Annotated in this window: 60 protein-coding genes (2 of these 60 only partly in view); 20 read left to right on the forward strand and 40 right to left on the reverse strand. The window is 66.9% G+C overall.

Annotated features, from left to right (window positions below):
- The 4 genes from DWF00_RS16035 to DWF00_RS16050 all read left to right on the forward strand — a co-directional run.
- Positions 1-342, forward strand: partial view of an S-methyl-5'-thioadenosine phosphorylase gene (locus DWF00_RS16035; protein WP_114829375.1) — the final stretch only. The gene continues 534 nt to the left of window position 1, outside the view; the window shows 342 of its 876 coding nt (coding positions 535-876); its start codon lies beyond the left edge, outside the window; it ends in the stop codon at positions 340-342.
- A 99-nt stretch (positions 343-441) separates the two neighbouring features.
- The gene (locus DWF00_RS16040; RefSeq protein WP_114829374.1) at positions 442-987 is read left to right on the forward strand and encodes an adenine phosphoribosyltransferase; all 546 of its coding nucleotides are present in this window, start codon (positions 442-444) and stop codon (positions 985-987) included.
- Positions 988-993: 6 nt separating this feature from the next.
- Entirely contained in the window at positions 994-2,103 is a 1,110-nt protein-coding gene (gene mtnA / locus DWF00_RS16045; RefSeq protein WP_114829373.1) for an S-methyl-5-thioribose-1-phosphate isomerase, read from the forward strand.
- On the forward strand, positions 2,100-2,744 hold the full coding sequence (locus DWF00_RS16050; protein WP_114829372.1) for a class II aldolase/adducin family protein: 645 nt from the start codon (positions 2,100-2,102) through the stop codon (positions 2,742-2,744). Before mtnA ends, DWF00_RS16050 begins: the two co-directional genes overlap by 4 nt.
- A 145-nt stretch (positions 2,745-2,889) precedes the next feature.
- On the opposite strand, the gene DWF00_RS16055 is transcribed toward DWF00_RS16050, so the two are convergent.
- Together DWF00_RS16055 and ychF are read right to left on the reverse strand one after the other, a co-directional pair.
- Positions 2,890-3,900: a MaoC family dehydratase gene (locus DWF00_RS16055; protein WP_114829371.1), complete on the reverse strand. Its 1,011-nt coding sequence runs from the start codon at positions 3,898-3,900 to the stop codon at positions 2,890-2,892.
- Positions 3,901-3,972: 72 nt separating this feature from the next.
- The gene (ychF, locus tag DWF00_RS16060) at positions 3,973-5,070 is read right to left on the reverse strand and encodes a redox-regulated ATPase YchF (RefSeq protein ID WP_114829370.1); all 1,098 of its coding nucleotides are present in this window, start codon (positions 5,068-5,070) and stop codon (positions 3,973-3,975) included.
- A gap of 207 nt (positions 5,071-5,277) precedes the next feature.
- Here ychF and DWF00_RS16065 point away from each other — a divergent pair, with 207 nt between their 5' ends.
- On the forward strand, positions 5,278-5,883 hold the full coding sequence (locus tag DWF00_RS16065) for a DUF5666 domain-containing protein (protein WP_147283695.1): 606 nt from the start codon (positions 5,278-5,280) through the stop codon (positions 5,881-5,883).
- 6 nt (positions 5,884-5,889) lie between these two features.
- On the opposite strand, the gene DWF00_RS16070 is transcribed toward DWF00_RS16065, so the two are convergent.
- From DWF00_RS16070 to DWF00_RS16120, 11 genes are all read right to left on the reverse strand, one after another.
- Positions 5,890-6,300, reverse strand: a complete 411-nt coding sequence (locus DWF00_RS16070) for a PIN domain-containing protein (RefSeq protein WP_181833309.1) — start codon at positions 6,298-6,300, stop codon at positions 5,890-5,892.
- Positions 6,221-6,547: a ribbon-helix-helix protein, CopG family gene (locus tag DWF00_RS16075; protein WP_114829367.1), complete on the reverse strand. Its 327-nt coding sequence runs from the start codon at positions 6,545-6,547 to the stop codon at positions 6,221-6,223. The genes DWF00_RS16070 and DWF00_RS16075 overlap by 80 nt, the downstream gene beginning before the upstream one ends.
- 56 nt (positions 6,548-6,603) lie before the next feature.
- Positions 6,604-7,218: an aminoacyl-tRNA hydrolase gene (pth, locus tag DWF00_RS16080; RefSeq protein ID WP_114829366.1), complete on the reverse strand. Its 615-nt coding sequence runs from the start codon at positions 7,216-7,218 to the stop codon at positions 6,604-6,606.
- Positions 7,219-7,362: 144 nt separating this feature from the next.
- The gene (locus DWF00_RS16085; protein WP_114829365.1) at positions 7,363-7,983 is read right to left on the reverse strand and encodes a 50S ribosomal protein L25/general stress protein Ctc; all 621 of its coding nucleotides are present in this window, start codon (positions 7,981-7,983) and stop codon (positions 7,363-7,365) included.
- Positions 7,984-8,129: 146 nt separating this feature from the next.
- Positions 8,130-8,402, reverse strand: a complete 273-nt coding sequence (locus DWF00_RS16090; protein WP_114829364.1) for an AbrB/MazE/SpoVT family DNA-binding domain-containing protein — start codon at positions 8,400-8,402, stop codon at positions 8,130-8,132.
- A gap of 225 nt (positions 8,403-8,627) precedes the next feature.
- Entirely contained in the window at positions 8,628-8,969 is a 342-nt protein-coding gene (locus tag DWF00_RS16095; RefSeq protein ID WP_147283694.1) for a biopolymer transporter ExbD, read from the reverse strand.
- 13 nt (positions 8,970-8,982) lie between these two features.
- A complete protein-coding gene (locus DWF00_RS16100) occupies positions 8,983-9,546 on the reverse strand; it encodes a VUT family protein (protein WP_114829362.1) in 564 nt (187 codons plus the stop codon).
- On the reverse strand, positions 9,536-10,282 hold the full coding sequence (gene queC, locus DWF00_RS16105; RefSeq protein WP_114829361.1) for a 7-cyano-7-deazaguanine synthase QueC: 747 nt from the start codon (positions 10,280-10,282) through the stop codon (positions 9,536-9,538). The genes DWF00_RS16100 and queC overlap by 11 nt, the downstream gene beginning before the upstream one ends.
- 11 nt (positions 10,283-10,293) lie before the next feature.
- Positions 10,294-11,238, reverse strand: a complete 945-nt coding sequence (locus DWF00_RS16110; protein WP_114829360.1) for a ribose-phosphate pyrophosphokinase — start codon at positions 11,236-11,238, stop codon at positions 10,294-10,296.
- A gap of 308 nt (positions 11,239-11,546) precedes the next feature.
- Positions 11,547-12,095 (reverse strand): PQQ-binding-like beta-propeller repeat protein, encoded by a 549-nt coding sequence (locus DWF00_RS16115; protein ID WP_114853044.1) that lies wholly within the window; start codon positions 12,093-12,095, stop codon positions 11,547-11,549.
- Positions 12,096-12,162: 67 nt separating this feature from the next.
- The gene (locus tag DWF00_RS16120) at positions 12,163-13,314 is read right to left on the reverse strand and encodes a M24 family metallopeptidase (protein ID WP_114829358.1); all 1,152 of its coding nucleotides are present in this window, start codon (positions 13,312-13,314) and stop codon (positions 12,163-12,165) included.
- A gap of 154 nt (positions 13,315-13,468) precedes the next feature.
- On the opposite strand from DWF00_RS16120, the gene DWF00_RS16125 reads away from it, so the two are divergent.
- From DWF00_RS16125 to DWF00_RS16150, 6 genes are all read left to right on the forward strand, one after another.
- Positions 13,469-13,723 carry an accessory factor UbiK family protein gene (locus DWF00_RS16125; RefSeq protein WP_114829357.1) on the forward strand — a complete coding sequence of 85 codons (255 nt, stop codon included), beginning with the start codon at positions 13,469-13,471 and terminating at the stop codon, positions 13,721-13,723.
- Positions 13,724-14,180: 457 nt separating this feature from the next.
- Positions 14,181-14,687, forward strand: a complete 507-nt coding sequence (locus DWF00_RS16130; RefSeq protein WP_114829356.1) for a type III secretion system chaperone family protein — start codon at positions 14,181-14,183, stop codon at positions 14,685-14,687.
- Between the two features lie 265 nt (positions 14,688-14,952).
- On the forward strand, positions 14,953-15,774 hold the full coding sequence (gene proC / locus DWF00_RS16135; protein ID WP_114829355.1) for a pyrroline-5-carboxylate reductase: 822 nt from the start codon (positions 14,953-14,955) through the stop codon (positions 15,772-15,774).
- A 67-nt stretch (positions 15,775-15,841) separates the two neighbouring features.
- Entirely contained in the window at positions 15,842-16,582 is a 741-nt protein-coding gene (locus DWF00_RS16140; protein WP_114829354.1) for a TetR/AcrR family transcriptional regulator, read from the forward strand.
- Between the two features lie 151 nt (positions 16,583-16,733).
- Entirely contained in the window at positions 16,734-18,716 is a 1,983-nt protein-coding gene (locus DWF00_RS16145; RefSeq protein WP_114853045.1) for a methyl-accepting chemotaxis protein, read from the forward strand.
- Entirely contained in the window at positions 18,713-19,072 is a 360-nt protein-coding gene (locus DWF00_RS16150; RefSeq protein WP_114829353.1) for a tRNA-binding protein, read from the forward strand. The genes DWF00_RS16145 and DWF00_RS16150 overlap by 4 nt, the downstream gene beginning before the upstream one ends.
- Here the strand turns inward: DWF00_RS16150 and DWF00_RS16155 are convergent, their stop codons facing one another.
- Together DWF00_RS16155 and DWF00_RS16160 are read right to left on the reverse strand one after the other, a co-directional pair.
- Positions 19,073-19,984 (reverse strand): pyridoxamine 5'-phosphate oxidase family protein, encoded by a 912-nt coding sequence (locus tag DWF00_RS16155; protein WP_114829352.1) that lies wholly within the window; start codon positions 19,982-19,984, stop codon positions 19,073-19,075. It lies immediately after the preceding gene.
- A 3-nt stretch (positions 19,985-19,987) separates the two neighbouring features.
- Positions 19,988-20,614 carry a glutathione S-transferase gene (locus DWF00_RS16160; RefSeq protein WP_114829351.1) on the reverse strand — a complete coding sequence of 209 codons (627 nt, stop codon included), beginning with the start codon at positions 20,612-20,614 and terminating at the stop codon, positions 19,988-19,990.
- A 101-nt stretch (positions 20,615-20,715) separates the two neighbouring features.
- Here DWF00_RS16160 and DWF00_RS16165 point away from each other — a divergent pair, with 101 nt between their 5' ends.
- Positions 20,716-21,624, forward strand: coding sequence for a LysR family transcriptional regulator (locus tag DWF00_RS16165; protein WP_114829350.1), 909 nt, complete (start codon positions 20,716-20,718; stop codon positions 21,622-21,624).
- Positions 21,625-21,637: 13 nt separating this feature from the next.
- Here the strand turns inward: DWF00_RS16165 and DWF00_RS16170 are convergent, their stop codons facing one another.
- The 4 genes from DWF00_RS16170 to DWF00_RS16185 all read right to left on the reverse strand — a co-directional run bounded on the left by DWF00_RS16170 (position 21,638) and on the right by DWF00_RS16185 (position 25,295).
- Positions 21,638-22,330, reverse strand: coding sequence for an alpha/beta hydrolase (locus tag DWF00_RS16170; RefSeq protein ID WP_114829349.1), 693 nt, complete (start codon positions 22,328-22,330; stop codon positions 21,638-21,640).
- Between the two features lie 107 nt (positions 22,331-22,437).
- Positions 22,438-23,886, reverse strand: coding sequence for an ATP-binding protein (locus DWF00_RS16175; protein ID WP_114829348.1), 1,449 nt, complete (start codon positions 23,884-23,886; stop codon positions 22,438-22,440).
- Between the two features lie 5 nt (positions 23,887-23,891).
- Entirely contained in the window at positions 23,892-24,620 is a 729-nt protein-coding gene (locus DWF00_RS16180) for a response regulator (RefSeq protein ID WP_114829347.1), read from the reverse strand.
- A gap of 168 nt (positions 24,621-24,788) precedes the next feature.
- Positions 24,789-25,295 (reverse strand): MarR family winged helix-turn-helix transcriptional regulator, encoded by a 507-nt coding sequence (locus DWF00_RS16185; RefSeq protein WP_181832639.1) that lies wholly within the window; start codon positions 25,293-25,295, stop codon positions 24,789-24,791.
- 182 nt (positions 25,296-25,477) lie between these two features.
- Here DWF00_RS16185 and DWF00_RS16190 point away from each other — a divergent pair, with 182 nt between their 5' ends.
- Positions 25,478-26,368 (forward strand): branched-chain amino acid aminotransferase, encoded by an 891-nt coding sequence (locus DWF00_RS16190; RefSeq protein ID WP_114829345.1) that lies wholly within the window; start codon positions 25,478-25,480, stop codon positions 26,366-26,368.
- Between the two features lie 40 nt (positions 26,369-26,408).
- Here the strand turns inward: DWF00_RS16190 and DWF00_RS16195 are convergent, their stop codons facing one another.
- From DWF00_RS16195 to DWF00_RS16235, 8 genes are all read right to left on the reverse strand, one after another.
- A complete protein-coding gene (locus DWF00_RS16195; protein ID WP_181832638.1) occupies positions 26,409-27,470 on the reverse strand; it encodes a DUF1176 domain-containing protein in 1,062 nt (353 codons plus the stop codon).
- 26 nt (positions 27,471-27,496) lie between these two features.
- Positions 27,497-27,952 (reverse strand): molybdenum cofactor biosynthesis protein MoaE, encoded by a 456-nt coding sequence (locus DWF00_RS16200; RefSeq protein WP_114829343.1) that lies wholly within the window; start codon positions 27,950-27,952, stop codon positions 27,497-27,499.
- Between the two features lie 223 nt (positions 27,953-28,175).
- Positions 28,176-28,427: a molybdopterin converting factor subunit 1 gene (moaD, locus tag DWF00_RS16210; RefSeq protein ID WP_114829580.1), complete on the reverse strand. Its 252-nt coding sequence runs from the start codon at positions 28,425-28,427 to the stop codon at positions 28,176-28,178.
- Between the two features lie 38 nt (positions 28,428-28,465).
- On the reverse strand, positions 28,466-29,077 hold the full coding sequence (gene pgsA, locus DWF00_RS16215) for a CDP-diacylglycerol--glycerol-3-phosphate 3-phosphatidyltransferase (RefSeq protein ID WP_114829579.1): 612 nt from the start codon (positions 29,075-29,077) through the stop codon (positions 28,466-28,468).
- Between the two features lie 65 nt (positions 29,078-29,142).
- Positions 29,143-31,263: an excinuclease ABC subunit UvrC gene (gene uvrC, locus DWF00_RS16220; RefSeq protein ID WP_114829341.1), complete on the reverse strand. Its 2,121-nt coding sequence runs from the start codon at positions 31,261-31,263 to the stop codon at positions 29,143-29,145.
- Positions 31,264-31,325: 62 nt separating this feature from the next.
- Positions 31,326-31,745, reverse strand: coding sequence for a type II toxin-antitoxin system VapC family toxin (locus tag DWF00_RS16225; RefSeq protein ID WP_114829340.1), 420 nt, complete (start codon positions 31,743-31,745; stop codon positions 31,326-31,328).
- Positions 31,742-31,981, reverse strand: coding sequence for a FitA-like ribbon-helix-helix domain-containing protein (locus tag DWF00_RS16230; RefSeq protein WP_114829339.1), 240 nt, complete (start codon positions 31,979-31,981; stop codon positions 31,742-31,744). The genes DWF00_RS16225 and DWF00_RS16230 overlap by 4 nt, the downstream gene beginning before the upstream one ends.
- A 221-nt stretch (positions 31,982-32,202) precedes the next feature.
- Positions 32,203-32,595, reverse strand: coding sequence for a RidA family protein (locus DWF00_RS16235; protein WP_114829338.1), 393 nt, complete (start codon positions 32,593-32,595; stop codon positions 32,203-32,205).
- 157 nt (positions 32,596-32,752) lie between these two features.
- Here DWF00_RS16235 and lgt point away from each other — a divergent pair, with 157 nt between their 5' ends.
- From lgt to DWF00_RS16255, 4 genes are all read left to right on the forward strand, one after another.
- On the forward strand, positions 32,753-33,592 hold the full coding sequence (gene lgt / locus DWF00_RS16240) for a prolipoprotein diacylglyceryl transferase (protein WP_181832637.1): 840 nt from the start codon (positions 32,753-32,755) through the stop codon (positions 33,590-33,592).
- Positions 33,589-34,686: a class I SAM-dependent methyltransferase gene (locus DWF00_RS16245; protein WP_181832636.1), complete on the forward strand. Its 1,098-nt coding sequence runs from the start codon at positions 33,589-33,591 to the stop codon at positions 34,684-34,686. The genes lgt and DWF00_RS16245 overlap by 4 nt, the downstream gene beginning before the upstream one ends.
- 22 nt (positions 34,687-34,708) lie before the next feature.
- Positions 34,709-35,473, forward strand: coding sequence for a peptidoglycan editing factor PgeF (gene pgeF, locus DWF00_RS16250; RefSeq protein ID WP_114829336.1), 765 nt, complete (start codon positions 34,709-34,711; stop codon positions 35,471-35,473).
- 107 nt (positions 35,474-35,580) lie between these two features.
- Positions 35,581-35,865 (forward strand): hypothetical protein, encoded by a 285-nt coding sequence (locus tag DWF00_RS16255; protein WP_114829335.1) that lies wholly within the window; start codon positions 35,581-35,583, stop codon positions 35,863-35,865.
- 212 nt (positions 35,866-36,077) lie between these two features.
- Here DWF00_RS16255 and DWF00_RS16260 read toward each other — a convergent pair whose 3' ends face one another.
- Positions 36,078-36,857 (reverse strand): SDR family oxidoreductase, encoded by a 780-nt coding sequence (locus DWF00_RS16260; protein ID WP_245973989.1) that lies wholly within the window; start codon positions 36,855-36,857, stop codon positions 36,078-36,080.
- Positions 36,850-37,638: a glycosyltransferase family 2 protein gene (locus DWF00_RS16265; protein WP_114829333.1), complete on the reverse strand. Its 789-nt coding sequence runs from the start codon at positions 37,636-37,638 to the stop codon at positions 36,850-36,852. The genes DWF00_RS16260 and DWF00_RS16265 overlap by 8 nt, the downstream gene beginning before the upstream one ends.
- Before the next feature lie 621 nt (positions 37,639-38,259).
- Between DWF00_RS16265 and DWF00_RS16270 the strand changes: the two genes are divergently transcribed.
- Positions 38,260-38,943 carry an outer membrane protein gene (locus tag DWF00_RS16270; RefSeq protein WP_114829332.1) on the forward strand — a complete coding sequence of 228 codons (684 nt, stop codon included), beginning with the start codon at positions 38,260-38,262 and terminating at the stop codon, positions 38,941-38,943.
- A gap of 224 nt (positions 38,944-39,167) precedes the next feature.
- On the opposite strand, the gene DWF00_RS16275 is transcribed toward DWF00_RS16270, so the two are convergent.
- From DWF00_RS16275 to DWF00_RS16295, 5 genes are all read right to left on the reverse strand, one after another.
- The gene (locus DWF00_RS16275; RefSeq protein WP_114829331.1) at positions 39,168-39,770 is read right to left on the reverse strand and encodes a glutathione S-transferase; all 603 of its coding nucleotides are present in this window, start codon (positions 39,768-39,770) and stop codon (positions 39,168-39,170) included.
- Between the two features lie 25 nt (positions 39,771-39,795).
- Positions 39,796-40,647 (reverse strand): 23S rRNA (adenine(2030)-N(6))-methyltransferase RlmJ, encoded by an 852-nt coding sequence (locus DWF00_RS16280; RefSeq protein ID WP_114829330.1) that lies wholly within the window; start codon positions 40,645-40,647, stop codon positions 39,796-39,798.
- A 522-nt stretch (positions 40,648-41,169) separates the two neighbouring features.
- Positions 41,170-41,832: a ribonuclease T2 family protein gene (locus tag DWF00_RS16285; RefSeq protein WP_114829329.1), complete on the reverse strand. Its 663-nt coding sequence runs from the start codon at positions 41,830-41,832 to the stop codon at positions 41,170-41,172.
- Positions 41,833-41,850: 18 nt separating this feature from the next.
- Positions 41,851-42,348: a hypothetical protein gene (locus tag DWF00_RS16290; RefSeq protein ID WP_114829328.1), complete on the reverse strand. Its 498-nt coding sequence runs from the start codon at positions 42,346-42,348 to the stop codon at positions 41,851-41,853.
- 344 nt (positions 42,349-42,692) lie between these two features.
- A complete protein-coding gene (locus DWF00_RS16295; protein ID WP_114829327.1) occupies positions 42,693-43,823 on the reverse strand; it encodes an iron-containing alcohol dehydrogenase in 1,131 nt (376 codons plus the stop codon).
- A 154-nt stretch (positions 43,824-43,977) separates the two neighbouring features.
- Here DWF00_RS16295 and DWF00_RS16300 point away from each other — a divergent pair, with 154 nt between their 5' ends.
- Positions 43,978-44,679: a FadR/GntR family transcriptional regulator gene (locus DWF00_RS16300; RefSeq protein ID WP_114829326.1), complete on the forward strand. Its 702-nt coding sequence runs from the start codon at positions 43,978-43,980 to the stop codon at positions 44,677-44,679.
- Between the two features lie 195 nt (positions 44,680-44,874).
- On the opposite strand, the gene DWF00_RS16305 is transcribed toward DWF00_RS16300, so the two are convergent.
- The 6 genes from DWF00_RS16305 to DWF00_RS16330 form a co-directional block, all read right to left on the reverse strand.
- Positions 44,875-45,771 carry a DMT family transporter gene (locus DWF00_RS16305; RefSeq protein ID WP_114829325.1) on the reverse strand — a complete coding sequence of 299 codons (897 nt, stop codon included), beginning with the start codon at positions 45,769-45,771 and terminating at the stop codon, positions 44,875-44,877.
- A gap of 150 nt (positions 45,772-45,921) precedes the next feature.
- The gene (locus DWF00_RS16310; protein ID WP_114829324.1) at positions 45,922-46,470 is read right to left on the reverse strand and encodes a winged helix DNA-binding protein; all 549 of its coding nucleotides are present in this window, start codon (positions 46,468-46,470) and stop codon (positions 45,922-45,924) included.
- Positions 46,457-47,137 carry an aspartate/glutamate racemase family protein gene (locus DWF00_RS16315; RefSeq protein ID WP_114829323.1) on the reverse strand — a complete coding sequence of 227 codons (681 nt, stop codon included), beginning with the start codon at positions 47,135-47,137 and terminating at the stop codon, positions 46,457-46,459. The genes DWF00_RS16310 and DWF00_RS16315 overlap by 14 nt, the downstream gene beginning before the upstream one ends.
- 66 nt (positions 47,138-47,203) lie before the next feature.
- Complete coding sequence (locus tag DWF00_RS16320) at positions 47,204-48,199, reverse strand: TRAP transporter substrate-binding protein (protein WP_114829322.1); 996 nt, start codon at positions 48,197-48,199, stop codon at positions 47,204-47,206.
- A 35-nt stretch (positions 48,200-48,234) separates the two neighbouring features.
- On the reverse strand, positions 48,235-49,542 hold the full coding sequence (locus DWF00_RS16325) for a TRAP transporter large permease (protein ID WP_114829321.1): 1,308 nt from the start codon (positions 49,540-49,542) through the stop codon (positions 48,235-48,237).
- A gap of 3 nt (positions 49,543-49,545) precedes the next feature.
- Positions 49,546-50,094, reverse strand: a complete 549-nt coding sequence (locus DWF00_RS16330; RefSeq protein ID WP_114829320.1) for a TRAP transporter small permease — start codon at positions 50,092-50,094, stop codon at positions 49,546-49,548.
- Between the two features lie 373 nt (positions 50,095-50,467).
- Here DWF00_RS16330 and DWF00_RS16335 point away from each other — a divergent pair, with 373 nt between their 5' ends.
- On the forward strand, positions 50,468-54,040 hold the 5' portion of the coding sequence (locus tag DWF00_RS16335) for a hydantoinase B/oxoprolinase family protein (RefSeq protein WP_114829319.1). The gene runs 27 nt beyond the window's last position; 3,573 of the gene's 3,600 nt are visible here — the first part of the coding sequence; the start codon lies at positions 50,468-50,470; its stop codon lies beyond the right edge, outside the window.

Consider the following 54,040-nt stretch of genomic DNA (forward strand, 5'->3'; position numbering starts at 1 on the left):
GGCTACGACCTGATCGGCATGACCGCGATGCCCGAGGCCAAGCTCGCCCGCGAGGCGGAGATCACCTACGCCACCGTCGCCATGGTGACGGATTTCGATTGCTGGCACCCCGAGCAGCATTCGGTCGACGTCGCCTCGGTGGTCGCGGTACTGCATGAGAATGCCGAGAAGGCGCGCCGGCTGGTGGCGCGGCTGGCGGCGGATTTCCCAGCCGAGCGCGAGCTCTGCCCGGCCGGTTCCCACAATGCGCTCGACAACGCGATCATCACCCCAGCGGAGTTCCGCGATCCGGCGCTGATGGCGAAGCTCGATGCGGTGGCGGGGCGGGTGCTTTCCGCCTGACCACCGCTTTTCCAGAACTGCGGGTGCCCTAGCGTCGCAGTTCCCATTCCATGGTTGCATGCGCTAAGGAAGGCGCGTCGCCGCAGCGAGCTTCCCCGCATGGACCATCGCCACTCCCTCGACCTGAAGAACGCGATTCGCGCGATTCCGGATTATCCGAAGCCGGGCATCATCTTCCGCGACATCACCACGCTGCTCGGCGATGCCCGCGCCTTCCGCCGGGCGGTGGACGAGCTGGTGCAGCCCTTCGCCGGCCTGAAGATCGCCAAGATCGCCGGCATCGAGGCGCGCGGCTTCATCCTCGGCGGGGCGGTGGCGCACCAGCTTTCGGCCGGCTTCGTGCCGGTGCGCAAGAAGGGCAAGCTGCCGCATGAGACGGTCAGCGTGACCTATCAGCTCGAATACGGCACCGACGAGATCGAGGTTCACAAGGATGCGGTCAAGCGCGGCGAGCGCGTGCTGCTGGTCGACGACCTCGTCGCCACCGGCGGCACGGCCGAGGCGGCAGTGAACCTGCTCTCCTCGCTCGGCGCCGAGGTTGTTGCCGCCTGCTTCATCGTCGACTTGCCGGATCTCGGCGGCGCCGATAAAGTTCGCCGGCTCGGCGTGCCGGTTCGCACTCTTGTCGCTTTCAGCGGGCACTGAGGCAGGATGAAGATCAACGGTCAGGCCTATCGCACGATCTGGCTGGCGCAGGATGGCTGGCGCGTCGCCGTCATCGACCAGACCAAGCTGCCCTTCCGCTTCGAGACGGTGACGCTAGGCAGCGCCGAGCAGGCGGCCGAGGCGATCCGCTCCATGGTGGTGCGCGGCGCGCCGCTGATCGGCGCCACCGCCGCCTATGGCGTGGCGCTGGCGATGCGGGTGGATGCTTCCGATGGGGCGCTTGAGGCAGCGCTTGCCCTGCTCGGCGCGACGCGGCCGACTGCGGTCAACCTGCATTGGGCCCTGGCGCGGATGCGCGACCGCCTGGCGCCGCTGGCTCCCGAAGAGCGCATGGCAGCGGCCTATGAGGAAGCGGCGGCGCTCTGCGACGAGGATGTCGCGCTGTGCCGGGCGATCGGCGAGCACGGACTCGGAATCATCCGCGAGATCGCCGCTGGAAAGCAGCCGGGCGAGCGCATCAATCTCTTGACCCATTGCAATGCCGGCTGGCTGGCGACGGTCGACTGGGGCACGGCGCTGGCGCCGATCTACCTCGCGCATGATGCCGGCATCCCCATCCATGTCTGGGTCGACGAGACCCGGCCGCGCAACCAGGGCGCGGCGCTGACCGCCTATGAGCTCGGCTCCCATGGCGTGCCGCATACGGTGATCTCCGACAATGCCGGCGGCCACCTGATGCAGCGCGGCGAGGTCGACATGGTCATCGTCGGCACCGACCGCACCACGGCGACCGGCGACGTCGCCAACAAGATCGGCACCTATCTCAAGGCGCTGGCGGCGCATGACAACGGCGTGCCGTTCTACGTGGCGCTGCCCTCGCCGACGATCGACTGGAGCCTCAGCGACGGCCTGCGCGAGATCCCGATCGAGGAGCGCTCGGCGCGCGAGGTCACGCATCTTGCCGGCCTGAGCGAGGATGGCGAGGTCGGCACCTTCCGCATCGTGGCGCCTGGCAGCGGTGCCGCCAACCCGGCCTTCGACGTGACGCCGGCACGGCTCGTCACCGGGCTGATCACCGAGCGCGGCGTGGCGCCGGCCAGCAGCGAAGGACTGGCACGGCTTTTCCCCGATCTGGCGCGCGGAGCGGCGGCATGAGCGAGCAGGCGCTGCGCGAGGAGATCGTCGCGGTCGCGCAGGCGATCGACAAGGCCGGCTTCTGTCCGTCGAAATCCGGCAATGTCTCGGCACGCTTCGAGGATGGCATGCTGATCACGCCATCCGGCCTGCCCTATGCGCAGACCAGGGCCGAGGACCTGATCCGGCTCAAGCTCGACGGCACAGTGGTCAACGGCAGCCGCAAGCCCTCGTCCGAATGGCCGTTCCATGTCGAGATCTACAAGGCGCGCCCGGATGCGCAGGCGATCGTGCACACGCATTCGCCGCGGGCCACGGCGCTTGCCAGCGCCCGGCGCGGCATCCCGGCCTTCCACTACATGATCGCGCTCTGCGGCGGCTCAGACGTGCGCTGCGCCGAGTACGCGACCTTCGGCACGCCCGAGCTGGCCGAGAACGCCGTGAGGGCTCTGGAGGGCCGCAAGGCGGTGCTGCTCGCCAATCACGGCGTCATCGCGCTGGGCGGGAGTCTCGCCGGTGCGCATACGATCGTCTCCGAGGTCGAGAACCTCGCCGGGCAGTATCTCGACCTGCTGGCTTCGGGGCTCGAGCCCGTCATCCTCGACGAGGCCGAGATGGCGCGCGTTTCGGCCAAGTTCGCAGGCTACGGCAAGGTCGGCTGAGGGCTGGGCGCCGTTTCGACGAGCCTCCGCCGTCATGCTCGGCCTTGTGCCGAGCACCCACGTCTTGAACGCTCATCGCAGCCAAAGACGTGGATGGTCGGGACAAGCCCGACCATGACGGGTGAGGGCCGTCAGCAGGCGGCGATCAGCCCGGCCGGCGCTCGACGAAGACGCAGCCATCGAAGCTGAAGACCTCTTCGCCATGCTGGTTCACGCCGGCATTGCGGTGGAAGAACAGGCCCCATTGCGGCCGCGAGGCGCTGGCCCGGGCCTCGACCACGGTCGAGCTGTAGGTGATGCGGTCGCCGGCGAAGACCGGCTTGCCCCAGCGCAGGTTCTTGAAGCCGGGGGAGGGGCCGAGCCGTGGCGCGCGCCCTGAAGTTGCCGCGAGCTGGCGCTTGCGATGCGAGACCATGGTCGCCATCCAGACCGAGGCCGTGTGCCAGCCCGAGGCGGCGAGCTGGCCGAAGGAGCTCTGGCGCGCCGCGGCGTCGTCCATGTGGAAGGGCTGCGGATCGAAGGAGCGGGCGAAGGCGACGATTTCCTCAGGCGTGAAGACGAAGCTGCCGAGCTCGAAGCGGCGGCCGATCTCGAGGTCTTCGAAGAAGCGCGCCGGCTCCGTCGCCTCGGCCGGGGCTTCGAGCGGGCTTTGTATTGTCGGCCGTTCATAACGCGGCGAATGGGCGAGCCAGTCGCCCGGCGGGATGGTGGCGGGAAAGCCTCGGCGCACGAACATGATCCAGTTGACCTGCTCCAGCACGGGCTGGTTGTCCTGGTTGAGCAGCTCGAAGCGGAAACGGACCAGGCCCATCTCGGGGCGCGAGCGCGATTCCTTGGTCTCGATCACGGTGCGGCGGGTGCGCAGCGTGTCGCCCGGCCTGACCGGGCGTAGCCACTTCACCTCCTCGATGCCCGGCGCGCCCATGGCGGCTGAATCGAGCAGGAAATCCTCGGCGATCAGCCGCATCTGGATCGAGCAGCTATGCCAGCCGGAGGCGATCAGCGTGCCGACGAAGCTCTGCTTGGCGGCCTCGGGGTCGGTATGGAAATCCTGGGCATCGAAGCGCGAGGCATAGGCGATGATGGCGTCCTGCGAGAGGGTGATCTCGCGGGTCGTCTTGACCTCGCCAAGGGGGAAATCCTCGAAATAGCGCATGGCTCGTCCGTGGCTCCGTTGGATCGACGCGTCGCGCCACCCCTACCGGCAGGTGGCGCGCTTGGAAATGCGTCAGTTGGCAAAGCGGAAGTGCAGCACGTCGCCATCGGCGACGATGTATTCCTTGCCTTCGAGCCGGAATTTTCCGGCCTCGCGCGCGCCCGCCTCGCCCTTGTTGGCGATGTAGTCGGGATAGGCGATGGTCTCGGCGCGGATATAGCCCTTCTCGAAATCGCTATGGATGACGCCGGCGGCGGCCGGGCCCTTGGTGCCCTTCTCGATCGTCCAGGCACGCGCCTCCTTCGGGCCGACCGTGAAATAGGTGACGAGCTTGAGCAGGGAGTAGCCGGCGCGGATGACGCGGTTGAGGCCTGGTTCCTCCAGGCCGACAGCGTCGAGATAATCCTTCTGCTCGTCGGCCGGCATCACCGCGATCTCGCTCTCGATCTTGGCGGAGACGACGACCGCGATGGCATTCTCTTCGGCGGCACGGACCTTGACCTGCTCTGAGAAGGCATTGCCCTTGTCGGCGCTGGCCTCCTCGACATTGCAGACATAGAGCACGGGCTTGGAGGAGAGCAGGCCGAGCATCTCGAAGGCCTTGCGCTCGTCAGCCGCGACCTGGACGAGGCGGGCCGGCTTGCCCTCGCGCAGCAGCACGAGGCAACGGTTCATCAGGTCGGCCAGCTCCTTGGCCTCCTTGTCGCCGGACTTGGCCTTCTTCTCCAGCGGCAGCACGCGCTTCTCGAGGCTTTCGAGATCGGCGAGCATCAGCTCGGTCTCGATGATCTCGATATCGTTGATCGGCGCGACCTTGCCCTCGACATGGGTGATGTCGCCATCCTCGAAGCAGCGCACGACATGGGCGATGGCGTCGCATTCGCGGATGTTGGCGAGGAACTGGTTGCCGAGGCCCTCGCCCTTCGAGGCGCCGCGCACCAGGCCGGCAATGTCGACGAAGGTCAGCCTGGTCGGGATGATCTCCTTCGAGCCGGCGATCGCTGCGAGCAACTCCAGCCGGTCGTCGGGCACGGCGACGTCGCCGACATTCGGCTCGATGGTGCAGAACGGGTAGTTGGCGGCTTGCGCCGCCGCCGTCTGCGTCAGCGCGTTGAACAGGGTCGACTTGCCGACATTCGGCAGGCCGACGATACCGCATTTGAAGCCCATGGTGACTGGTCCATTGCGTTGCCGCCACAAAGGGGCGGTCGCGAGATCATCGCTGTGAATTGCTCCCGGGCCTTATTGGGTGCCGGGCGGCAAAAGACAAGATGGCGGGGGGCCGGGCGGGCTCACGCGAACGTGCATGGCGAGGCCGGAGATGGAGGCGCAGGACTTTGCTGCGCCGCCCTATCGCTGGCCTGACGGAGGTTTTCCATGCGCATTCTTGTTTCCAGCCTGTTTGCTGCCGGCCTCGTCCTGGCGAGTGGAATGTCCCAGGCGCAGGCGCCGGGAACGCGCGTGCGCGGCGAGGTCGAGGCGGTCGATGGCTCGACCCTGACGGTGAAGAACGGCAATGACGAGAAGGTCTCGATCAGTCTCGCGCCAAACTATTCGGTCGGCGCCGTGGTCAAGGCCAGCGTCGCCGACATCAAGAAGGGCAGCTTCATCGGCGTCGGTGCAAGGCCGCAGCCGGACGGCACGCTGCTGGCCGTGCAGGTCTTCATCTTCCCGGAAGCGATGCGCGGCACCGGCGAGGGGCATCGGCCCTGGGGCGTGCTGCCGGACAGCACGATGACCAACGCCACGGTTGCCGACACCGTATCGCGCGTCGACGGCGCCAATCTCGTCCTGGCCTATCCGGGCGGCGAGCAGAAGGTGACGATCACGCCCGAGGCCAACATCATCATGGCGGCGCCGGCCGAAGCGGCAGAGTTGAAGCCGGGCGCGCAGGTGGCGATGACGGCCAGCCGGCAGGCCGACGGCAAGCTGACCGCGAGCCGGGTGACGATCGCCAAGCCGGGCGCACAGCTGCCGATGTGAGGCGCGTCAGGACGCGAGAACGGCCTCCAAAGCCGTCTCGAAGGGGTTGATGATCGTCAGGTTACCGATCTTTTGGCCGTCTGCCAGATCCTCCGACAGCAAGATGTCGCAGCCATAGGCGAGGGCCGCGGCGATCAGCGTTGAGTCGAAGAACGAGTAGCGGTAGCGGCCGTGGATGGCCAATCCCTCAAGGCAGGTTGCCGCTGTCAGCGGCGCCTTGCACCAGGGCTCCATCGCCAGCAGGAACTGGGTGAGTTCGGCGGTCGCGATCGCAGGAAACTTGCGCAGAACGTTATAGGCGAACTCGTTCATCACCTGCGGGCTGATGATGATGAGGTCACGCTCGCTTAGCGCGGCGATCCAGCTTCGCGCGATGGCCTGCTTCTGCGGCTCCCGTGGGTCCTTCAGATACAGCATCACGTTCGTGTCGACGAAGCAGGCGCTCGGCATAGAGGTCCTCACGTGCAGGCCGTTCGGCGGCAATGCCAGGCAAATCAGGGCCAGCCAGGAAAGCGGCAAGAGCCTCTCTCTGCGTCAGAGTTTGGCCGAGCCGCTTCTCGACCATCTCAGCCATGAACTTCGACATGCTCTTGCCTTCGCGCGCAGCAGCGACCCGCACGCGTGCGATCGTTTCTTGGGGTAAGGTGATGGTCAGGTTCTTCATTTCCGGCTCCTCAAAGCCGCACTAAAACACGAATATCGTGTTCCCGTGTCTTCGCGTCAATCCGCGGCCTTCTCGCCGAGCCGCTTCACGGCCGCGTGGCCGCGCGCGTCCATGAACAGGTGGACCTTGTTCTGGAAGCCGGCATCGTCGCCTGCGGCCAGCAGCGCGGCGTTGTCGGCGCAGGCAGTGCAGAGATCCTCGACCCAGGGCTGCTCGGCCTTGCCGAAATCGTTCAGCACGTAGCCATGGACCAGCGCCTTGTCGCCAGGATGGCCGATGCCCATGCGGACGCGGCGATACTCGTTGCCGATCATGGCCGTGATCGAGCGCAAGCCGTTATGGCCGGCATTGCCGCCGCCGAGCTTGACGCGCAGCTTGGCCGGGGGGAGGTCGAGCTCGTCATGGAAGGCGACGACATCGGCCGGAGTCAGCTTGAAGAAGCGCATGGCTTCGCCGACGGCGCGGCCCGACTCGTTCATATAGGTCTGCGGCTTGAGCAGGATGACCTTCTGCGTGCCGATCACCGCCTCGCAGGCCTCGGCCTGGAAGCGGGCGCGCCAGGGCGAGGCGCGATGGGCGCGGGCGATCGTGTCGAGCGCCATGAAGCCGATATTGTGGCGGTTATGGGCGTAGCGCGCACCGGGGTTGCCGAGGCCGGCGAAGATCAGCATGGCGGGGCACTCCGGCGGGCATTCATTGGAGCATGATGTTTCCCGAAAACCGGTTTCCACTTTTCGGCATCATGCTGGGGCCAAAAAACAAGAACGGCCGGGTTATACCCGGCCGTTCCCATTCGTCCATCAGACTTGAGGCAATCAGGCCTTCTTGGCGTCGGCCGCAGGCGCAGCCTCAGCGGCCGGCGCGTCCTCGACGACGTTCGGCGGCACGATCGTGACCAGCGTGAGGTTCTCGCGCGAGGTCAGCGAGGCGCCTTCCGGCAGCTTGAGCGCATCGGAGTGGATCGAGTCGCCGATCTCAAGTCCGGCAACCGAGACCTCGAAGGCGTCCGGGATGCTCTCGGGCGAAACGTCGATCTCGACGGCGTGCTCGACGAGCTGCATGGCGCCGCCAGCCTTCAGGCCGGGGCAATCGGCCTGGCCGACGACATGGATCGGCACCAGGACCTTGACGGTCTGACCGGCGGCGAGGCGCAGGAAGTCGACATGGATCGGGAAATCCTTGACCGGGTCGAGCTGGTAGTCGCGCGGAATGACGCGCGTCTTCTTGCCCTCGACATCGACCTCGAAGATCGTGGTCAGGAAGTGGCCGGCGTAGATCAGCAGGCGGGTCTGGTTGGCGTTGAGCGCGATCGCTTCGGGAGCGGCGCCCCCGCCATAGATCACGGCGGGTGTCAGGCCTTGACGACGTACTGCCCGGGCGGCCCCCTTGCCAACCTGGGCGCGCGCCGAAGCCTGGATTTGCTTCGCGGCGGTCATGATGTGTGTCCTTGCTTCAAAAAAGACGGCCGCTCAACGCGGCCGGTTCGGTCTTCGCGCCCGTGCCTCCAAGGGTGTCAGTCGGGCGCGAGGAGGCTCATAGGGGAAAATGGGCGGGAGGACAAGACGGAGCGGGCGGAGATCGGCTATGGCAACGGCTCTCCGGCCCAGCCTTGTGCCGTAGCCTCATTGATCTCCTCGATCGTTAGGGAGGGGCCGTTCTCGCGCTTCAGCAAGCCGAAGGCAGCCGAGATGCAGCCGGTCGGTCGTGCCGCCGCTGTTTCCAAAGCCTTCATCCCGATGCGCCCATCAGGGAGCTTCTCGACCGCGATCTTAGCGCCGGGGCGAACGCCCAGATGCTTCAGCAAGTGATCGTCGAGCGTGATCCGCCCTTTGGCGGTAATGGTGAGCGTGCCCATGACCAAGCCTTTTGAGAGGCCGTCAGTGTATGTGGAAACGGCCTTGTTACAAGCCGCCCGTTCATTCGGCCAAAGCAGGTTCCGGATCAGTTTAAGCCGTCATTGCGAGCGTAGCGAAGCAACCCAGGGGGTCTCGCTCACCCAGTCCCCCTGGATTGCTTCGTCGCTATGCTCCTCGCAATGACGCGGAGGCGCCGAAGCTCTTCTGCCTGATCGGAAAGCGTCTTAAGGCAAGGTCACGAGCGCAACATTGCGAAACCCGGCATCGTTCAGCCGCTTCATCACGGCCATGACGGCGCGGAAATCGGCGCTCCGGCTGGCGCCGAAGGCGATGCGCGTCGCCTTGTCTCCGCCGGTCTTGCGATCGATCGCCGCGATCAGGTCGTCGGAAGCGACGACCTCGCCTTCGACCAGCGCGGAGAGATCATCCCTCAGCCTCGCCTCCAGCGCGCCGCTGCTCAACGTGGAGCCGGGGTGCTCAGGCAAGGTAGGCGGGACCTGCGCCTCGGCAATCGTGAGCGGGGCGATGGTGAGGAGCAGGGTGAGCAGCGCTGGCTGCGTCGGCATCGTCTCCGCAACCTCAGGCCGCCACCAGCCCCAGCCGCTCATCCCTACGCCGCAGCAGGTGCATCAGCGGCAGAGCGAGCAGCACCATCCAGGCCTTGCCGACGATCTGGCCGGCGAGGAAATCCAGGCTGCCGAAGGCGAGCCAGAGGAAGACGATGCTGTCGATGACGAGGCCGAACAGGCTCGACGCCGCCACGGCCGCGACGAAGTTGCGCTTCTGCAGCGGGGTGTAGATCGCGAAATCGGCGAGCTCCGAGAGCAGGAAGGCGGTCATCGAGGCAACGACGATGGCCGCCGGCGCCAGCAGGCCGGAGATCAGCGCGCCGACGGCGATGGCGCCGAGGCCCGCGACCGGGCCGAGGCGGCGCTGGACGATGTCGCGCAGCACGAGCGCAAGCCCGATCATCAGCACGCCGCTCGGGGCGCTCAAGCCTGGCGCGACCGGCACGAGGCAGGGGCCGTTGGGCACGCAGACGGTGCCGACATTGCCGATCAGCCAATTGGCGAGCGGGATGGTGAGCGCGAAGAGGATGAGCGCGATGACGCCCTCGATGCGGCGCTGACGATCAGGATTCATGGCTCGGTCCACTGTCTTCCGGAGAAACGAGATAGGCGGCATAGCCCTTCGCACGCAAATCGCACGCCGGGCAGGCACCGCAGCCATAGCCCCAGTCGTGGCGCGTGCGACGGTCGCCGAGATAGCAGCTATGGCTCTGCTCGATGACGAGATCGAGGAAGTCCTGGCCGCCGAGCGCCTTGGCCAGCGCGAAGGTCTGCGCCTTGTCGCGCCACATCAGCGGCGTGTGCAGCACGAGCCTGCGGTCGAGCCCGAGGCCAAGCGCGACCTGCATCGCCTTGATCGTGTCGTCGCGGCAATCGGGATAGCCGGAATAATCGGTCTCGCAGACGCCGAGCACGATGTGCTTGGCGTGGCGGCGATAAGCCACTGCCGCAGCGAAGGAGAGGAAGATCAGGTTGCGGCCGGGCACGAAGGTTGTCGGCAGGCCGCTCTCGGAGAAGGCGATCTCGCTGTCGCGGGTCAGGGCCGTCTCGGAGATCGCGCCTAGCGACTTGAGATCGACGAGGTGGTCGGGGCCGAGCCGCTCGGCGTAGCGGCCGCCGCGCGCGAGCAGCGCCGCGCGGATCGCCGGGCGGCATTCCAGCTCGACGCTGTGGCGCTGGCCATAGTCGAAGCCAATGGTCTCGACCGAAGCGAAGCGCTCGAGCGCCCAAGCGAGGGCGACGGTCGAATCCTGGCCGCCCGAGAACAGGACGAGCGCTCGGCCGGCATCGGAGGGGGCCGGGGTGGTCATCGCTGCACCGTTCAGTCGAACAGGCTGGAGACGCTCGATTCGCTCGCGGTGCGCTCGATCGCCTCGCCCATCAGGTTGGCGATGGAGATGACGCGGATGTTGCGCGCCACCTTGACCGCCTCGGTCGGCATGATCGAATCCGTGATCACCAGCTCCTTGAGCTTGGAGTTGGCGATGCGCGCCACGGCGCCGCCCGAGAGCACGCCATGGGTGATGTAGGCGTAGACTTCACGAGCGCCCTGGTCGAGCAGCGCCTCGGCGGCGTTGCAGAGCGTGCCGCCGGAATCGACGATGTCGTCGAGCAGGATGCAGGAGCGGCCCTCGACCGAGCCGATGATGTTCATGACCTCGGACTCGCCCGGCCGGTCGCGGCGCTTGTCGACGATGGCGAGCGGGGCGTCGATGCGCTTGGCGAGTGCCCGCGCCCGGACCACGCCGCCGACGTCGGGCGAGACCACCATGGCGTTCTTGTAGTCGAGCCGCTCGCGGATATCGCGCGCCATCAGCGGGGCGCCGAACAGGTTGTCGGTGGGGATGTCGAAGAAGCCCTGGATCTGCCCGGCATGGAGATCGAGCGTCAGCACGCGGTCGACGCCGGCATGGGTGATCAGGTTGGCGACGAGCTTGGCCGAGATCGGGGTGCGGCCCGAGGCGCGCCGATCCTGGCGGGCATAGCCGAAATAGGGGATCACCGCCGTGATGCGCCTGGCCGAGGAGCGGCGCAGCGCGTCGGTGATGATCAGCAGCTCCATCAGGTGGTCGTTCGTCGGGAACGAGGTCGACTGGATGATGAAGACATCCTGGCCGCGCACGTTCTCCTGGATCTCGACGAAGACCTCCATGTCGGCGAAGCGCCGGACGGACGCCTTGGCGAGCGGAATGTCGAGGGAGGCACAGATCGCTTCGGCGAGCGGCCGGTTGGAATTGCCGGCGACGACTTTGATCGAAGAGGGCATGCCGGGGCGCACCGTAAAGACTGGCAGGTTCGGGCCGCGGAGGCAGCTCGATTTGACGGGCTCTTAACAGCGCGATGACAATGAGTCGACTGTTGCACTGCAAAAAGGCAGTGCGAATCGTACTTGTCTGCCTTGCTTACGGCGCGTTGCTGGTAGCGGCAGGTTATGCGGAACCACAGCCCTCATCCTGAGAAGCCGCTTTAGCGGCGTCTCGAAGGATGCTCCAGTGGGCTTCCGAACCTCCTGGAGCATCCTTCGAGACGCGCTTCGCGCTCCTCAGGATGAGGGCTGAGGATGAGCGGGCTCTCTCAGGAGCGCTTGCCGGTTGCGGCGGAGGCGGTCTTGGTCTTGCCCTTGGCGTCGGTCGCGGCCGGCTTTTCCGGGGCGGGGACGCTGACGAGGAAGGTCGCGATCGCGTCCATCGAATCGGAGGCTGCCTTGGCGACGATGGTCTGATCGATGCCGGCCCAGGGGTCCTCAGTGCCGCCGCGCTTGCCCAGGCTCTCGCCCTGGACGCGCTGGGCGCGCTTCTTGGCCTCGTCATAGACGTCCCAGACGAAGGCGAGCGCGGTCAGGCCGTCCTCGGTTGGCTGGGCGGTGAGGTAGCCGCGGACCCGGAAGCGGGCGGGCGCGTTGCCGGCAACGATCTCCATCTTACGCTCGGCCGCAGCTTCGCCGAGCATGCTGGCGAAGCGGGTGGTGACCTGGTCGGGCGCGCCGGAGATGCTCTGAACCGAAACCGGGACGCCGGGCGCGTCGACGCGCGGACGCTCCGCGGTGGCGGTGGTCTCCTGGCAGCCCGCAAGCGCAAGCGCGACTACCGGGCCGAGAACGAGGCCACTCAAACGACCGATCATGACGCCTCCCGCCTGTTTTGCGTACGGGTTGGATTTCTTAAGAATTCGTTGCGCAGCCCTTTTAGGCTCAACGGATGGCGAGGTCCAGATCGGGCAGGTTGATCGGTTCACAACTGCTTTCACCGACCAGATAGGTGCGACCGAGGCACATCGCGGTCTCGCTCTCGGAATCCATCAGGATCATATGGGCGAACATCACCATGCCCGGCACGAGCGGCCAGTCGTTGTTCTCGTAGAACATCGGCCAGTCCATCCAGCTCGGCGTGAACTTGGCGCCGAGCGAGTAGCCGCAGGCATTGAGCCGATGGCCGGAGAGGCCGTGCTCGTCGAAGACGCGGGCATGGGCCGAGAAGACGTCGCCGGCGCTGCGGCCGGGCTTCAGCTCGCCCTCGCAGGCCAGCAGCGCGGCCTTGGCGGCGGCGTGGTAGCTCAGGTGCAGCGGGCGCGGCTCGCCGATGACGACGGTGCGCATGATCGCCGCGTGGTAGTGCCGATAGACCCCGGCGAATTCGAGCGTGATCTGGTCCTTGGCCGAGAGCTTGCGGCGGCCGGCCTTGTAGCGGCAGAGCAGGGCGTCCTGGCCCGAGCCGATGATGAACTCGTTGGCTGGGTAGTCGCCGCCGCCTGAGAAGATCGCTTCGTGCTGGGCGGCGAGGATGTCGCCCTCGTCGGCGCCGTCGCGGATCAGGTCGAGCGCGGCCTTGTCGGCCGCATCGGAGAGCGTCGCGGCCTCGCGGACATAGGCGATCTCCTCCGACGACTTCACGGCGCGCAGGCGCGTCACGATGGTCGAGGCGTCGACGAACTCGCTGAAGCCGGCGAAGGCGGTCTCGAGCTTGCGGCCATTGGCGGCGACGAGCCCGTAGGATTCGAACTCGACGCCGATATGCTTGCCGGCGAGGCGCAGGTCGCGCGCCAGCGCCAGCAGGTCATTGGCCGGGTTGGCGTCCTTGCCGTCCTTCCAGACGCGGATGCAGCTCAGGTTCGAGGTATGCTGGGCCTGGCGCAAATCGGCCGAGCGGGTCAGCAGCGCCATGCTGCCATCGGCCTTCACGACAAGGCACTGGAAGAAGCAGAAGCCGAACGTGTCGTAGCCGGTCAGCCAGAACATCGATTCCTGCTGGAACAGGAAGAGCGCGTCGAGCTTCTCCTGCTGCATCGCGGAGAGGAGCGAGGCGCGGCGGCGGGCAAACTCGGCGGGGGAGAAATGCAGGGCCATGTCCGGGTTCCGTAGCGGAGCGTCGTCGATCAGTAAGGGGGGCGTGCCAGTGGGCCAAGCCCTGATTTGCGGCAGGGCTGCCGCCTTTGCAGCGGGAGGCTTCGTCTCCCATATCGATCGTGCTAGGCACGCTGCTTCCGCCCAGGAGACAACCATGGTCACGACCTCGAACCGCATTCTCGACGATCTCGCCCGCCTGGTGACCGATGCCGCCGGCGCGGCCCAGGGCGTGCGCCGCGAGGTCGAGACCGTGGCGCGCACGCAGATCGAGCGGCTGCTGCGCGAGCTCGACGTCGTCTCCCGCGAAGAGTTCGAGGCGGTGCGCGAGATGGCGCTGCTGGCGCGCGAGGAGAACGACAAGCTCGCCGCGCGGCTGGCCGCGCTCGAGGCGGCGCAGGCCAAGAGCTGAGGTCGGACACCCTCAGCCCTCATCCTGAGGAGCGGACGAAGTCCGCGTCTCGAAGGATGCTCCAGAGGGCACTGAACCATCCTTCGAGACGCCGCTAAAGCGGCTCCTCAGGATGAGGGCTCGTTTCCACAAGGCAGTTGCCCTTACGGCTGTGGACAGCCGCCAGCGGGGATTGAGCCTTCCCCCCGAATCCGACGAGCGTCACGACCGTGTTGGGAGCGTCACAGCGCCTGCGCTATCGTCGATGAAAGAGGTGATTCGCCAGCTGCCCGCCCGGGCCCGCTGGCGAAGCAAAGGCAAGTAGTAGAATGGGGCGGTGTCGCCTCGGCCACAGGGCCGCTTCGGCATCGAGACCTCGCCTTTGCAGTCGGGTTGCGTCCTTTTTCCGTCGCCGTGTTCCCGTTCTCGAACGAGTCGGACCTGCACTCCCGCAGGGGCCGGCAGTTGGACCTTGGGCATGATGGACCTTGATCTGGACGCCGAACTCGATCGGCCTTCCAATCCTCTCGATCTGATTGAACGACTGGCAGCCCTCAACAACTGGACCTTCGACCGCGACAGCGACGACGAGCTCTCCGTCGCCGTGAGCGGCGGCTGGGCCGAATACCATGTCGCCATCACCTGGCTTTCGGAGGTGGAGGCGATCCATATCGCCTGCGCCTTCGACCTGAAGGTGCCTGACCGGCGCCGCGCCGAAGTGCTGCAGCTGGTCAGCCTCGTCAACGAGCAGCTCTGGCTCGGCCATTTCGACCTGTGGAGCACGGAGAACGTGGTGATGTACCGCCACGCGCTGCTGCTTTCGGGCGGAGCGGAGCCGACCGACGAGCAGGCGGCGGCGCTGATCAAGGCGGCGATCGATTCCTGCGAGCGCTATTTCCAGGCCTTCCAGTTCGTGGTCTGGGCTGGAAAGACTGCGCGCGAGGGACTCGAAGGCGCCATGCTGGAGACGGTCGGCGAAGCCTGAGACCGTTTGCGAATTCTACCGCTGCGGTCCTCTGACGCGACTTTCTGCGCTTCCGGTGCTCACGGACTGATGTCCGCTCCGCTCCGGTTCTCGAAAGCCGCGCCAGCCGACTCGCAGCGGCGAATTCTCAAAACGGTCTCTTCGAGGCGGGTGTCTGCGTCGGTGCTTAAACGTCGTGCCCGGGCTTGACCCGGGCATCTCCAGCCGGTTTCTGGTCCTGAGATGCTCGGCTCGAGGCCGAGCATGACGTTCGAGAGAGGCCGCCATGACCAGTCCCCTGCCGAAGACGCTCGTCCTGATCGGGGCGGGCAAGATGGGCGGAGCCATGCTCGAAGGCTGGCTGCGCATCGGCATGGATCCGGCCGGGATCAGCCTAGTCGACCCCAAGCCTTCGGATGAGATGGTTGCGCTCGCGGCGGAGAAGGGCATGGCCCTGAACCTCGACCCGCAGGCGCTCGCGCCGGCCGAGGTTCTGGTGCTCGCCACCAAGCCGCAAATGCTCGACACGGCCGCGCCGACCGTGCAGGCCTTCGTTCATCCGCAGACGCTGGTGATCTCGATCCTCGCCGGCAAGACGCTGGGCGACATCGCGGCGCGTCTCCCCAATGCCACCGCCATCATCCGCGCCATGCCGAATCTTCCGGCTTCGGTGCAGCGTGGCGCGACCGGTGCTGCGGCCGGCAAGGGCGTCAGCGCCGCGCAGAAGACGATGGCCGATACGCTGCTCGGCAGCATCGGCATCGTCGAATGGCTGGCCGATGAGTCGCTGGTCGACTGCGTGACTGCGGTCTCGGGCTCGGGACCGGCCTATGTCTTTCATCTCGTCGAGTGCCTCGCGGCGGCCGGCATCGCGATCGGCCTTCCGCCCGAGACTGCCGAGCGGCTGGCGCGGGCGACGATCATCGGCGCCGGCGAGATGCTGCACCAATCGCCGCTGCCGCCGGCGACCTTGCGCCAGAACGTGACCTCGCCCGGCGGTACCACGGCGGCCGCCTTGGAGCATCTGATGGCCGATAACGGCATGGCGCCGCTGGTTCGCCGCGCCGTGGCTGCCGCCAAACGTCGCGCCGAGGAGCTTTCGGGCTGATCGGCCTTTCATAGGCCGTGTTCCGGGCCTAGCTTCTCCTGATCGCTTCGCGAACAGGAGATGTCAGATGGCGCGCAAACCCGCTTCCCCTCCAACCGCCGAGCCGTCCGTCAGCGCAGCCCCGGCCGATCCGCGCCGGCTCGTGGTCGGAGCGCTGTTCAAGCTGGCGGCTGATCGCCCGTGGGACGAGATCGAGCTGACCGATATCGCGACCGAGGCCGGGGTCTCGCTCGCCGCCCTTCGCAACCTCTTCCCGTCCAAGCTCGCGATCCTCGGCGGCCTGACCAGGATCGTCGACGAGGCGGTGCTCGCCGGCACCTCCGACGACCTCGCCGCCGAGCCGGCCCGCGAGCGCATGTTCGATCTGGTGATGCGCCGGCTCGATGCGCTGACGCCGTATAAGGAGGGCCTGCGCAAGATCATGCCGGTCCTGCGCCGCGACCCGCTGACGCTGGCTGCGCTCAACCGCGCCTCGGTCAATTCCTGGCGCTACATGCTGGCCTCAGTCGGCATCCCGACCGAGGACCGGCTCGGTCCTGTCCGCGTCCAGGGCGCCGTGCTGCTGATGGCGCGCGTGGCGGAGACCTGGCTCGACGATGACGAGGCCGAGCAGTCGCGCACCTTGGCGCGGCTCGACCGCGAGCTGAAGACCGCGAGCTGGGTGCTGTCGCGGGCGGAGGACCTGCACCGGCTCACCGCTCCGCTGCGCGGGCTCGCCCGGGCTCTGTGCAGCGCTCGTCCGCGCGTGCGCCGGCGCGAGCGCGGCGATGCCGACCGGCGCGGCGAGGACTATGCGCCGGCGATCTGAACAGGTGTCGAATCTGCAGAAAGTCTTTTGATGACCTAGGGTTGCGTCTTGCTTCCGTAGAGTCATCAATGCGGCAAAAGCTGGGCATTGTTAATTTGGTCTTAGCCATTTCTGGAGAAAGTGCAGAGTCACTTTCTCCAGGGGCGGCTCCATGTCTTTCTTCAGGCGTTTCACCACTCTCTCGATCAGCCAATCCTTCGTCCTGATCGCGGCGCTTGCCGTGGTCATCGCCGTCGGCGGCGTGGCCTACACGCTCGTCGGCGCACGCGGCGAGATGCTCATGCTCAAGCGCGGCGAGATGAAGAACGCGGTCGAAGCCGCCGCCTCGACGATCAACGGCTACGTGGCGCGGGTCCAGAAGGGCGAGCTGAAAGAGGCCGACGCCAGGAAGATGGCGCTCGACGCCATCGCGAACGCCCGCTTCGATAACGGCAACTACTATTTCGTCGTCAATTTCGACGGCATCAGCGTCTCGCATGCCAACAAGAAGATCGAGTCGACCGACATGCGGCCGCTCAAGGATGCGGACGGCAAGTTCTTCGTCCAGGACATGATCACGCTCGCCAAGGCGAAGGGCACGGGCTTCCTCGACTATGGCTGGCTCAAGCTGGGCGACAAGGAGCCCTCGCTGAAGATCTCCTACATCGTCGCCGTGCCGCAATGGCAATGGCTGGTCGGCACCGGCGTGCATGTCGACGACGTCGACAACGCCTTCTACCGGATGGTCCGCAACCTCGCCTATGTGCTGGTGCCGCTCGGCCTGCTGATGCTCGGCCTGGTGATCCTGCTCAGCCGCCGCGCCAACGGCATGCTGAAGGACACGACCAGGAGCATGGAGGGCCTCGCCGCCGGTGCGCTCGATACGCCGATCGCGCATGACGAGCGCGGCGACGAGATCGGCAGCATGGCGCGCTCGCTGATCGTCTTCCGCGACGCGGCGCTGGCCAAGGCGGAGATGGAGGAAGACAAGCAGCGGGTGGAGGCGCAGGCCAACGCCCAGCGCGATGCGGCCGATACGGAGCGCCATCGCAACGAGACCGAGCGCACCGATGCGGCGCGCAAGCAGGCAACGGTGGTCGAGGCGCTCGGCGCCGGCCTGGAGCACCTCGCCGATGGCGACCTGACCTATCGGATCGATGCCGCCTTCACCGCCGAATACGTCAAGCTCAAGGATGATTTCAACGACGCGATCGGCAAGCTCCAGGAGACGATGCGGCAGATCGCGACCAATACCGAGAGCATGAAGGCAGGTTCGGGCGAGATCAGCCAGGCCGCCGACGACCTCGCCGGGCGCACCGAGCAGCAGGCCTCCTCGGTCGAGGAGACCGCGACCGCGCTCGACGAGCTGACCGCGACCGTGCGCCAGACCGCCGAGAGCGCCCGCCTCGCCAGCCAGGCTACGGTTCAGGTCAAGTCCGAGGCCGAGCAGTCGACCCAGATCGTGCGCGATGCCGTCACCGCCATGGGCGGCATCGAGAAATCGGCCGACGAGATCTCGCAGATCGTCGGCGTCATCGACGAGATCGCCTTCCAGACCAACCTGCTGGCGCTCAACGCCAGCGTCGAGGCGGCCCGCGCCGGCGATGCCGGCAAGGGTTTTGCGGTCGTCGCCTCCGAGGTGCGGGCGCTGGCGCAGCGCTCGGCCGAGGCCGCCAAGGAGATCAAGGGGCTGATCACCGCCTCGAATGTCGAGGTCGAGAAGGGCGTCGCGCTCGTCGGCCAGACCGGCAATGCCCTGCAGCGCATGGCCGGCGAGATCACCCGCGTCACCACGCTGGTGGCCGAGATCGCCGGTGCCGCGCAGGAGCAGTCCTCGGGCCTCCAGGAGGTCAATGCCGCCGTCAACGAGATGGACCAGGCGACCCAGCAGAACGCGGCGATGGCCGAGCAGTCGACCGCCGCGGCGCATGCGCTCTCGCAGGAGGCCGACCGGCTCGCGGGGCTGGTCTCGCGCTTCCGGGTCGGCGGCGAGGTCGTCGGCTTGCAGGCGATGGCCCGCAAGATGGCGAGCGTGGTTGCGCCGGCGCCGCGCGCTGCTACTCCTATGCGCAGGGCGGCGCCCCCGGTGAGCGGCGCGGCGACGGCCCGCAAGCTCGAGCCGAGCGCGCATGACGCCGCCTGGGAGGAATTTTGAGCCTACCGACCGAACCCGCCGCGCAAATCGGCTTCGACGATTTCCTCAAGGTCGACATCCGCGTCGGCACCATCGTCGAGGCCGAGCCCTATCCCGAGGCGCGCAAGCCGGCGCTCAAGCTGGTGATCGATTTCGGCGGCACGATCGGCCGCAAGAAATCCTCGGCGCAGATCACGAAGCATTATCGCCCCGAGGACCTGCCGGGCCGGCAAGTCCTCGCGGTCGTCAATTTCCCGCCGCGCCAGATCGGCAAGTTCATGTCGGAGGTGCTGACGCTCGGCGTGCCCGATGCCGACGGCGAGGTCGTGCTGATCGGGCCGAGCCTGAAGGTGCCCGAGGGCGGGCGGCTGTTCTGATCAGGCAGCCGTCCGGGCCTGCCAGAGCCCCGTAGCCAAGGTAGTCGGCGCCGGATCGGCTGTTGACCAGCGCAGCGGCAGGGCTCCCGTCTGTCGCCAGCCGCGCGTAACACGGAAGCGCCAGAGCCGCTCGGCGCCCTCCAGCAGGCCGAGTTCCGGTCCGTCCCAGACGATTTCCGTCTCGCCCTGAAGCTGGAGGATGTCGCCTCCGCTGAAATCGACGAAGAGCAGCGCGGCGCGCGGCTCCAGCAGCAGGTTGCCGAGCGTGTTGAAGTAGGCGTTGCCGGTGAAGTCCGGCACGGTCAGCGTGTCGCCATCGATGCGCACGAATCCCGGCCGCCCGCCGCGGTGCGAGATATCGACGCCATCCGCCGAGGCGCTGGCGATGAAGAGTGTGTCGGCGCCGGCGATGAGGCGCCGCGCGCTTGTGTCGAGTCCGGACAGGGTCTCGACCGGACGGGGCATGGTGGCGACGCGGGCCGAGTCACGCGTTTGGATGTACTTCGCGCAATTGCCGAAGCTCTGCGCGACAGCGACGTCGAAACCGCGCCCGTCACGCAGGCTGATGGTGCCATTGGCTCGGTTGCGCCGCCTCGTGTTGAAGTCGAGGCCAAGCAGGCCAACTGGCGCGCCTGTCCGGAGGGCGGCGTCAGCCGGATCGTCCGGCGAGGGCAGGGCGGCGATGCTGAGGCTGGTGGCCGCTGGGCTCAGCACGAAGCCGGCCTCGCCTGCCAGCACGGTCGCGATCGGCCAGCCCTGCGCATCCCGCCCGGCTGCGAAGAGATAGGGCAGCAGCGTAAAGAAGTCGCGGTGCTGGGCCGGCATGAACTCGCGGATGCCGGCGCCGCGCGAGGAGATTCCGGCGCGGGCCTGCGCCGCCAGCTCGCCGGGATGGAAGGGCTGCGCGTCCATGGCTCAGGCCGCCCGAACCGGGATGGGCGAGCGCGGCATCGGCTTGAAGAAGGGCAGGGCCTCGACCCGCGCCAGCCAGGCCCTGACGGCCGGATAGGGCTCGAGCGGGATGCCGCCTTCGGGCGCATGCGCCACATAGGAATAGCAGGCGAGATCGGCCAGCGTCGGATGGTCGACGGCGAGATAGGCGCGGCCGGCGAGGTGGCTCTCCATGAAGCCGAGCACGCGGGCTGCGATCATCTCGGCCCGGGCAGGATCGTCCTGGAACCCGAATTGAGCGACGAGCCGCGCGATGCTGGGGCCATGCATGATCTCGCCCGCCGCGATCGAGAGCCAGCGCTGGACCTGCGCGGCGGCGACGGGCTCGGCCGGCAGCCAGTCGCTGTCGGGCGCGTAGCGCTTCACCAGATAGACCATGATGGCGTTGCTGTCGGCGAGGGTGAGGTCGCCATCCTGCAGCACCGGAATCTGCCCAAGCGGGTTCAGTGTGCGGAAAGCGTCGCTGCGGCGCACGTCGGCGGGGGCTGCCTCGTAGCGATAGGGCAGGCCGAGCGCGAGCAGCAGCAACTCGACGCGGTGGGCGTGGCCGGAGAGCGGCGTGCCGTGCAGGGTGATGTCGGGCTGGAGCATGGTCTGTCCTCGCGTGATCGTGCCGTGGACTGTGATTGTTTCGCCCATCGGGCGAAATCTGGTATCTCTGAAACTCAGAATTCCAGTTTGAGAAACCTGCGATGGACCGTCTCGACGAGCTGGCGATCTTGGTCGCGATCCTCGACAGCGGCAGCCTGGCCGGGGCCGGGCGGCAGTTGCGGCGCTCGCGCCCGGCGGTCACGCGGGCCCTGGCCGGGCTGGAGGAGCGCGTCGGGGCCCGGCTGATCGCGCGCAGCACGCGCCGGCTGACGCCGACCGATGCCGGGCGCGAACTGGCGGCGTCGGCGCGGCGCATGCTGGCGGATTACGAGACAGCGCTACGCGGCGTCTCGGCCGCGCCGCTGCGCGGGCTGCTCAGGGTGACCGCGCCGCTCGTTTTCGGCCGGCGGCATGTGACGCCGATCGTGACCGAGTTCCTCGACCTGCACCCGGAGATCCAGGTCGAGCTCGTGCTGGCCGACCGCAACCTCGACATGATCGAGGAGGATTTGCACGCCGCGATCCGCATCGGTCCGCTGCCGGATTCTCGGCTCGTCGTGCGCAGGGTCGGCGAGGTGCGGCATCTGCTGGTGGCCGCGCCGGCCTATCTGGAGCGGAGCGCGCCTCTGCGCCGGCCGGCCGACCTGGCGGGGCACGACACCATCGCCAGCGCCGCGACGGGCCAGGGGCCGGTCTGGCATTTCGGCGGTCCGGGCCGCGGTGCCCGCATCGCGATCACGCCGCGCTTCATCGTCAACGAGATCGAGTCGATCCTGATCGCGGCGCGCGCCGGGCGCGGGCTGGCGCGGCCGCTGTCCTATCAGGCCGCCGACGATCTCGCTGCCGGCACGCTGGTGCGCCTGCTGCCGGAATTCGAGCCGGCGCCGCTGCCGGTGCAGCTCGTGGTGCCGAGCGGCCAGCATCTGGCGCCGAAGGTGCGAGCCTTCCTCGACCACGCCGCGCAACGCTTTGCGCAGCTTGCAGTGATCCAGCCGGAGCGTGGCGCCTGAAGGCGCCGTGCGGTCAGCGCAGCGAGCCGGCGAAGCCGGTGATCGCCGAGACCACCGCGCTCTCGCGGCCGACGAAGCCGTGATGCGCGCGGGCCTGGCACGGATCGCCCTGCGTGGTGCCGCCGTCGATCCAGACCGTCCTGGCGCGGCTGCCAGCCCATTGCTGGAAGGCAATGGCGCCGTCCGGCGTCGAGAGGCGGCAGCCGTCCTGGCGGTGTTGGATGATCAGCATCGGCGGCAGGCTTGCGGGATCGCCCAGCGCAGGACGGGCCTGTTCGAGCAGGGCGGAGGCGAAGACGATGCCGTCCGGCCGCGAGGCCAGCGTTCCGCCGACCTTGAGCGCGCCGCGGCTCATCGCCACCACGATCACGCGCGGGGCGATGGTGCGCATCAGCTCGATCGCCTTGGTGGGATCGGCGCCGTAGTCGAGCGTCAGGCTGGCGATGCCGCTGCGGGCATAGGCGCCGCGCGTCCGCACGATCCAGTTGCCGCCGGCCTGAATACTGCCGTCAGCGCCAATGCCGATATTGCCGTCGCCGCCGGTCAACAGGATCAATCCAGCCTTGGCTTTGCCCGCCGGCTTGTTGAGCAGCGCCCTGCCGCCGCCGAAAAGTCCGCCGAGATCGACCACCTCTTCGGCGAATGCGGTCGCCGGCAAGAGGAGGGCGAGAGCGAGAAGCAGGAACCTGACAGTCGTACGAAGCATCAAGGCGTCTCCCCAGAGCCGAATAGTTCTTGTGATTTAATCTGCCAGCATTTGGCAACGCTATGATGTCGTTTGAAACTTACGTGATCGCTGGGCCGCTTGCCGGGTCACACTGGCAGGCGCACCGTCGCACGCAAGCCGCCGAGCGGCGAGTCGCCCAGGATGATGTCGCCGCCATGCGCCCTGGCGATGTCGCGGGCGATGGCCAAACCCAGCCCCGTGCCGCCGCTATCGACGTTGCGGGCCTCGTCGAGGCGGAAGAAGGGTCGGAAGACGTCCTCGCGCTGGTCGGGCGGGATGCCGGGCCCGTCATCGTCGACCATCACGATCAGGTAGCGCGCGTCATGGGTGGCGCTGATCGCGATGCTGTCGCCGTAGCGGGCGGCGTTGGAGACGAGGTTGGTCAGCAGGCGGCGAAAGGCGTCGGGCCGGATCACCACCAGCGGGTCGCCGACGACCTTGAGATGGGTCTGGTGGTTCTGGCGCTCGGCGTCGGATTTCAGCTCTTCGAGCAGCGCGCGGATGTCGGTCTCGACCGGCGCCTCGCCGGCGTCGCCGCGGGCGAAGGCGAGATAATCCTCGAGCATGCGGCTCATCTCGTCGACGTCCTTCTCGAGCGCGTCGAGGTCGGGAGACCTTTCCAGAAGTGCGAGCGAGAGCTTGAAGCGGGTCAGGATGGTGCGCAGGTCGTGGCTGACGCCGTTCAGCATCGTGGTGCGCTCGCCCATGGCGCGCTCGATGCGGCGCTTCATCTCGATGAAGGCGTTGCCGGCGCGGCGGACCTCGCGCGCGCCGCGCGGGCGGAATTCCGGGTCGCGGCCCTTGCCGAAGGCCTCGGCCGCATCCGCGAGGCGCAGGATCGGCCGGATCTGGTTGCGCAGGAAGAGCACGGCGATGGTGAGCAGGATCAGCGAGGTGCCGATCATCCAGAGCAGGAAGATGTGGCTGTTCGAGGCATAGGCCTGGCTGCGCCGCGTCAGCACGCGCATGACGTTGGGCCCGAGCTTGATCCTGATCTCGATCAGGCTGGAGCGGCCGACGGTGTCGAGCCAGAACGGCCGTGCGACCTGCTGGCTGAGCTCGGCCGAGAGCGCCGAATCGAGCAGCGAGAAGAAGGGGCGGGGGCCGGGCGGCGGCAGGTCGGTGTCGGGGATGATGTCGACATCCATGCCGAGCCGGTTCTGCGCGATGCGCGCCAGCACCGAGGCGTCGGCATCCTGTGGGTAGCTCTCGTAAACGTCGATCAGCGCCGAGATTTCCGAGGCGACGGCCGAAGACAGGCGCTGCGTCACCGTCTGCCAGTGGCGTTCCATGAAGACATAGGCGACGACCGATTGCAGCAGCACCACCGGCGCGATGACGATGACCAGCGCACGCGGGTAAAGCCCCTTCGGCATGTAGCGGCCGACGAGGCGAAAGGGGCGCTCGGTGAACTTGAGCACGGGCTTCAGCGCGCCTGCCAGCCGCGCCCATCCCCGCGCGAGCGCGGCGCGGGCCCGGCCGATGCCGAGGCCGGCCGCCTGCGCAAGGCGTGCGTGATGCGTGTCGCTCGACATCGAGTTCAGCCCCGGTCCGTCACCAGCCGGTAGCCGATGCCGCGCACGGTCTGGAGGTAGAGCGGGTCGGCCGGGTCGCGCTCGATCTTGCGGCGCAGCCGGTTGATCTGGACGTCGATGGTGCGGTCGTTGGCGGCCGAGCCCTGGGCGGCGAGCTGCTCGCGCGGCACCTGCTCGCCGGCATGCTCGGCCAGCGTGGTCAGGATCTCGCGCTCGCGCTCGGTCAGGCGGATGGTCTCCTCGCCTTGCCTGAGCTCGCCGCGGGCCAGCCCGTAGATGAAGGGGCCGAAGCGGACGAAGTCGGGCCGAGTGCCGGACTGCGCGGTGTCGACCACGACCGTGCGCTTCAGGATGTTGCCGAGGCGCAGGATCAGCTCGCGCGGCTCGAACGGCTTGGAGAGGTAGTCGTCGACGCCGAGCTCGAGCCCGTTGATGCGGTCGGCGCTGTCGGCGCGGGCTGTGAGCATGAGGATCGGGACGTTGGAATCGCCGCGGAAGCGGCGCGCGAAGTCGAAGCCGTTCTCGCCGGGCATCATGATGTCGAGCACGATGGCGTCGAAGACGAGATGGGCCAGCCGGGAATCGGCCTCGGCCGCGCTGGCGGCGGTGGTGACGCGGTAGCCGTGATCGCCGAGGAAGCGCGCCAGCAGGTCGCGCAGCCGGCGGTCGTCATCGACCACCAGGATATGCGGCGCCTCGTCGGGCACAGGCTTGAGGGCGCTGCTCACGGCCATCTGGGCTCCTTTTCCGTCCGCGTGCGCTCCGGGAGCGCGGCGTTTCCGCCCACAGGATAGCACAGGCCGGCCGAGCTCGGGGGCAACCCTTCGTCGCGCCCCGGATAACATTGTCTAACCTTTTGAAACGTCGTCATCCGAGCGGGAGACGTCCGCGCCGGACGCTGGTCAGTCCGATCCGGCCAGCGAGCCCAGTACCTTCCGGCGCTCCGCAGGGTCGATCAGCCCGGCGAGATAGCGCGCGACGACCTCGCCCGCCTCGGGGCCGACGATGGCGAGCGCGGCATTGATGCGCTTGGCCTGCAGCTGCGCCAGCCGGACGGCGAGTTCGCGACCGGCGGTGGTGGCGTGGAGGTTGCGCTGGCGCTTGTCCTGCGTGCCCATGCGCGACTCGACGAAGCCGGTCTCGACCAGCTCCTTCAGCACGCGGTTGAGGCTCTGCTTGGTGATCTGCAGGATGTCGAGCAATTCGGCGATGGTCAGGCCCGGGCGGCGCTGCACGAAATGCAGGACGCGGTGATGGGCGCGGCCGAAATTATAATCGGCGAGGATGCGGTCGGGGTCGCCGACGAAGTCGCGATAGGCAAAGAAAAGCAGCTCGATCAGCTCGTAGGGCACGTCCTCGGCGCTGGCGGGCCGGGGCGCTTCGGTCGCTCTGGCGTGCGTGTCGCTCATGGCGCGCTCCCTTTTTATGTCAGCCATGTTGACATATCTCAGACGGAAGATTACCGGTCAAGCATGCTGAGCGACTGAAAATGTCGCATTCGCCCGCTGCGGCGCAGCATTCGTTCCGCGCTTGCGTCCCGCGAGGTGCTGTGGCGGAGTTCGGGCAAGAAGACGTGCAAGAGGAGTTTCCCATGTCTGTCATTCCTTTCGACCAGCGCGACGGCGTGATCTGGTTCGACGGCAAGCTCGTGCCGTGGAAGGACGCCAAGGTGCACGTACTGACCCATGGGCTGCATTACGGCTCCTGCGTGTTCGAGGGCGAGCGCTCCTATGATGGCGTGATCTACAAGTGCACCGAGCATTCGAAGCGCTTCCACAAGTCGGCCGAGATCATGGATTTCGACATCCCCTATTCGGTCGCCGAGATCGACGAGGCCAAGTATCTCTGCCTCAAGGAGAACGGCCTGAAGGACGCCTATATCCGCCCCGTCGCCTGGCGCGGGTCGGAGATGATGGCGGTCTCCGGCATCAACAATACGATCCATACCGCGATCGCGGTGTGGGAATGGCCGAGCATGTTCGACATGGCGCAGAAGCTGAAGGGCGTGCGCCTCGACGTGGCGGAGTATCGCCGGCCGGACCCGGCCTGCGCCCCGGTCCACGCCAAGGCGGCGGGGCTCTACATGATCTGCTCGCTCTCGAAGCATAAGGCCGAGCGCGCCGGCTATGCCGACGCGATGATGCTCGACTGGGAAGGCAATGTCGCCGAATGCACCGGCGCCAACATCTTCTTCATCAAGGACGGCGTGATCCACACCCCCAAGGCTGACCGCTTCCTTGACGGCATCACCCGCCAGTCGGTGATCGAGCTGTGCCAGCAGCGCGGCTTCGAGGTGATCGAGCGCCGCATCCGGCCGGAAGAGCTCGACGGCTTCGCGGAATGCTTCATCACCGGCTCGGCCGCCGAGGTGACGCTGGTCTCCGAGATCGGGCCCTACAAGTTCATCACCGGCAACATGGGCAAGGTGATCATGGAGGATTACTCCGCCGCAGTGCGGCCGTCCTCCGCCAAGGCGGCCTGAGGCCGGCCCCGAGAGATTGGTGAGCGGCGGCCGCCGCCGCTCACTGCCCGACCTTCACCTCGCTTCGGAACAATGTCAGCCAGTCGTCTGGCGGCAGGCCGCGGCACTCGCCCATCGTGGTGAAGGCGGTCAGCGCGAAGCCTGATCCGGTCCAGGCGTAGTTGCCGGAGCTGCCGCAATCGCCGATGCCGCGGCCCTTGGCGAAGAAGCTGATCTGGCCGGTCTTCGGATCGTAGTCCGAATTGATCAGCATGTTGTCGTCCTGGCGCGGGAAAGCGACGCTGCGGGCGCTCGCCATCGCATTGCCGCTGACGGTCCAGTAGCCGGTGATGACGTTGTAGGCGCCGCTGCCGCAATAGAGCCCGATCAGCTGCTGCGTGGCGCTTAGCGGCCAGGCCTGGTCGGGACTGGACGTGGCGCCGTCATTATCCTCGCAGGCATCGGGAGCGGCGGTCTTGAGGTGCTTGCGCAGGGCGGCGCCGAGCGCCTTCGCGGCTTTCTCGTCGAGCGGCGCGGCCGTCGGCCTGGCGGTGATGACGGGTGGAGCAGGGGCTGGCGGAACGGTGCCCGCGGCGGCATCGCCCTTGCGGATCAGCGCGGTCACCGTATTGAGCCGGCCCTGCTGCTCGTCGATCCAGAGCAGGGCGGCCACCGAGCCGGCGAGGGAAATCGTGTAGCTCTTGCCCGCCATGGTGGCGGAGAGCTTCGTCGCCTTGCGGGCGGCGGCGATCAGGCTCGCCGTGTCCGCCTCCGAGAACGCGACGACCGCGGTCTCCTCGTCAGGCAGCGCCGCGGCCATGGTCCTGCCAGCGGCCGGGAAGGGCGCACCGTCGAGCGAGAGCCGCACGGATTGCGGCGCCTTGAGCTTCTCGCCCACCAGCTTCAGCGAAAGCGACGCGGCGCCGGTCGGCCCGCCGGGACGCTCGAGCTTGAGGTAGCCGACCGTATCGGCGCCGTCCTCGGGCAAGGACAGGGCCGCGCAGCTTTTCAGGTTGTCGCAGCCGGCCGTCCAATCGCGGAAGCTCTTGCCGTCGCTCTGGGCGGTGGCTGCGGCGGGCAGGAACGCCGTGGCCGCCAGGCCAATGGCCAGGGCCGTGCGCATTCGGTCGGATCGTCCCGCGGACATAGTCAGCTCCAGCGCTCGGCGGCCTTGTCGTCTTCGCCCTTGGCCTCGACCCAGCCGCCGATGCTGCCATCGACGAGATGCTCGCGCTTCCAGAACGGGGCGCGGGTCTTGAGGTAGTCCATCATGAATTCGGCCGCCTCGAAAGCGGCGCGGCGATGGGCGGAGGCCGCGACGACCAGCACGATCTGCTCGCCCGGCCTGATCATCCCGTAACGGTGGATGGCAATGAGCCCGCTGAGGGGCCAGCGGCCTGCGGCTTCGGTGGCGACACGGCCGATTTCGGCCTCGGCCATGCCCGGATAATGCTCGAGTTCGAGCGCGGCGAGCGTGCCGCCCTCGTCGCGGCAGAGCCCGGCGAAGGTGACGATGGCGCCGATATCGGCGCGGCCGGCGGTCAGCGCGGCGATCTCGGCGTTGAGGTCGAAATCCTCGGATTGAATGCGGATGACCGGGGTCATCGTTCGCTCTCCGCCAAAGCACCGGGTGTTTCGACGGAACCTGAACGCGTCATCCCGGGCAAGCGCAGCGCCGTCCCGGGATCCATCGTAAGGCTCTGGCGCTCTAGGATGGATCCCGGAGCGGCGCTGCTGCGCGGCTTGTCCGGGATGACGTCGAGGGTGAGTTGCGTGAAAGCGGACATGCCGGCATCGTTTTCATGGAAGCGCGGGATGCGCCAGCACTTCAGCCGCCGGTCATCGGCGGGAAGAAGGCGATCTCCTTCGCGTCGGCGATCGCCGCGCCGGGCTTGACATGGGTGTGGTCGATGGCGGCGCGGACGATCGCCTCGTTCTCGAAGGCGGCCTCGTAGCCTTCGCCGCGCGTCTTCAGCCAGCGCACGAGATCGGCGATGGTGCGGGCCTCGGCCGGCAGTTCGACCGTCTCCTCGGCCAGCCCGATGCGCTCGCGCACCCAGGCGAAATAGACGAGTTTCAGGGTCCGGGTTCTGGTTTCGGCCAGCGTGTCTGTCAGCGTCATGGTGCGCGCTCGTCCTCCTCGACGAGGTGTCGGATGCCCGCGCTGAGATAATCCAGACCGGTATAGATGGTCAGGAGCGCGGCCAGCCACAGCATGACGATGCCGATCTGGGTATTATAGGGCAGAACCTTGTCGCCCGCGGGGCCGACGACGAGGAAGCCGAGCGCCAGCAACTGCGCCGTCGTCTTCCATTTCGCCACCTTGCTGACGGGGACGCTGACCTTCAATTCGGCCAGGAATTCGCGCAGGCCGGAGACCAGGATCTCGCGGCAGAGGATGACGATGGCGGCCCAGAGCGACCAGCCATGGATCGTGCCGTCGGCCACCAGCATCAGCAGCAGCGCGCAAACGAGGAGCTTGTCGGCGATCGGATCGAGCATGCGGCCGATCGCCGAGTGCTGGCTCCAGGCCCGGGCGATCCAGCCGTCGAGGAAATCCGTGACGGCCGCCGCGACGTAGATCGCGAGCGCGATCCAGCGCATCCAGTCGTCACGCGGCCAGAACAGCAACGCAACCAGGGCCGGGATCGCGGCGATCCGGCCGTAGGTCAGGAGGTTCGGCAGCGACCAGGGGCCACGCCGCCTTATGGCGTCCGGAAATATCGTCACGCCGTCACCAAAGCAGCAGGCATGTGACAGCGTCAACACGCAATCCCGCGAGGCGACGAGATGCCTCAAGCATCGTGAAAGAAATCATGCACCGCCTTGGCCGTGGCGGCGTTGACGCCCGGCGTGCGCATGAGGTCGTCGAGCTTGGCGCGCTGGATCGCCTTCACCGTGCCGAAATGCAGCAGCAGCGCCCGCTTGCGCGAGGGGCCGATGCCGGGGATTTCGTCGAGCGGGTTCTTGGTGATGTCGCGCTTGCGGCGGGCGCGGTGCGTGCCGATGGCGAAGCGGTGAGCCTCGTCGCGCAGGCGCTGGATGAAGAACAGCGCCGGGTCGCGCGGCGGCAGCTTGAACGGCTCCCTGCCGACCATGAAGAAGGTCTCGCGCATGGCGTTGCGGTCCTCGCCCTTGGCGATGGCGACCAGCGCGATGTCGGACGCGCCACATTCCGCCATGATCTTGCGGGCAGCCTCGAACTGGCCCTTGCCGCCGTCGACGATGACGAGGTCGGGGCGGGACGGGAAGGCGGAGTCGTCTTCCTCGGCAGGAGCAGTAGCAGGCGCTTCCCTTCCCCCTTGTGGGGAAGGGAGAGGGATGGGGGGGGGGCCGCCTGGTGAGAGCTCACCCGGTCGTTCGCCCCCCACCTCCAACTCCTCCCCGCCGGGGGGAGGAGAGTCCGTTGCGGTTCCCGCGTCCGGTTGGGCAGCCCCGCTCTCCTTCGCCAGCCTTGAGAACCGCCGCTTCAGCACCTCGCGCATCATGCCGAAATCGTCGCCGGCGATGGTGTCGGAGGAGATGTTGAAGGTGCGGTAATGGCTTTTCATGAAGCCGTCCCGCCCGGCGACGACCATGCCGCCGACCGCATTCGTGCCCATGATGTGCGAGTTGTCGTAGACCTCGACGCGGCGCGGCGGCCTCTGCAGCCCGAAGGCCTCGCCAAGGGCTCCGAGCAGGTGCTGCTGCCCGGCATTCTCGGCGAGCTTGCGCGAGAGCGCCTCCTTGGCGTTCTTCCGGGCGTGGGCGACGAGGTCGAGCTTCTCGCCGCGCTTGGGGGCGGCGACCTCGACCTTGCGACCGGCGCGGGCCGAGAGCGCCTCGCCGATCAGCCCGATCTCCTCGACCTCATGCGAGAGCAGCACCAGCCGCGGAGGCGGCTTGTCGTCGTAGAACTGGGTGACGACGGAGGCGAGCACCTCCTCCGGCGTCAGGCTCTTGTCGGCGCGCGGGAAGAGGGCGCGGTTGCCCCAGTTCTGGTGGTTGCGGAAGAAGAAGATCTCGACGCAGAAATGCCCGGCCTGCTCGTCGATGGCGAAGACGTCGGCCTCCTCGACGCCCTGGGTGTTGATGTCCTGGCCGGCCTGCACGGCCGAGAGCGCCGCGAGCCGGTCGCGATAGCGCGCCGCCTTCTCGAATTCGAGCTCCTCGGCCGCCTCCTGCATCCGGGCCGAGAGGGTCTGCTTCACCGTCGAGGAGCGGCCGGAGAGGAAGTCGCGCGCCTGTGCGGCCAGCGCCTCATAGTCGGTGTGCGAGATCTCGCCGGTGCAGGGGCCGGAGCAGCGCTTGATCTGGAAGAGCAGGCAGGGCCGGGTGCGGTTCTCGTAGTAGCTGTCGGAGCAGGAGCGGAGGAGAAACGCCTTCTGCAAGGCATCGATGGTGCGCTTGACCGCCCAGACCGAGGCGAAGGGGCCGAAATAATCGCCCTTGCGCTGGCGCGAGCCGCGATGCTTGGCGATCTGCGGGGCCGGATGGTCGCCGGTCAGCAGGATGTAGGGGAAGCTCTTGTCGTCGCGCAGCAGCACGTTGTAGCGCGGCCTGAGCTGCTTGATCAGGTTCGATTCGAGCAGCAGCGCCTCGGATTCCGTCCCGGTGGTGACGAATTCCATGTTGGCGGTTTCGGAGATCATCCGCGCGACCGCGTTGGTATGGGCCATGCCGCGGGCATAGGCCGTGACGCGGTTCTTCAGGCTCTTGGCCTTGCCGACATAGAGCACCTCGCCGGCACGATCGAACATGCGGTAGACGCCGGGCTTGTTCGGCAGGTGCTTGGCGAATTGCTGGATGACCTCGATGCCGTGCTTCAGCTCCGAGGGCGAGGCTTCGCTGATATCGGCGGCCGGCGGCAGGGCGGGAGTGTTGTCCTCCTCCTCGAACTCGTCTTCCGGCAGGTCGTCTTGGCGTTCGCGATTCATGATGTCGATGTAAGACGTGCTGGTGGTTTCGTCATGTCAGGAGTGGGAGATCAGCGCCGGGCCTATGCCTCCCAGGGATTGATGACCCGCACGCCCGCTGCTTCGAAAGCGCCGATATCGCGCGTCGCCACGGCGAAGCCATGCGCGGCGGCTATGGCGGCGATGTAGCCGTCGGTCTGGGCAATCGCGCGCCCGTCGAGCCGTGCTTTGGCGCGAAGCTCGGCATAAGCTTCCGCCGCTCTCCGGTCGAAGGAAAGGATGCGCCCGTCGAACAAGGGGATCACGTCGCGGTCCAGGCGCATGCGCAGGTCGCTTCGGCGTCTTCCTTCCGGCAGCGCGGCAACGCCGAAAAGCATTTCCGCTAGGCCAATGGTCGAGAGGTAGAGTGTTTCGACGGCCTGCGCGTCGAGCCATCTCAGCACGGCCTCGTCGCCCGCGAGCTTCAAGGGCTCGGAGACGACGTTCGTATCCAGCAGGATCATTCGAAGCGCATCGGCTCGGACACCGTCCGATCGCGCGCAATCTCCAACTCGACACCTCCCGCTTCCCGTCCGATATCGGACAGCAGGGAGCCGAGCTTGACGCGCCGCTCCGGTTTCACCGCGGCGTCAAGAATGAGACGAATCTCCGCTTCGGTGCTGCGGCCATGTCCGGCTGCGCGCAGCTTGAGCGCGCGATGCGTCTCTTCTGAGAGGTTGCGGACTGTGACGGAGGGCATGTGATTGCACTTTCATAAATCGAAAGCAATGATATCAATATGACTATATGATTGCAACGCATCTCGAAGCTTGGCAAGGGCCGTTGATTGCCACTGCCGCCTCGGTCCACGCTTGGCTTAAGCCTACTGCGATTTAGCGGAACCCTCCCCGCGTCATCCCGGCGCTGCGCTTCGCTACGGCCGGGATGACGGCGCTTGATTCTGGCAGATCACAGCGGGCTTTACACAGCCGCGACGCAGTCGATCTCGATGTCGAACGGCCCCGGCCAGGCTGGGACGTTGACGAAGATCCGGGCCGGCGGGTCCTTTGGGAAATAGCGCGCGTAGACCGCGTTGACCGCCGCGAATTTTTCGACGGAGGTGCAGTAGACGTTGCACTTCAGGACGTTGTCGAGGGAGGAGCCTGCCGTCTCCAGGCAGAGCTTCATCTGCTCCAGCACCAGCTCGGTCTGGCGCTCGATCGAGACCGGCAGGATGTCTCCGGTTTCGGGGTCGAAGGGCGGGAAGCCGGAGACGTAGAGCGTGTCGCCATGGCGGGTGACGGCCGAAGTCGGCGCCTTCCAGCGCTCCAGCCAGGTCGAGAGCGGCTCGACGCGAATGACCTGTCTTTTCATGGCTGCGCTCCGTCATGTCGGTGTTTCCGGACTGTCGTGCAGCCGTTGCGGGCGGGACTCAAGCAGGATCGCTTCTGCCGGGAGCGTAGCCTTTTCGCTTGACCGCATCGCAGCGGCGCGGCCATCACCATGCGCCCGAGCCTCGCGCGAGTTGCCCATGCCCGTCTTCGCCATTCCCTTTCCCGTGATCAATCCGGTCGCGCTGGAACTCGGCCCGCTGACGGTGAAATGGTATGGGCTGGCCTATGTCGCCGGCCTGCTCGGCGGCTGGTGGTATTCGCGCCAGCTGGTCTCGGCCGAGGCGCTATGGGGCGGGCGGCCCCGGCCCAAGGCCGAGGAGCTCGACGACATGCTGCTTTTCGTCGCGCTCGGCGTCGTGCTCGGCGGGCGGCTCGGCTTCGTGCTGTTCTACGACCTGCAGCGCTATCTCGCCCGGCCGCAGGACATCATCGCGGTCTGGCAGGGCGGCATGTCCTTCCATGGTGGGCTGATCGGCGCGGCGACGGGGCTCTATCTGTTTGCGCGCAAGCGCGGCTATCCGGCGCTGAGCATCTTCGACCTCAACGCTGCGGTGGTCCCGATCGGGCTTTTCCTCGGGCGCATCGCCAACTTCATCAATGCCGAGCTTTGGGGCCGGCCGGCGCCGGACTTCCCCTATGCTATGGTCTTCCCCAATGCCGGGCCGGTGCCGCGCCATCCGAGCCAGCTCTACGAGGCCTTCGCCGAGGGCATCCTGCTCTTCATCCTGATGGCGCTGGTGGTGCGGGCGGGGAGCTTCAGGCGGCCGGGCCTCACCGCCGGCATCTTCGGCATGGGCTATGCGGTCGCGCGCATCGTCTGCGAGTTCTTCCGCGAGCCGGACGCGCAGCTCGGCTTCCTGTTCGGCGCGAACGTGGATGCCCTGAGCGGCGGCATCACCATGGGCATGCTGCTCTCGCTGCCGCTGTTCGTCGCCGGGCTGGTGCTGGTGCTGCGCTCGCGGAAAGCGACCGCGTGAGCGCGCTCAAGGCGGAACTGATCCGCCTGATCCGCGACGAGGGGCCGCTCAGCATCTCCCGCTACATGGCGCTCTGCCTCGGCCATCCCCGCCATGGCTACTACATGACGCGCGACCCTTTCGGCGCGCAGGGCGACTTCACCACCGCGCCCGAGATCAGCCAGATGTTCGGCGAGCTGATCGGGCTCTGGGCCGCGACGGTCTGGCGGGCGATGGGCGAGCCGGCTTCGGTGCGCCTCATCGAGCTCGGGCCGGGGCGTGGCACGCTGATGGCCGACGCGCTGCGGGCGGCGCAGGCCGTGCCGGGCTTTCGGGAGGCGCTTTCGGTGCATCTCGTCGAGATGAGCCCGGTGCTGCGGCAGGCGCAGGCGCGCCCGCTGGCGGGGCTGGCCGATCCGGCCTGGCATGACGGCATCGCTGAAGCACTCGACGGGCCGGCCATCGTCATCGCCAACGAGTTCCTCGATGCCCTGCCGCTCGATCAGTTCATGCGGATCGGCTCCGGCTGGCGCGAGCGGCTGGTCGGGCTCGATGCGGCCGGCGAACTCGCCTTCGGGCTCGCCGCCGAGCCGGAGCCGGCCATCGCGATCGTGGCGCCGGAAGGCGCGATCCTCGAACAACCGCTGGCGGCGCTCGATGTCGTCGCCACGATCTCCAGCCATATCGCGCAGGCGGGCGGCGCGGCGTTGTTCATCGACTATGGCTCGGCGCGCTCCGGCTTCGGCGACACGCTGCAGGCGATGAAGCAGCAGCTTTATGCCGACCCGCTGGCCGAGCCGGGCGAGGCGGACCTGACGGTGCATGTCGATTTCGAGCGCATGGCGCAGGCCGGCCTGCGGGCTGGCGCTGCCGTGCATGGCCCGGCGACGCAGCGCGATTTCCTTGCCGCGATCGGGCTCGCACAGCGGGCGCAAGCGCTGTCGGCTAAGGCAACGCCAGAGCAGGCGGCGGCGATCTCGACCGCCTTCGACCGGCTGACCGAGACCGGCGCGACCGGCATGGGCGAATTGTTCAAGGTTCTGGCGCTATCGCATCCAGGCCTGCCGGGTCTGCCCGGATTTGACCTTCATCGCCTGCCAGAGCAGCAGACCTGAACCAGCCGAACCGGAAGCAGCGATGTTCATCACCTCCCCCGATCTCGCCGCCGAGCCCGGCATAAGGCACGCCTTCTTCACCCGCGAGGGCGGCGTCTCGACCGGAATCTATGCCTCGCTCAATGGCGGGCTCGGCTCGGCCGACGATCCGGTCGCGATCACCGAGAACCGCAGGCGGATGGCGGCGCATCTCCAGGTCGAGCCGTCGCATCTGGTCAACATCCATCAGGTGCACTCGGCCGATGCCGAAATCGTCAGCGGCCCATGGCCGGGCGAGCGGCCCAAGGCCGATGCGATGGTGGCCGTGGCCAAGGGCGTCGCACTCGGGATTTCGACGGCCGATTGCGGGCCGATCCTGTTCGCCGATAGCGAGGCGCGGGTGATCGGCGCTGCGCATGCCGGCTGGAAGGGCGCCTTCACCGGCATCGTCGGGGCGACAGTCACCGCGATGGAGAAGCTGGGCGCGCGGCGCGAGCGCATTCTGGCGGTGCTCGGGCCGACGATCGGGCCGAAGGCCTATGAGGTCGGGCCTGAGTTCATCGAGCGCTTCAAGCAGGAGAACGCGACCTATGCGCGCTTCTTCCATGCCTCGGAGCGGCCGGCCCATGCGATGTTCGACCTGCCGGCCTTCATCGCGCTCAGGGCGCAGGAGGCGGGGATTGGGCGATTCGTCGACCTGGCCCTGTGCACCTATAGCGACGAACAGCGCTTCTACAGCTATCGCCGCACGACGCATCGCACGGAGCCGGATTATGGCAGATTGATCTCGGCGATCGTTCTGAGCTGAGGAAAAGCCGGAATTCCGGCTTTCGCTGCCGTTAAGTCACCGATTGCCTGCCGTTTCGCGCAGGCGCATTCTCCCCCGCGGCCGCATCCGGCTGCACGGGGGTTATCATGGAACAAATTCTGATCAATCTCATCGCCGGCGCGATCGGCGGCAATGCGGCCGGCAAGGTCGCGCCGAGCTTCGACATCGGCACGATCGGCAACACGATCGCCGGCGCGCTCGGCGGCACGGCGCTCGGCCAGCTCATCCCGCTCGTCCTGCCGGCGATCACCGCGGCGGCGGCCTCGGGCAATCTCAGCGTCGGCAGCATCGTCACCAACCTGATCAGCGGCGGCGCCGGTGGCGCGATCCTCACCGCGATCGTCGGCCTGATCAAGAACAAGGCCGCCTGAGACATTCGATACTTCTACTGGGGCGGCCGCCTGACGCGGCCGTCTGCGCTTCCGGTGCTCACGTACAAACGTACGCTTCGCTCCGGTTCTCGATGGCCACGCCAGCCGACTCACCCCAGCGAAGTCGCGAAGGCCTCAGGGTCCGTGATTTCATCGCTTTCGCGCCTCGGGCTCTGGCCCGGGGCGCTTTTGCTCCCGGCTCGGGAGAGCGGCTATTCGCCGACGATGTCGGGCGTGCGCCAACTCAGATGCTGGCCGGAATCGACGGCGATCATCTGCCCCGTCACCCAGCGCGCCCGCGCGAGGTAAAGCACGGCGTCGGCGATCTCGCCGGTCTCGACCCGGCGTTGCAGCAGCGAGCCGGCCGCCTCCCCCGCCATCAACGCCTCACCCTCGTATTGGTTGGGCAAGGTCGGGCCGGGGCCGACCGCGTTGACGCGGATGCGGGGCGCCAGCGCCTGCGCCATGGTCACGGTCGCGGTCAGCAGGGCCGATTTGGTCAGGGTGTACGAGTAGTATTGCGGCGTCAGCTTCCAGACGCGCTGGTCGATGATGTTGATGACGCAGCCTTCGCGATCGGCGGGGAGGCGGTTCGCCATGGCGCCCGCCAGCACCGAGGGCGCGCGCAGGTTGATCGAGAACTGCCGGTTCCAGGTCGCGACGTCGAGATTGCGGATATCGTCGACCAGGAAGCTCGAGGCGCTGTTGACCAGCAGCGTCACCGGGCCGATCGCTGTCTCCGCGGCCGGGATGATGGCGTCCACCGCGGCCGGGTCGGCGAGATCACCGGTTACCACCGCGGCTCGGCCACCCTGCGCGCGCAGGCTTTTGGCAAGGGCCTCGGCCTCCGCGCGCGAGTTCTGGCAATGGATCGCGACGGCATAGCCTTCCGCCGCGAGCCGCTCGACGATGGCGCGGCCGATCCGGCGGGCGCCGCCGGTGACGAGCGCGACCTCAGGCATCGCCGCGTCAGACATCGCCGCGTCAGACATTGTCGCTCTTGGCCCTGCCGCGCCGCTGCAGGCGCCGCTCCCAGTGCTTGGCGGCGCGCAAGTAGCGGTAGAAGGCGAAGTTCATCGCGGTCATGAAGCCGTAGATCCCGCGCAGGGCATGGCGCCGGCCAATATAGGCCTTGATGAAGTTGGCGGGGAACTCGGCCACCATCCGGAAGACCGAGATCGTCTCGCCGCGCTGGTCGAGATCGTCGGCCTGGGCATCGCTATAGGCGTTGAGCTTGGCCATCTGCTCGCCGAGCGAGCGCACCGAATAGTGATGGATCGTGCCCTTCAGGCTGGCGACCCTGGCCTCGGGCAGGAGATCGACGCGGTCGTGCACGGGGGAGGGCGAGTAGCGACCCTTGTCGCGGCGGTAGAGCCTGACCGGGGCCAAGGCATAGGCGAAGCGATGCGGCGCGTTTTCGCCCGGGAAGAGCTCGGCGATGCGCAGCTTATAGGCGTCGGCTGCGGGCTCCCCGTTGGCGAAGAGCGCGGCGATCTCGGTGGCGAGATCGGCCGGCACGACCTCGTCGGCGTCGATGTTGAGCATCCAATTGTGGCGGCACTGCTCTTCGGCGAAGCGCTTCTGCTGGCCATAGCCGGGCCATGGATTGAACAGGACGCGGGCGCCGAGGCCCTCGGCGACGGCCTGCGTGCCGTCGGTCGAGCCGGAATCGACCACGATGATGTCGTCGCTCAACTCCCGCACTGCACTGATGGTGCGGCCGATGCGATCCGCCTCGTCGCGGGCGATGATGAATATCGAAAGCGGCGGCACGCGTCCCGTCTCGTCTTGGCCCGAGCTTCGGGGCGGAGCGCCCGATTCGAGATTGAATGGATTGATATCAGGAGTTTGCGGTTCAAACAGAGGGAAGAACGACAGGCATCCGCGCGATGGCGGCAAGCGACCATGCCCGATGGCGGCTGCCCCTGCCAAGCAGGTTGCCACATTCGTTCTTCATTGTGGCGGGGATGGCTATCGGGCGCGCCGGGCAATCGACGGAAAATGACCGTAGGTTGCTTGAAAAGACGCGGTTCTCGGCATGGGACCAGCAAACAGGCAGCTTGCGCGACAATGTTGGGCAGCGCGAGCCAAGCCATCTTTATGTTCAGTCGGCTTGGAACCTTGGTTTGCGCCGCGCGTTTCTTTCGCTGCGTCAGCGATTTGGTAAACGGATTACTAGTATTCGCCTTCGCTTCTGTCGAGGTTTAACAATAATTAACGCGCGTTGATAAATTGGAAATAGTCATCCCCATTCATGCCACATTTTCGCCGCGCTCGGCGACGCAGATGTGCTTCGACGGCAACAGACATGAATGCCATTGGGTTCTATAAGAGGTTCATCGAAATCGAACGCCGCGCCATGCGGTGCCAGCGACGTCTACTAAGGAGTATATCATGAAGAACTACCTGCTTTCGGGCGTCGCAGCCCTCGGCATCCTCGCTGCCGGCGCTGCCTCCGCTGCTGACCTGCCGTCCCGCAAGGGCCCGGTTGCGGCTCCCTACTATCCGCCGGCCTTCACCTGGACCGGTTTCTACATCGGCGCCAACGCCGGCTACGCCTGGGGCCAGGTCGACTCGTCGGCTCTCGGCACCCTGAACAGCTTCGATGATCCGGATGGGTTCGTCGGCGGCGGCCAGGTCGGCTACAACTACCAGATCGGCCAGTGGGTCCTCGGCGTCGAAGCCGACTTCCAGGGCGCCGACCTGAAGGCGACCGCTTCCGATCCGTTCTTCGGCCTCCGCGCCTCGAACGAGCTGAACTGGTTCGGCACCGTCCGTGGCCGCGTCGGCTACGCCTTCGACCGGTTCCTGCCGTATGTCACCGGCGGTTTCGCCTATGGCAACGTCAAGAACAAGATCTCGGGCCCGGGCTTCTCGGTCAGCGACGACAACACCCAGTACGGCTGGACGCTTGGTGGCGGTCTCGAGTACGCCTTCACCAACAACCTGACCGTCAAGGCCGAGTATCTCTACGTCGACCTCGACAAGGAGTCGATCGTGGTGCCGGGTGGCACGTTCACCGGCAGCGTCGGCACCAAGTTCTCGGTTGCTCGCGTCGGCCTGAACTACAAGTTCTGATCTACACCTCATCACCTCACGGTGATGCAGCCCGGTGGCTTCGGCCACCGGGCTTTTTTGTTAAATCTGCTGTGACCTTGCCAGAATTAAACGCCGTCATCCCGGACGGAGCGCAGAGGAGCTCCGGGATCCATCGTAAGGCTCCGGCGTCCTACGATGGATCCCGGAGCGGCGCCGCAAACGCGGCTTGTCCGGGATGACGCGGTGAGGTTGCCGCGTGCAGCTCAACTTTTGACGCGGGTCTCCTCGAAGGAGGGGACCTTCGCTGCGAAGCCGTCGAGCCAGGCGACCAGGTTGGGGTGAGCCGCGCGCCACTTGCCCTCCTGGCGCAGGTCGAGATAGCCGAGCGCCGAGGCCAGCGCGATCTCGCCGACGCGCGGGCGCTCGAAGGCCGGCGGGGCCGCTTCGAGCTCGGCCAGCGCGCGGCCGACTTTGCCCGCCTGGTTCGCGACCCAGGCGGCGTTGCGGCCCTCCTCGGGGCGGAAACGGATCTCGTAGACCTGCAGCAGGGTGGCATCCATGACGCCGTCGGCGAGCGCCTGCAGCCGCAATTGCTTGAAGCGCTCGGCGCCGCGCGGGAAGAGCTTGCCACCGCCGGCGAGCTCGTCGAGATATTCGACGATGACGCGGGAATCGAACAGCGTCGTGCCGTCCTCCAGGATCAGCGTCGGGATCTTGCCGAGCGGGTTCTGGCTGCGCAGCACCTCGGTTGGGTCGCTGGTGTCGGTCGCGGTGATCTCGATCTTGTCGATCAGGCCGAGCTCATAGGCGGCGATCTTGACCTTGCGGCCGAACGGGGAGGCGGGGGCGGAGCGCAAGACCAGCATCGTCGGATATCCAGACTGTGGGAAATCAGCCGTCCGGACGGATCGGCTCGCAACGGTAGCGCGGCTGTGGCCCTTGCGCGAGGCGTTCGGTCAAGGCCGGCAGCAGGATTTTCGCCTCCTCGGCCAGCTTCCAGGGCGGGTTGACCACGAGCATGCCGGTTGCGCTGAGGCCGCCGGCGGCTTCCGGGCGGTCGACCTCGATCTCCAGCCGGAGCAGGCGACTGACGCCGGCATCCTCGATCGCGCCGATCAGGTCGCTGGCGGCGCGGCGGTCCTTCAGCGGGTACCAGAGCGCGTAGATGCCGGTCGGCCATTTGCGGTGGGCAGAGATGAACTCGGCCGCGAGCGTCTCGAACTCATCCTTCTCCTCGAAGGGCGGGTCGATCAGGATCAGCCCGCGCCGCTCCTTCGGTGGGACATTGCCGCGCAACGCGTTCCAGCCATCGATCGCCAGCGCCTTGCAGCGCGAATCGCGGCCAAGCGCGGCTGCGAGCTTCTTGTAGGTCTGCGGGTGCAGTTCGGCGGCGATCAGCCGGTCCTCGGCCCGCATCGCATGGCGGCAGAGCCAGGGCGAGCCGGGATAGGTTTCGGGACCATGCTGCTCGCGGGCGGCGGCGACGGCCTCGCGCCAGGGCTTCAGCAACTCCTCGACGGCGGGAGCGAGCGGCGAGCGGTCGAGCCGGGCGACGCCGTCCTTCCATTCATGGGTGCGCAGCGCCTCGTCCGAGCCAAGATCGTAGCGCCCGGCGCCGGCATGGGTGTCGACGATGCGGTAGGGCGCGTCCTTGACGCCGAGATGGGTCAGGATGCGCATCAGCACGACATGCTTGAGAATGTCGGCGAAGTTCCCGGCGTGGAAGCTGTGATGATAATTCATTGCGGCGTCATAGAGGGTTTTTGATGCGGTTTACAGCCAATGGCAGGACCACGCCCCTTGGAGGTGTCGCCTTTGCCGCTCTGTACTTGCTCTATTATTTTTTGTTTGGATTTGTTGATATGCTCGCGAGTAAGGGGAATTCCTGCCGCGGAAATTGCTTTTCACTGGTGATGGAGGTTTTTGATTATTTCTTTTTTATAAATCTTGTTCCGATGATTCCGCTCATTGGCTACTTTTTGCTTAAAGGAAAGCTTTCTATAAAGATATTTGTGATATCTTTGTTTTATATAATTCTTATATATTATTTCTACCTTTATCGAGTTACGGAATCTGATATAACAAATCACATTTATAGGTATTCAGTGAGCGGATATTGGCTCATTGCCACATATCTCTCGTTCATTCTTCCGCCATTTTATCTTCTATACAGATTTTCGAAATGGCTTAAGCCGCGACCATTCTAGGAGATGCGATGCAGATCGAGTTTTGAAGGTCTTGCATCGCGAGAGTACCTGGGCTCGATTAGCGGACTGCCTTCACGGTGAATTCGCGCGTGCGGCAGCCGGAGCGGTCGACCTGCTGGCAGGTCTGGAAATTGCGCAGGTCCTTGCTCATGCAGATGCGGACCTCCTGCAGCACGCCGCGCGAGCAGGCGACCGACATCATGTCGCTGCGCAAGCCGGGATTGGCGGCGGTGAAGGCGCGTTCAAGGTCGATCGCGGTCCAGGTCTGGTCGCGCTCGCTCTTCTGCAGCGGAGGCGGGACCACGACCTTGTCGCGGGCGCGCTTCACATCGGCGAAGTAGTCGCTCGGGCTCGAGCCCGAGCAGGTGCCGTGCTTGCGCCATTCGTAGCGGGCGAGGCTCTCGGACGGGAACAGCCCTTGCGCCTGCTCCAGCGCGATGCGCGAGGGCGTGCGGCCGGAGGGACCGCAATCGCTGGGATAGCCGCGCTCATATTGCGGCCAGAGGCCGTGCACGACGAAGCCGAGATTGGCGCCCTCGGCGCATTGCTGGCTCGAGCGATCGCGGTCGCCCTGCAGCTCGCAGAAGCCGGGCGACCATGACAAGGCGAGCACATAGAAGTCGAAATCGCCGGGCGTGCCGCCGCGGCCATATTGTCCCTGCGCCTGCGCGCCCGAGACCATCAGGCCAAGCAGCGCCAGCAGCGAGAGCCAAGCGCGCATAAGCCTCACGGCCTGGAATTACCGCTCGGGGCCGGGACGAGCCATCTGGCAAGCCGGCGCGTAGGAGCGATGTCGGTCGAGGCCGTTGACGCACCAATTGACGTTCCAGGTCCAGCCGAACAGGCCGAGATTCTCGCGCACGGAATAGTCGACGCGGTGCAGCGAGCCGTCGTTCAAGGTGATGCGGCCGGTGCAGAAGCGGCGCGGGATGAAGTCGTCGCCCCAGGGCCGGTAGCCGATCGGCCGGATGCGGTCATAGGAGACGGCGCGCAGCGGGCCCCAGAATTTCGACTCGCGCGAATCAAACCAGCTGGTGATCTCGCCGAGCACGGCCGGGTCGTCGCAGGCCGGCAGGTTGCCGTACATCGGGATGATGCGGTTCTCGGCGCGATCCACCGGATTGACGTAGCGAACGCTATGGCGGGCGCTGGAACGGCCGTCCGCGGCACCGGCGGTGGCGGCGCCTGCGAGGCAGGCGGCCGAGATCAGGATGGTTCGCAGCAGGGCGCGGCGCATGGGGCAAGCCTCGTGCAGGCAGATGGAATCCGAGTGGGTACGATGGCTGGGTGGCGGGCGAGAATCAAGGCGCCAGCGCTGTCGCCGCATATCTTGGTGAAGGCTGTGGCTTTTCGATCCGTGCGCCAAAGCGCTCAGGCAGGCGACTGGGCGAGCGGTTCTCTTCCCTTCTCCCGGATGGGAGAAGGTGCCGCGGCAGCGGCGGATGCGGGCCCGCCGTGACTCCGGCGAAGTCGAAACGGTGCCGCGGCCGGCTCACGGCCAAAGCGTCTGGCGGCGGGCCCTCACCCTGCCCTCTACCACACGGGAGAGGGGTCCCCGCGCTCTTCTCTCGAGGATAGCGGTTAGAACGAGGCTTCGAGCATCGCGGCGTAGTCGGCCGCCGTGGCGGCGCGCGGGTTGGAGGCGGTGGAGTGGTCCTTCACCGCCGCTTCCGAGATCGCGGCGACGACCCCGCGCGGCACCTTCATCTCGGTCAGGTTCTTCGGCATGCCCAGGCGGGCGGTCAGGTCGGCGATCCAGACGGCGAGGTCGGCGTCAGTGGCAAGGCCGAGCGCCTTGCGGATCTCGGCGTATTTCGCCTTCGATTCCGGCTCGTTGAAGCGCAGCACGGCCGGCAGCAGCACGGCGTTGAGCGTGCCATGGTGCAGCGAGACCTCCTTGAGGCCGCCGAGCGGGTGCGAGAGCGCGTGCACGGCCCCTAACCCCTTCTGAAAGGTCAGGCCGCCCTGGAGCGCGGCCATCATCATCTCCTTGCGGGCCTCGCGGTCGGAGCCGTCCTTGGTGGCGCGCTCGATATGGGCGACGGCGCGCTTCAGGCCGTCGAGCGCGATCGCCTCGGCCGGCGGATTCTCGCGCGGGCTGAGATAGGTCTCGATGCAATGGGTGACGGCATCCATGCCGGTCGCGGCGGTGAGCCAGCCGGGCAGGCCGAGCGTCAGCTCAGGGTCGCAGATCGCGAGCTTGGGGATCAGGTAGGGCGAGATGAAGCCGAGCTTGCGGCCGTCGTTCAGGGTGATCAACGCGGCGCGGCCGACCTCGCTGCCGGTGCCCGAGGTGGTCGGCACGGCGATGACCGGGGCGACGGAGGCGCTGACCTTCGGGATGCCGCCGAGGATCGCGGCATAGGTCTCGAGCGGGCCGTCATGGGTCGCGAGCAGGGCAACGCCCTTGGCGAGGTCGATCGGGGAGCCGCCGCCGATGGCGACGAGCCCGTCGCAGTCATTCTGCTTGTAGAGGGCGAGCGCCTCGAGCACGGCGGCCTCGGTCGGGTTGGTCGGGGTCGCATCGAAGACCGGGGCGGCGGCCAGCGTCGCCGAGCCCTTCTGGACGCCGGCGATCAGGCCGATCGCGACCACGCCCTTGTCGGCGACGATCAGCGGCTTCTTGATGCCGTAGCTCGCAAGGTCTGCCTCGATGCCGGCGATCTCGCCGAAGCCGAATTTGATCGTGGTCAGGTAATTGATCAGGGCCATGGTGCGTCCTCGTGGCTGGTGGCCATGTCCTGCGGCGGCACGCGAACCTGATCCGCGCGCATCCGTACCTGGCCTTACCGGTAAGGCCACGAATTGACATGCGACCCGATGGGCGTCAACTGCTCTGACCAACGGTCGGCCGGGAGGAAAACGCATGCGGATCGAGAAGGACAGGCGGCCGGTGACGGAGCAGCTGGTCCAGCAGATCCGCCGCCTGCTGGTCGAGGAGGGCATGCAGCCCGGCGACCAGGTGCCGCCGCAGCGCGAGCTGGCGCAACGGCTGGGGGCCAGCCGTCCGACCGTGCGCGAGGCCGTCTTGCAGCTCGAAGGCATGGGGATCATCCGCGTCGAGCCGGCGCGCGGCACCTTCATCACCGAGGCGTTCTCGCAGCCGGCCGCCGATTTCAGCGAGTGGAAATTCGAGCAGCGCTTCTCGCAGGTCGAGATCTACCAGCTGCGCTTCTCGCTCGAGGGGCTCACGGTGCAGCTCGCGGCGCGCAACGCCTCGCATGACGACCTCGCCCGGCTCGACGCGCTCAATACCGAGATGCGGCGGGCGATCGTCGAGGAGCGCTATCGCGAGGCAATGACGCATGATTTCGACCTGCACCTGACCATCGCCGAGATCGCCGGCAACCGGGCGGTGCGCGACATCCTGGCGCTCTACCGCCCCATCATCACCGAGACGCAGCGCCCGCCCGTGGCCGAGCCGGAGCGGCTGAACGAAGCCTTCCTTGAGCACGCCGCGATCATCCGCGCGCTCGGCCGTCGCGACGGCGTGACGGCGGCGGTGGCGATGCGCCACCACATCGTGCAGTCGACCGACCGGATGAAAGTGCCGTTCGTCGCGAGCTGAGCGGGGTTTGAGTGTCCTCAGCCCTCATCCTGAGGAGCGCTCGCAGAGCGCGTCTCGAAGGATGCTCCAGCTCGCGGTGACAGCATCTTCTGGAGCATCCTTCGAGACGCCATTTCCAAGAAAATGGCTCCTCAGGATGAGGGCTCACGCATTTATGAGTCAGACTCTCAGGATGAGGGCTGTGGGGTAGAAAGGTCAGATCTCTTCCGGCTGGAGCAGGATGTCGCTCACCTTGGCGTTGCGGCGCTCCAGCAGCAGGAGCGCGAGGCCGGCCGCGATGATCAGCCCGGCGCCGATCAGCATGGTCGGGGTCGGCCAGTCGCCGAAGATGAACCAGCCGAAGACCAGGGCCCAGACGATCAGCGTGTACTGATAGGGCACGACGACCGAGGCCTCGGCGAGCTTGAGCGAGCGCGTCACGCAGATATGCGCGACCATGGCGACGATGCCGAGCAGCCCGAGCAAGCCGGCATCCTTGAGCGTCGGCGTAACCCAGCCGAAGGGCAGCAGGATCAGCCCCATGACGAAGGCGCCGAGCGTCTGCCAGGCGACCAGCGTCACGTCGGGAGTGCCGCGCAGTTGCCGGCCGGTGATCATCATGATGGCGAAGGACAGGCTGCCGATCAGCGCGATGATCGCGGGCATCGAGAGGGTCTGGCCGGTCGGGTTGAGCGCCACGGCGACGCCGATGAAGCCGACGACGACCGCGAGCCAGCGTCCGGCATCGACCTTCTCGCCGAGCAGCAGCGCTGCCAGCACCACGGCCCAGACCGGGGCTGCCAGCCAAAGCGTCATCGTGTCGGCGAGCGGCAGGTAGGACACCGCCCAGTAGAACAGCGCGACCTCGCAGGAGCCGAGCGCGACGCGCAGGACCTGCAGCCCGGGCCGCTCCGGCCGCAAGGTGCGGCTCAGGCCCTGCTTCAGCACGAAGGGCGCGATCACCACCAGCGCCGCGGCGCTGCGCAGCAGCAGCACCTGGCCGACCGTATAGGTCGCGACCAGCCATTTCCCCATCACGTCGTTGATCGAGAACAGCAGGATGCCGAGCAGCATCATGGCGATGCCGAGGAGCGTGGCGTGTCTGGCGGGCATGATCGGGTGGGGCTGGCCGGGACGGAGGGGAACGAGTTGCCCGTCTCGCGTGTTGCGTCGGCGGATGCAACCCCTCTGCACAAAAGAGCGGCATGCGCCTGCTGCGGCGCCGCTAAAGCGGCTCGCCCAGGATCGGGCCAGCCAAGAGGGTCACAAACTCGCCGCCGCCCTTGCCGCCTGGTCGTACTGGCCCGAAAGCGAGCGGATCGTCGCGGCGATCTCCGAGAGGCGGGCGGGGTCGATGCTGGTCGCCAGCACCGACTTGACCAGGAGCTGCTCGCGCACCTGGGCATAGCGCCGGCAGGCATCCTCGCCTCCTTGCGTCACCGCGACGGTCTTCTCCTTGCCCTTGCGGCCGCTCTTGATCAGCTTGAGGCGTTCCAGCTTCTTCAGCGAGTAGTTCACGATATGCGTGTCCTCGATGTTGAGGACGAGGCAGATATCGGCCAGCCGCTTGGCCTTGCCGCGATGGTTGACGTTGTGCAGCACGAGCACGTCCATCGGCGTCAGGTCCGGTACGCCGGCGACGCTCATGCAGCGCAGCATCCAGCGCTGGAAGGCGTGCACGGTCATGTTGAGCGCGAACTCGAATTCCGACAGCGCCGGCATCGCGCCCGAGGCGAGGTGGCCGGAGGAGACGATCGGCCCGAGCAGGGTCTCGGTCAGCTTGGCGTCGGGGCTGGGATCAGGCCCGGGCATCGCGCGTCCTTCCTTGCGTGATCAGGCCGACCAGCGGCCAGAGGTCATAGGCGGGGCATCCCGCCACTGCTGCGATCGCAGCGCGATGCGGCGAGAGGTTGGTGCATTCCAGGACGAGCGCGCCGATATCGGCGTGAGCCGCGACCAGGGCTTTCGCCGCGGCGACGGCCTCTGTCTCGCGTATGGCGAAGCTGTCTTCGCCGGGGTCCTCGAAGATGGCGCGCTGGAAGGCGCCGCCTTCCGGCAGACCGGCTATGGGCGTGTCAGCCGGAGCGCCCGCAGCCGCGAGATGGGCTGGCGATAGGCTCCTGCTCGAGAACGTCACGACGCCGACCCGCTTCCCGGCCGGCAGCATCTGCCGGAGCGTCGGGATCAGCAGCAATGCGCTCGTCGCGACGGGCACGGGCAGCTTGGCCGCCAGCGCCGCCTGATACGCGATCAGGAAGCCGCAGGAGGTGGTGATCGCAGTCGCGCCGCGCTCGACCAACCGCTCGCCGGCAGCGATGAAGGGGGTGAGGAAGCCGTCATCGGCGATGCCGACGATGCGCTTCGCCGTGGCCTGCGGCACCCGCTCGAACAGGACCGGGCCTGAAAAACTCTCCGGCGTCCCGATATCGCCGGGAAAGCGCCGGAAGCCGGTATCGAGCATGAGCACGCCGAGGGTCATGGCTTTATGTTCGCGGCGCAAGGTTGCAGCGTCGCCTGCCCTGGGACAGGCGACGCTGCAAGCGACTCACATCTTCTTGTAGGCGTCGATCACGGCCTGGCCGTCGGCGCCGGCCTTCTTCAGCCAATCGGCGGTGAGCGTCTCGCCGGCCTTCTTGAAGCCGGAGGCGAGCTCGGCGCTCGGCGGCAGCACCTTCATGCCCTTGGCCTTGAGCTGGTCGAGATACCAGCCGGTCTTGTCTTCCCAGGCCTTCCAGCCACGGGCTTCGGCGGTGGCGGCGGCCTTCAGGATCGCGTCCTGCGTCGGCTTGTCCAGCGCGTCGAAGGCGGCCTTGTTGACGAAGGTGGCGTCCTTCGGGATCCAGGCCTGCACGTCGTAGAAATGCGTCAGGGATTCCCAGACCTTGGAATCGTAGCCCGTTCCGCCCGAGGACATGAAGGAGTTGACGACGCCGGTCGCCAGCGCCTGCGGCAGTTCCGCCGCCTGGATGGTGACCGACTGCATGCCGAGCAGATCGCCGAGGCGGGCGGTGCCGACATTGTAGGAGCGCCACTTCAGCCCCTTCATGTCGTCAATGGTGGCGAGCTCCTTCTTGGCGTAGACGCCCTGCGGCGCCCACGGCACCATGAACAGCAGCTTGACGCCCTGGCTGTCGAGCTTCTTCTCCACCGCCGCCTTCGAGGCCGTATAGAGCTTCTTGGAATCGGCGAAGCTGGTGGCGAGGAAGGGCACGACGTCGATGCCGAAGATCGGGTCCTCGTTCTCGTGGATCGACATCAGCACTTCGCCCATCTGGGCCTGGCCGGTCTGCACGGCGCGCTTGATCTCCGGCGCCTTGAACAGCGCCGCATTGGCGTGGACCGTGATCGAGAGCTTGCCGCCGGTCGCGGCCTCGACGTCCTTGGCGAAGGCGACGAGGTTCTCGGTGTGCGGGTTGTCGGCCGGATAGGCGTTGGGCAGGTTCCACTTGGCCTGCGCCGAGGCGCCGGTCGTGCCGAGCGCGAGCGAGCCGGCCGCAACACCTGCCAGCAGCAGGCCCTTGATGAAATCGATACGCTTCATTGTGTTGTCTCCGTTCCCTTGTTGTTGACGCTGCATCATCCCGGAAATGCCAGTTGCGGCAGGATCATCACGATCTGCGGGAAGATCGTAATGATCGCGACGGCGGCGACCAGCAGAAAAAAGAAGGGCAGGGCGGCGAGCGCCACCGTGTTGGAATCCTTGCCCGACATGGTCTGGAGCACGAAGAGGTTGAAGCCGACCGGCGGCGAGACCTCGGCCATCTCGACGATCAGCACCAGGAAGATGCCGAACCAGACGAGATCGAAGCCGGCGGTCTTGATCATCGGGATGACGATCGAGGTGGTCAGCACGATCATCGAGATGCCGTCGAGCGCGGTGCCGAGCACGATGTACATCACCGTCAGCGCCGTGATCAGTGCGTAGGGCGAGAGGTGCATGCTGTCGACCCAGGATGCCAGCGCGGCCGGGATGCCGGTATAGGCCATCGAGGTCGACATGAACGAGGCGCCGGCCAGGATCAGCATGATCATGCAGGTGATGCGCGTCGTGCCCATCACGCTGGCCCAGAAGGCCTCGCGGGTCAGCGTGCCCGACCACCAGGCGATGCCGAAGGAGCCGAGCACGCCCCAGGCGGCGCATTCGGTCGCCGTGGCCCAGCCCAGCAGCAGCGACAGGAAGACCAGCGCGATCAGCAGCATGCAGGGGATCAGCTGCGCCGATTCCTTCAGCTTCTCGCGCAAGGACATCGTCGGCTCGGGCGGCGGCGACTTAGCCGGGTTCAGCAGGTGCCAGACGATGATGTAGCCGGAATAGAGCGCCATCACGAGCAGGCCGGGCAGGAAGCCGGCGAGGAAGATCTGGATGATCGAGACGTTGGCCGCGACCGCATAGACCACCATGGTGATCGAGGGCGGGATCAGGATGCCGAGCGTGCCGGCGCCGGCAAGCGAGCCGAGCGCGACCGTCTCGTCATAGCCGCGCTTCTTGAGCTCGGGCAGGGCGATCTTGGCGACGGTGGCGCAGGTCGCGGCCGAGGAGCCGGAGACCGAGCCGAAGATGCCGCATGCCAGCACGTTGACATGCATCAGCCGGCCCGGGAGCCAGTTGAGCCAGGGCGCGAGGCCGCGGAACATCTCCTCGGAGAGCTTGGTGCGGTAGAGGATCTCGCCCATCCAGATGAAGAGCGGCAGCGCGGCCAGCGTCCAGGAGGCGCTGTTGCCCCAGATCGTGGTGGCCAGCACCGAGCCGGCGGGAATGCCGCCGCCGACGAACTGCATCGCGACCCAGCCACAAGCCATCAGCGAAATGGCGATCCAGACGCCGCCTGCCAGGAAGATGGTGAGCAGGATGAGCAGGAGCCCGGAAATCTCGATCATTTCCATGGCTCAGACTCCGCTCGCCATGGCGCGCTCGACGATTTCCTCGTCGGATTGGGCGGGTGGCTTCTCGTAGCGCGGCTCCTGCCGGCGCAGCACGACGTGGACGAACTCGTCGACGAAGGCGATGAACAGGATGACGAGGCCGCCGGAATAGCCGAGCTGCGGGATCCAGAGTGGCATCGGCACGACGCCGCCAGCGACGTCGTTGAACTGCCAGCTCTGCCAGGTCATCACCGCGGCGTGCCAGGCGAAGAAGCCGACGAAGCCGAGGCCGAGCACGAGCGAGAAGACCTCGAAGCACCAGCGCGTGCGGCCCTTGAAGCGGTCGATCAGCAGGCCGACGCGGATCATGTCGCCGGACTTGAAGGTGTGGGCGAGGCCGAGGAAGGCCATCGCCGCCATGCTCCAGGAGGCGAAATCGTCGCCGGCCGGGATGTTGAAGCCGATCTCGCGGCCGATCGAGAGGCTCATCATCAGGATGAAGATGACGACCAGGAAGAAGCCCGCAGCATAGCCGGCGAAGAGGTAGAGCTTGTCGAGGACGGTGCGGATCATCGGACATCTCCACTGGGCGCGAGATGTCCCCTTCCCCCCGCTTGCGGTGGGGAAGGGTTAGGGATGGGGGGGCGTGCAGGAGAAAACTCAACGATGGTGCCAAGACACTCGCCCCCCCACCCCAGCCCTCCCCACCGCAAGCGGGGGGAGGGGGAAGCGCGGCGGTTCGTGAGGAAGCCTTCGAGCGAGCGGCCAGCGCTCCGCGCGGTCGCGATTGACCCAGCCATCACATCCTCCCACGATCGGCCCGGCCCCTCAGCCATGTCCCGATCTCAGAGCCGATCGTAATCGGCGAATTTGCCTTGTCAACGTTTCATCGACGATTTATCGATGAATTATCAAGTCAGTTTCACGTCACGCTTGGGAGAGTGTCATGGCGGCGAGCCGTTGGGATTTCTGGATCGACCGCGGCGGCACCTTCACCGACGTGATCGGGCGCGAACCGACAGGCAAGCTTCACGCCAGAAAGCTGCTCTCGGAGAATCCGGGCGCCTATCGCGACGCCGCGGTCCAGGGCATCCGCGACCATCTCGGCCTCAAGGCGGGCGAGCCGATCCCGGCCGGGCTGGTCGGCGAGGTCCGCATGGGCACGACCGTCGCGACCAATGCGCTGCTCGAGCGCAAGGGCGACCGCACGCTGCTGGTCACCACCAAGGGTTTTCGCGATGCGCTGCGCATCGGCTACCAGGCAAGGCCGGACATCTTCGCCAAGGAGATCATCAAGCCGGAGCAGCTCTACGACGCCGTGACCGAGATCGACGAGCGCATCCTTGCCGACGGCACGGTCGAACAGGCGCCGGACGAGGCCGCGATCCGCGCTGCCTTGCAGGCGCAATACGATGCCGGTTTCCGCGCCGTCGCCATCGCCTTCATGCATGCCTATCGCTACCCGGCGCATGAGCAGGTCGCGGCGAAAATCGCCCGCGCAATCGGCTTCCCGCAGGTCTCGGTCAGCCACGAGGTCTCGCCGCTGATCAAGCTGGTCGGGCGCGGCGACACTGCCGTGGTCGACGCCTATCTCTCGCCGATTCTCGGGCGCTACGTGGCGCAGGTCTCGGAGGAGCTCGACATCGCCCGCACCGGCGCGCGGCTGATGTTCATGATGTCCTCGGGCGGCCTCACCGCGGCCGAACTGTTCCAGGGCAAGGACGCGATCCTGTCCGGCCCGGCCGGCGGCGTCGTCGGCCTCGCCGAGACCGGCCGCTCGGCCGGGTTCGACAAGGTGATCGGCTTCGATATGGGCGGCACCTCGACCGACGTCGCCCATTTCGACGGAGAATACGAGCGCGCCTTCGAGACCGAGGTCGCCGGCGTGCGCATGCGCGCGCCGATGATGCTGATCCATACGGTCGCGGCCGGCGGCGGCTCGATCCTGCATTTCGACGGTGCGCGCTTCCGCGTCGGCCCGGATTCGGCCGGCGCCAATCCCGGCCCGGCCGCCTATCGCCGTGGCGGGCCGCTTGCGGTGACCGACGCCAACGTCATGGTCGGCAAGCTGATCCCGTCCTATTTTCCGGCGATTTTTGGCGAGAAGCGCGACGAGCCGCTCGATGTCGAGACGGTGAAAGCCAAGTTCGCGGCTTTGGCGGCCGAGGTCGGCGACGGGCGCTCGCCCGAGGAGGTCGCCGACGGCTTCATCCAGATCGCGGTCGCCAACATGGCCGAGGCGATCAAGAAGATCTCGGTGCAGCGCGGCTATGACATCACCCGCTATGCCCTGAACTCGTTCGGCGGCGCGGGCGGGCAGCATGCTTGCCTAGTGGCCGACGCGCTCGGCATCAAGACGGTGCTGTTGCACCCGTTCTCTGGCCTGCTCTCGGCCTATGGCATGGGCCTGGCCGAAATCCGCGCGACGCGGACGGCGGCGCTCGACGTGCCGCTCGATGGCGAGGCCAAGGCCGCGATCGCCGTCGTCGGCGACAGGCTTGGTGCGGAGACCAAGGCCGAGGTCGCCGGGCAGGGCGTGCCGGAGGGCGACATCGCCATCCATGTCCGCGCCCATATCCGCTATGCCGGCACCGACACCGCCATCGCCATCCCGTTCGGCTCTCGCGCGGAAATGGTCGATGGCTTCCAGATCGCCCACAAGGCGCGCTTCGGCTTCATGGACGCGACCAAGGCGCTGGTCGTCGAAGCCGTCGAGGTCGAGGCGGTCGGCGGCGGAGCCAGGTTCGAGGAGGCGACCGACGCTGAGCTCGCCGGCGCGCCGGAGATCGCCGAGCGCACCCGCCTGTTCTCCAAGGGCGAATGGCACGAGGCCGCGGTCGTCAGGCGCGAGGCGATGTCGTCGGGCCAGAGCGTCGCTGGCCCCGCCATCATCATCGAGCCGAACCAGACCGTCGTGGTCGAGGAGGGCTGGTCGGCCAAGCTGACCGGCAAGGACCATCTGGTGCTCGTGCGCTCGAAGGCGCTGGTGCAGAACGCCGCGATCGGCACCAAGGCCGATCCGGTGATGCTGGAGATCTTCAACAACCTGTTCATGTCGATCGCCGAGCAGATGGGCGTGACACTGCAGAACACCGCCTATTCCGTGAACATCAAGGAGCGGCTCGACTTCTCCTGCGCGGTCTTCGCCTCGGATGCCAGCCTGGTCGCCAACGCGCCGCATATGCCGGTGCATCTCGGCTCGATGGACAAGTCGGTCGAGACCGTGATCAAGAACAACCCGCTGATCCGGCCGGGCGACGTCTACTGCCTGAACGCGCCCTATAATGGCGGCACGCACCTGCCCGACATCACGATCTGCACGCCGGTCTTCGACGAAGCGGACAAGGAGATCCTGTTCTGGGTGGCGAGCCGCGGCCACCATGCCGATGTCGGCGGCGTCGCGCCGGGCTCGATGTCGCCGCTGGCGACGCATATCGAGGAAGAGGGCGTCTATATCGACAACTTCAAGATCGTCGATCAGGGACGCTTCTGCGAGGAGGAGTTGATCAAGCTCTTGACCGGCGCGCGCTATCCGGTCCGCAACGTCGTGCAGAACGTCAACGACCTCAAGGCGCAGATCGCTGCCAACGAGAAGGGCGTGGCGGAACTCAAGAAGATGATCCGCTCCTTCGGCCTCGACGTGGTGCAGGCCTATATGGGCCATGTCCAGGACAACGCGGCCGAGAGCGTCAGCCGTCTGCTGGCGAAGCTGCACGATTGCGAATTCACCTATCCGATGGATCAGGGCTGCGCCATCAAGGTCAAGATCACGGTCGACCGCGAGAAGCGCGAGGCGACCGTCGACTTCACCGGCACCTCACCGCAACGCGAGGACAATTTCAACGCGCCGGCGCCGGTGACCCGCGCCGCCGTGCTCTACGTCTTCCGCGTCATGGTCGACGACGCGATTCCGATGAATGCCGGCTGCCTCAGGCCGATCAAGGTGATCGTGCCGGAAGGCTCGATGTTGGCGCCGCGCTATCCCGCCGCCGTCGTCGCCGGCAATGTCGAGGTCAGCCAGGCCGTGACCAACACGCTGTTTGGCGCGCTGCAGGCGATGTCGTGCTCGCAGGGCACGATGAACAACCTGACCTTCGGCAACGACCAGTACCAGTACTACGAGACGATCTGCTCGGGCTCGCCGGCCGGGCCGGGCTTCAACGGCACGTCTGGCGTCCATGTCCACATGACCAATTCGCGCCTGACCGATCCCGAGATCCTGGAGACGCGCTTCCCGGTCGTGCTGGAGGATTTCCACATCCGCCTCGGCTCGGGCGGCAAGGGCGAGTGGCATGCCGGCGACGGCACCAGCCGCACCATCCGCTTCCTGAAGACGATGGACTGCGCCATCCTGGCCTCGCATCGCAAGGTGCGGCCGTTCGGGATGAAGGGCGGCGAGGCCGGGCAGGTCGGCAAGACGCTGGTGCGCCGGCTCTCGGGCGAGATCGAGGAGCTGAAGCCGAGCGACCAGACCCTGCTGCATGCCGGCGAGGCGGTCACGGTCCTGACGCCGACGGCT

The sequence above is a fragment of the Allobosea caraganae genome (assembly GCF_003351345.1).
Taxonomy (GTDB): Bacteria; Pseudomonadota; Alphaproteobacteria; order Rhizobiales; family Beijerinckiaceae; genus Allobosea; species Allobosea caraganae.

Coding starts and splice junctions, on each gene's coding strand:
- DWF00_RS16040 (WP_114829374.1), top strand. CDS start 442: ATGGACCATCGCCACTCCCTCGACCTGAAGAACGCGATTCGCGCGATT.
- mtnA (WP_114829373.1), top strand. CDS start 994: ATGAAGATCAACGGTCAGGCCTATCGCACGATCTGGCTGGCGCAGGAT.
- DWF00_RS16050 (WP_114829372.1), top strand. CDS start 2,100: ATGAGCGAGCAGGCGCTGCGCGAGGAGATCGTCGCGGTCGCGCAGGCG.
- DWF00_RS16055 (WP_114829371.1), bottom strand. CDS start 3,900: ATGCGCTATTTCGAGGATTTCCCCCTTGGCGAGGTCAAGACGACCCGC.
- ychF (WP_114829370.1), bottom strand. CDS start 5,070: ATGGGCTTCAAATGCGGTATCGTCGGCCTGCCGAATGTCGGCAAGTCG.
- DWF00_RS16065 (WP_147283695.1), top strand. CDS start 5,278: ATGCGCATTCTTGTTTCCAGCCTGTTTGCTGCCGGCCTCGTCCTGGCG.
- DWF00_RS16070 (WP_181833309.1), bottom strand. CDS start 6,300: ATGCTGTATCTGAAGGACCCACGGGAGCCGCAGAAGCAGGCCATCGCG.
- DWF00_RS16075 (WP_114829367.1), bottom strand. CDS start 6,547: ATGAAGAACCTGACCATCACCTTACCCCAAGAAACGATCGCACGCGTG.
- pth (WP_114829366.1), bottom strand. CDS start 7,218: ATGCTGATCTTCGCCGGCCTCGGCAACCCCGGTGCGCGCTACGCCCAT.
- DWF00_RS16085 (WP_114829365.1), bottom strand. CDS start 7,983: ATGACCGCCGCGAAGCAAATCCAGGCTTCGGCGCGCGCCCAGGTTGGC.
- DWF00_RS16090 (WP_114829364.1), bottom strand. CDS start 8,402: ATGGGCACGCTCACCATTACCGCCAAAGGGCGGATCACGCTCGACGAT.
- DWF00_RS16095 (WP_147283694.1), bottom strand. CDS start 8,969: ATGCCGACGCAGCCAGCGCTGCTCACCCTGCTCCTCACCATCGCCCCG.
- DWF00_RS16100 (WP_114829362.1), bottom strand. CDS start 9,546: ATGAATCCTGATCGTCAGCGCCGCATCGAGGGCGTCATCGCGCTCATC.
- queC (WP_114829361.1), bottom strand. CDS start 10,282: ATGACCACCCCGGCCCCCTCCGATGCCGGCCGAGCGCTCGTCCTGTTC.
- DWF00_RS16110 (WP_114829360.1), bottom strand. CDS start 11,238: ATGCCCTCTTCGATCAAAGTCGTCGCCGGCAATTCCAACCGGCCGCTC.
- DWF00_RS16115 (WP_114853044.1), bottom strand. CDS start 12,095: ATGATCGGTCGTTTGAGTGGCCTCGTTCTCGGCCCGGTAGTCGCGCTT.
- DWF00_RS16120 (WP_114829358.1), bottom strand. CDS start 13,314: ATGGCCCTGCATTTCTCCCCCGCCGAGTTTGCCCGCCGCCGCGCCTCG.
- DWF00_RS16125 (WP_114829357.1), top strand. CDS start 13,469: ATGGTCACGACCTCGAACCGCATTCTCGACGATCTCGCCCGCCTGGTG.
- DWF00_RS16130 (WP_114829356.1), top strand. CDS start 14,181: ATGATGGACCTTGATCTGGACGCCGAACTCGATCGGCCTTCCAATCCT.
- proC (WP_114829355.1), top strand. CDS start 14,953: ATGACCAGTCCCCTGCCGAAGACGCTCGTCCTGATCGGGGCGGGCAAG.
- DWF00_RS16140 (WP_114829354.1), top strand. CDS start 15,842: ATGGCGCGCAAACCCGCTTCCCCTCCAACCGCCGAGCCGTCCGTCAGC.
- DWF00_RS16145 (WP_114853045.1), top strand. CDS start 16,734: ATGTCTTTCTTCAGGCGTTTCACCACTCTCTCGATCAGCCAATCCTTC.
- DWF00_RS16155 (WP_114829352.1), bottom strand. CDS start 19,984: ATGGACGCGCAGCCCTTCCATCCCGGCGAGCTGGCGGCGCAGGCCCGC.
- DWF00_RS16160 (WP_114829351.1), bottom strand. CDS start 20,614: ATGCTCCAGCCCGACATCACCCTGCACGGCACGCCGCTCTCCGGCCAC.
- DWF00_RS16165 (WP_114829350.1), top strand. CDS start 20,716: ATGGACCGTCTCGACGAGCTGGCGATCTTGGTCGCGATCCTCGACAGC.
- DWF00_RS16170 (WP_114829349.1), bottom strand. CDS start 22,330: ATGCTTCGTACGACTGTCAGGTTCCTGCTTCTCGCTCTCGCCCTCCTC.
- DWF00_RS16175 (WP_114829348.1), bottom strand. CDS start 23,886: ATGTCGAGCGACACGCATCACGCACGCCTTGCGCAGGCGGCCGGCCTC.
- DWF00_RS16180 (WP_114829347.1), bottom strand. CDS start 24,620: ATGGCCGTGAGCAGCGCCCTCAAGCCTGTGCCCGACGAGGCGCCGCAT.
- DWF00_RS16185 (WP_181832639.1), bottom strand. CDS start 25,295: ATGAGCGACACGCACGCCAGAGCGACCGAAGCGCCCCGGCCCGCCAGC.
- DWF00_RS16190 (WP_114829345.1), top strand. CDS start 25,478: ATGTCTGTCATTCCTTTCGACCAGCGCGACGGCGTGATCTGGTTCGAC.
- DWF00_RS16195 (WP_181832638.1), bottom strand. CDS start 27,470: ATGCGCACGGCCCTGGCCATTGGCCTGGCGGCCACGGCGTTCCTGCCC.
- DWF00_RS16200 (WP_114829343.1), bottom strand. CDS start 27,952: ATGACCCCGGTCATCCGCATTCAATCCGAGGATTTCGACCTCAACGCC.
- uvrC (WP_114829341.1), bottom strand. CDS start 31,263: ATGAATCGCGAACGCCAAGACGACCTGCCGGAAGACGAGTTCGAGGAG.
- DWF00_RS16225 (WP_114829340.1), bottom strand. CDS start 31,745: ATGATCCTGCTGGATACGAACGTCGTCTCCGAGCCCTTGAAGCTCGCG.
- DWF00_RS16230 (WP_114829339.1), bottom strand. CDS start 31,981: ATGCCCTCCGTCACAGTCCGCAACCTCTCAGAAGAGACGCATCGCGCG.
- DWF00_RS16235 (WP_114829338.1), bottom strand. CDS start 32,595: ATGAAAAGACAGGTCATTCGCGTCGAGCCGCTCTCGACCTGGCTGGAG.
- lgt (WP_181832637.1), top strand. CDS start 32,753: ATGCCCGTCTTCGCCATTCCCTTTCCCGTGATCAATCCGGTCGCGCTG.
- pgeF (WP_114829336.1), top strand. CDS start 34,709: ATGTTCATCACCTCCCCCGATCTCGCCGCCGAGCCCGGCATAAGGCAC.
- DWF00_RS16255 (WP_114829335.1), top strand. CDS start 35,581: ATGGAACAAATTCTGATCAATCTCATCGCCGGCGCGATCGGCGGCAAT.
- DWF00_RS16260 (WP_245973989.1), bottom strand. CDS start 36,857: ATGTCTGACGCGGCGATGTCTGACGCGGCGATGCCTGAGGTCGCGCTC.
- DWF00_RS16270 (WP_114829332.1), top strand. CDS start 38,260: ATGAAGAACTACCTGCTTTCGGGCGTCGCAGCCCTCGGCATCCTCGCT.
- DWF00_RS16275 (WP_114829331.1), bottom strand. CDS start 39,770: ATGCTGGTCTTGCGCTCCGCCCCCGCCTCCCCGTTCGGCCGCAAGGTC.
- DWF00_RS16280 (WP_114829330.1), bottom strand. CDS start 40,647: ATGAATTATCATCACAGCTTCCACGCCGGGAACTTCGCCGACATTCTC.
- DWF00_RS16285 (WP_114829329.1), bottom strand. CDS start 41,832: ATGCGCGCTTGGCTCTCGCTGCTGGCGCTGCTTGGCCTGATGGTCTCG.
- DWF00_RS16290 (WP_114829328.1), bottom strand. CDS start 42,348: ATGCGCCGCGCCCTGCTGCGAACCATCCTGATCTCGGCCGCCTGCCTC.
- DWF00_RS16295 (WP_114829327.1), bottom strand. CDS start 43,823: ATGGCCCTGATCAATTACCTGACCACGATCAAATTCGGCTTCGGCGAG.
- DWF00_RS16300 (WP_114829326.1), top strand. CDS start 43,978: ATGCGGATCGAGAAGGACAGGCGGCCGGTGACGGAGCAGCTGGTCCAG.
- DWF00_RS16305 (WP_114829325.1), bottom strand. CDS start 45,771: ATGCCCGCCAGACACGCCACGCTCCTCGGCATCGCCATGATGCTGCTC.
- DWF00_RS16310 (WP_114829324.1), bottom strand. CDS start 46,470: ATGCCCGGGCCTGATCCCAGCCCCGACGCCAAGCTGACCGAGACCCTG.
- DWF00_RS16315 (WP_114829323.1), bottom strand. CDS start 47,137: ATGACCCTCGGCGTGCTCATGCTCGATACCGGCTTCCGGCGCTTTCCC.
- DWF00_RS16320 (WP_114829322.1), bottom strand. CDS start 48,199: ATGAAGCGTATCGATTTCATCAAGGGCCTGCTGCTGGCAGGTGTTGCG.
- DWF00_RS16325 (WP_114829321.1), bottom strand. CDS start 49,542: ATGGAAATGATCGAGATTTCCGGGCTCCTGCTCATCCTGCTCACCATC.
- DWF00_RS16330 (WP_114829320.1), bottom strand. CDS start 50,094: ATGATCCGCACCGTCCTCGACAAGCTCTACCTCTTCGCCGGCTATGCT.